The organism is Nocardioides sp. NPDC051685 (assembly GCF_044453405.1).
GTDB lineage: Bacteria > Actinomycetota > Actinomycetes > Propionibacteriales > Nocardioidaceae > Nocardioides.
This window is the reverse complement of record NZ_JBITCR010000002.1, coordinates 674,036-731,706: the sequence shown is the minus strand read 5'-3', so window position 1 is coordinate 731,706 and position 57,671 is coordinate 674,036. Positions and strand designations below refer to the sequence as shown.

Genomic DNA, 57,671 nt, shown 5'->3' with positions numbered 1-57,671 from the left:
TCGCGACGGCGTCGGCGGCCGAAGCCGGCGAGAGGGTCCAGGAAAGGAGCTCAGCTGGCGTGCGTGCGTCAAGGGCTGCGGCATGGAGCAGACTTTGGAGCACGGTTCTGGTCTTGCCTTCCCAGAAGCTGCCGCTGTCGACCCCGCCGGCTGAGAGTCCAATGGCGGAGGCGAGCCCGGTGGCGCGGATCATCGCGGTGAGTGGGTCTTGGCAGCCGCGTACGGGAGACCATCGCAGGCCGTGGGGGAGCCCGTCGGCGAGGTGTTGAGGGTCGAAGACAGCGACGGGGCCGCGTTCGCGGCGGGCGGCGAGGGTGGTGGTGATGTTGTCTGGGCGGGTCGCGGTGGTGACCACGGGGCCAGGGGCATCGAGGATCGCGTTGATGACCAAGTGCACGCCCTTGCCGGAGCGGGGCGGGCCGAGGATGAGCGTGGAGTCCTCGACCGAGCTCCACACGCCTCCGCCGCGAGCGTGACCCAGGAGGTAGCCGACATCTTCTGCGCTCGGCCCAGCGAAGTCGGGGCGCAGGTTGCCGGCGCGTTTGAGAAGTGAGCGTTCGGATGCGGTGCGGATGACGTCGCGCCTGGTCGCGACGCCGGAAGCGTGACGTACGTCGCGTTCCGATGCTTCACGCAGGTTGCTGAACACGCGCCACACCGCCCACATGACCGCCGCTGATGTGGCGGTCAGGGCGATGACGACGAACCAGTAGACGATCGCGGGGAGGCCGGGGGTGTCGAAGGCGCTCGCAGGGGTGAGCGGATGGGCGATGACTGTGATCGCACCGACGAGGCCTCGTCGTGGCGGGGTCGCCCCGGGCAGCCATGCGGCGATCGTTCCCGCGAGGCGGAGAAGTCCGAGGACGAGCGTGCCGCCGAGCACAAGCACCAGGCCGAGGTTGACCAGCTCGTCGTCGACCTGACGCGCATGCGGGCCGGTCACCGGTCGACTCCTTCGGCCTCGGTGAGCGGGACGACTGCATGCGATGTCCGGCCAAGGAGGTAAACCGCGCCACCGTAGCGCTGCGTGATCACTGGAGGTACCCGTAGGGCCACGCTGCCGTTGGGTCCCGAGGTCCGCCTATCGACGACCACGGCGACCAGGACGTCCTCATCGGGCTGGAAAGGTCCTTTGGTGCGCTGGGACGCCGACTCGCCCCTTGGCCTCGGCAATGGGTTGGCGGTGTCCTCGCGTGGTGTCTCGATGTCGACGTACGTCTCGCCGTCTGCCTCAACGATCACCACTCGGATCGGGCCGTAGCGGTCAGCGAGATCCTGTACCAGCGAGCGGACGCCGCCCCGCCGAAGCCTCGTAGACAGTTCGAAGGGTTCCTCGTCGATGGTCACGGCGGCGACGCCCTCGGTGTCAATGCGGATCTCGACGGTGGGCAGGAAGATCGGCACACCGGATGCGTCCAGGTTGGATGCGCGCTTCACAGTCCCACCTGTTCCACCGGCTTGGTCCATAGGACCGCACGTGCAGAGCTGGCACCGAGGCCGGTTTCTCGTTCGGCTCGCTCTCGGGTGAGGCCAGGCGGGTCGCCGTTCCCGATCTGTTCCGTGTCGAGTCCCTCGAGGATGGTCAGTGCGGTGCGACGTACGCGTTCGGCCGTCGCCTGCACGACCTCGACCGGACTGGAATCGGGCGCGTGGGTGGCCCAGGTAGCGACGTACGGGATCGTGTAGTTGCTTGTGTCCAGTCCGTGGGCGGCGGCAACCATGGCCGCGACAGACTCTGCCTCGACCTCCTGGATTCCGCGATGAGCCTCGGCCTCGATGAGGGATGCAGTCGAGTTGTCCCCATGCAGCATCACGTGGGCGAGTTCGTGACACAGGGTCTTGACCTGCGCAGCCTCGTCCGTGTCCATGCGTACCGAGACCTCCCGCTGCAGGTAGTCGGTCTGCCCGTTGCGTCCGAAGATGGCATGCGCGTCCGAGACCAGCCGAAGTTCGAACCCGTGTTCGGTGATCTGATCGGCCAGTCCGTCCCACAGCCCTTCGGGGGCCGCGCCTTTCAGGATCATCGGTTGCGGAGGCTCAGGGATCGGGTCGCCCTCAGTCTGGGAGATGTCGAAGACGTACGCCAGGCGCAGGCCGATCACCTTCGACTTCACCGTCTCCCCGGCCCGTGGCTTCTCACCGCCCTTCAGGCGTCGCCACGACTGGGGGTCCGCCGGGGTGTCTGACGCGAACCTGCCTTTGACCGGGGCGAAGATCTGGTAGCCATGCTGGCCCTTCGCGATCGACCGGCCGAGCCTTTGCCACTGTTTGAACCCAGCAACGTACGTCGGAAACGGCTCTGGCACTAGACCGAGGTCATGCGCCTCGAGGTGCTGGGCAGCGATCAGAGCCGAGTTGCGGAACGACCGTGACCGGAACCGTGCCGAGAACTCCATCGCCTTGCGCCAGTCCTCACCGGTCACGAGTCCTTCAACAGCTTGCGTCAGACGGTCGTGGAGAGCCTCGATCTTGGCGTCGCGGTCCGTGCGGATGTTCGTGTCGATCAACATGCTCGTGAGGTGCGCATGCGGGTCCGGAGGTCAGCGCACATATCGCCGGCAGGTGCCGAGGTCCTGCGAATCGCTGCTGACTTCATGGAGAATCGGCACGTGACGTCTCTCATCGCGTGGCTCGACTCGACACCCGAGGATCAACGGGCTGCCCGCGAGATTGTCAATCTGTTCGCGCAGCGCGAGAGCCGGGATGAGCTTGGCATTGGCCAGATACGCGACGCGCTGAGCGATGTAATCGTTCCCGGCACGTCGACCCTGCACACGCGTGCTCGGTACTTCCTCTTCATCCCCTGGTGCTACACGCAGGGAAGCGCCCGTGGCTGTTCTGGGGAGCAGTTGAAGGCTCGAGGCAAGCAACAGGAGCGTGAGCTCATCTCCGTGCTCAAGAAGCAGACTTCGGGCGAGTTCGGACTGATCGGCGTGAACGTTGGTGCAAGCGTCAAAAACCTTCCCTCGGCCCTTTACTGGTCGGGAATGCAGCAGTACGGGATCGTCGGGCGCGCAACGGACAGCTCGTCGATCGGCTCCTTGGCCAAGCAGGTTGTCGAGGGCGCAACCGAGTTGGCCGAGCGGCGCTCGTCCCAGTGGCGGCTGGATATTCCACCGCCACCGGGCGATAACTTCCCGACCGACTTGACCGGTGGATTCGACCTTACGCGGGATGAGGCCGACTGGCTGCGTGAGCGGATCACATCGACGAGCGGTGGCAGCGTGCTCGCACACATGGTGGCTACGGACCACGTATGGGACGCCGACTACCCATGGCTTCAGGTATCGGCCAGGGACTTTCCGATCATGGAGCACGCTGAGCTGTTCAGCGGGCTGCTCAACGGTGCCGCGCTGCTCTACAACCTGCTGATCGCCGAAGAGTACGACGCTGACCCCAACCTCACCCGACTCGACAACATGGCGGAGGAGTACAGGACCAAGATCGATACGTGGCACGCCGACTTCCTCACCAGCACCGAGCACCGGCTGGCCGCCTGGGACACGTCGGACTTCTGGCACGTAGTCACCGATGCGAATCCGAACATCAGCCAGCAGACCAGAACGTTCGTCAACGTATGGCTCGAGCGCGTACGCGGGCTCTCGACGGGTTCCCGCCTGTATGACAGCGCCCCGCTGCGCGACTGGGTGCGATTCCGCGAGAAACGGAAGGGCAAGCAGTCGCGCCTGCTGAATCCGAAGATGCGCGCCACATGGTCGGGCGCCGCCGGCACCGGACGGTTGGACTTCCGGTGGGGAACCGTCAAGACGATCGTGGGCGACATTCAGCGCGGGCGGGGCGACGATGCTGCCTCCTGACTCGCGTGCCGTCCTCGTCCAAGAGCTGAAGCCGCCGACGGGCTACCGCCTGGAATCAGCGGTGGCTACCACGTTCACGCTCGACCTCACGGCGTGCCTCATTCCTGCCCTCGCGCTCAGTTCGTACTCGATGTCCGGCGCCGTGCCGGACCCGGTCAGCGCGCTCGATGCGATCCGCAAGACGGTCGGGCGACTCGACGTGTTCTGCCAAGCGGGAAGCATCGGTGTACCGGCACAGGCCCCCGAACTTGCCGCGTTCCTCGAGCCGATGGTTCATCAAGTCGCAGCACCATCGAAAGGGTTGTTCCATCCGAAGGTCTGGCTAGCTCACTACGTGCACGATGATCTCGGGCCGATCCTCAAGCTCCTCGTGCTGTCCCGCAACCTCACGCACGACAATACGTGGGACATCATCGTGAGCCTCCAGTCGGAGAAGGTCGGGACCTCGCCGCGTCCGCAGAATGATCCGCTCCGGGACTTCCTCGCCTCGCTGCCAGGGCGCGCCGTCCACGCACCGCCCGCAGATCGTCGTCGCCGAATCGAGAATCTCGCCGATCTGTCGCACCGGGCTGTTTGGTCACTGCCGAACGGCGCCGACTCCGTGGCTTTCCACTTCATCGACGGAGGTCGCACCCCGCCGACACTGGCATCGCGACGCCAACTGGTCATCTCACCATTCATCAACGACGGCGGACTAAAGCTCCTCGCCGGAAGCAGCTCGACCCGAACCGTGGTCGTCTCGCGCGCTGACGAGCTGGAGAAGTTGAGTCCGAGTTCTGTCGCTGCGATCGAGGCCTACATCATGGATCCCGTTGCGGGTGTGATTGAGACGTCCGACGAGGCCGATGGAGCGACATCACTGGGCGTGCTGGGGGCACTTCATGCGAAGGCATACGTCTTGGAAACGGACGGGCAGCGCAAGCCGAGAGTGATCCTCGGATCGGCCAATGCGACCGACGTTGCCTTCGCCAGCAATGTCGAGTTCCTTATCGAGTTCGTGGGCGCGTGGAAGACGTTCGGGATCGACGCCTGGCTAGGCGACGAGGCGGAGCCGACCCCGTTCCGAGCCATGATCGAGAGGTACGAGCCGACGGGTGGCTCGGAACGTGACCACGAAGAGGAGGCGCGTTGGAACCTCGAGAACCAGTTGCGACGCATCGGCACGATCCCGCACAAGGCGGTTGCCGAGGCCCTCAATGACGGCACATTTGAGCTTCGGCTGCAGGCTGCGGAGTACCGACTTGCCCGGCAGTACCGAGCGACGATCCGGCCGCTGACACGTCCGGGCACCGACCTGAAGATTGATGCGGCCGGAGAAGTCGCCCTCGCCTTCCCCGGCCTCGCCAAAGCCGAAGTCACCGGTTTCTTTGTGGTGACCCTCGAGGACGTCGACGAGAGCATTGAGGCGAGCTGCGTCATCCTGTCCGCACTGGAAAACGATCCGGCAGATCGGTTGGACGCAGTCATCGCAGCGCAGCTCGACACCCCGGAGAAGTTCATCCGATTCCTCTACTTGCTGATGAGCCTGGGTGACCCGTCCGCCATCGAAGTCGCTACCAGCGGTGCCGGAACGGCAGGGTTCTTCGGTGATCTCGCCAAGGGAAGCGGGGTCCTGGAGTTGATCTTGAAGGGACTGGCGGCGAACCCGTCGGTCATCACAGAGATCGACCGCGTCATCACGGCACTGGCCGAGCTCGGCGATCGACAGAGCGTTCTCCCGGAAGGCTTCGCCGACCTGTGGCCGGTCGTTCTCGAGGCACAGCGACTTGTGATCGGGGCGGAAGAATGAAGTGGGACCCGAAGCCGATCCTCAAGGACTTGATGGGGTTCCAGCAGAAGACCGTCGACCACGTGATCGATCAGTTCTACGGCGCGCCAAGCGCGGATCGCTTTCTCGTCGCCGACGAAACGGGCCTTGGGAAGACGATGGTCGCCCGAGGCGTGATCGCAAGAGCGATCGAGGCCCTCCACCGCGACGAGAGCGTCGACCGCATCGACGTTGTCTACGTCTGCGCCAACGCGGATCTCGCAAGCCAGAACCTGCGCAAGCTGAACGTGACGGGCGACAAGGAACTCGAATTCACCAGCCGCCTTACGATGCTGGCCTCGCACAGCCACCAGCTCAACCGCGAATCGTCTGGCGGCAAGCTCGTCAACCTCATCTCGTTCACGCCCGGGACATCCTTCGACATGGGCCACAGCCTGGGCATGGCCCACGAGCGAGCCATGATCCTGTTGGTCCTAGAGGACGCACGTGTGCGAGGCCTCACCGACGTCGAACACTCGACGCTCCTCAAGCTGTTCCAAGGAGGCGTCAGCACGCCCGAACGCTTCGGGTCGATTGTCGACGACTTCTCCCGTTGGGGCATCAAGGGCGAGCTAGACCCGGCCATCACGGCAGCGTTCAGGACCATCATCGAGTCAGAACGGCCGACCAGTTCACTGGCCGAGCTCGACTCGATCCTTGCCGAGGCGGCAGCTGTCACCGAACTCTCGGGTGACCTGCGAGCCCGAGGGTCAAGCTTGGTGCGTCGCTTCCGGGCGCAACTGGCTGAGGCGAGCGTGGACGTCCTCGAACCAGATCTGGTGATTCTGGACGAGTTCCAACGCTTCCGGCATCTCCTCGACCCAAACACCCCAGCCGGCGAACTGGCACATCACCTGTTCAACCACAGGTCGGCGAAGGTGCTGCTGCTTTCCGCCACCCCCTACAAGCCTTACACGATGGCCGGCGAAGACGACGAGGACCACGCACGCGACCTGTTCGCGACGCTGAGCTTTCTCGCCGAGGGCAGGAACGACGCAGACGTCGGCCAGATTCGCAGCGACTTGCGCCGATACCGCGAAGCCGTCATTGCCAACCAGCCATCACCCGACATCGTTAGCCGACTGCGTGACGGGCTGTTGAAACTCATGACCCGCGCTGAGCGCCCTCTGTTGCCCGATGGCTCGATGCTGGTCGAACGCGTCGCCAGCGCCGACGACATCCGCCCAGAGGACCTGGCGGGATACGCCGGCTTGAGTCGGGTGGCACGCCTGGTCGCGCAGACGCGGGATCACGGCCTTTTCAGCACCGAGTACTGGAAGTCTGCGCCCTACTTCGGAAACTTCTGCGACGGTTACCAACTCGGGCGGCGACTGCACGCTGCCGAGACATCCGACGAGCTCACTGCCGCCTCGACGGCGACCCAACGCATCAGCTCCTCAGCCATCCGCAAGTTCCGCAACCTCGACCCTGGGAACGCGCGCCTCCGAAACCTTCATGCCAGCACGATTGGCAAGGGCTGGGCCGAACTCCTTTGGGTATCCCCATCGCTTCCGTACCTCGAACCCGCTGGACCGTTTGCTGAGCCGGGCGCGGAGGACATGACGAAGCAACTCGTGTTCTCGTCGTGGACAGCGACTCCGACCGCCGTCGCGAGCATCCTCAGTTACGAAGCCGAGCGAGAACTCGCCAACGGGACGAACTACGAGCAGTACACACCGGAGAGCCGCAAGAGGCTCGCGCGACACCTCAGCTTCGCGATGGACGGCGACAAACCCGCCAGCTGGTCGACCCTGCTGATGCATTGGCCCATGCCCCACCTGGCGCCGCTGGCGGACCCGCTCGTGCTCGTCAGGGACAACGGCGGCGTACGTCTCGACGACGCGACCCTTCGCACAAAGGTCCGTCAGGCGATCGTCCACGCGTGGACGGCACGCCTACGCGACCGCAGCGGCGAACCGGGGGCTGACTCAGATGCCACGTGGGAGGCTGTGCTGTCATCTGAGGCGGCCTGGCCGTATCAAAAGGGAAGCCGGCTCACAGACGGAGTGCTTGCTGCTGCGCTGTTGGGCCAAGCGTCTGAACTCGAAGACGAAGATGCCGACGGCTCAGACCCGACTGCCGCCGCTAAGCACATCGCCGCCGCCCGGGCGCGTAGATACCAGGGTGAAACGCTGGTCGATCGCGAGACCCTGGATGAGATCGTCGCGATGGCGCTGTTCTCTCCGGCCAACATTGCCTTCCGATCCCTAAGACGGCTGGCAGAAACCGACGAGGTCAGCGGATGGGGACTCTGGCGGGCTGCCGCGACCCTCGGCAACGGCCTGCGGTCGCTGTTCAACCGCCCTGACGCCATCAAGCTCATCGAGCGGCTGGCACTCGCCGGCGATAAGCCGTACTGGCATCAAGTCTTGCGTTACTGCGAGGCCGGCAACCTCGAGGCCGTCCTCGACGAGTACCTCCACATCCTTCGCGAGAACCGGCGACCCAAACTGGTTGATGACACCCTGCTACTCGAGATCGCTCAGGAGGCCGCAGCGGCACTCGCGCTCCGTACCGCAACCTACCGTGCGAGGAACCTGACGGATCGAGACGACCCGATCACGTTCGTTCCGCGCTTCGCGCTCAGGTACGGCGGGCGCGATCAGGATGCCGAGGACGTGCGACAGCCCGAAGTCCGTCGTTCGTTCAACAGCCCCTTTTGGCCGATGGTTCTCGCTTCAACGTCAGTCGGCCAGGAAGGGATTGACTTCCACTGGTGGTGCCACTCCGTCTTCCACTGGAACACGCCCCCGAACCCCGTTGACTTCGAACAGCGGGAAGGACGGGTCGATCGTTACCGTGGCCACGCCATCCGCAGGAACATCGCCGACCGCCACGGCGCCCTGGCCTTGCAGCCAGGAGCTGGGCACCCCTGGGACCGGCTCTACGACGCGGCAACGGACGAGCGGACGAACTATGGAGACTTTGCTCCGGGCTGGGTCTACCCCGGGCCGTCGAAGATCGAGAGGCACGTCGCCCCCTTGCCGCTGAGTTCCGATCGTGCCCGCTACGAGCGAGTCCGACGCGACGTAAGCCTGTACCGGCTCACCTTCGGACAGCCGCGCCAGGAAGACATGCTGGAGCTACTGAAGGACGACGCGACCGGTCGAGCCGAAACGTTTCGAATCTCGCTGGCGCCGCCAGAGTCCGCCGACATCTCAGGTTCCCAACCGACAGCCGAGGGGTAGCGCGGCAGAACCTTCAGACTTCCTGAACTCACGGGAATCGCCCCTCGCGCGGGCTGAGGTGTCGTAGAGGGCAAGCTCGTCAGGGTGCAGCTGGTGCTGCACGACGAAGGAGCGGTCCTTGATCCGCCACAGGCCTTGCCCGGTGCCGAGAGTCGGAAGTAGCGAGCGCTCCGTGCCGGTGAGGCCCAATGCTTCCGCGGTCGATCCGAGCTGGTCGGACTCCTGCCGATAGACGACGCGAGTTTCAGCGTTGGCGAGTAGTGAGGAGGCGAGCCCGCGGGCGGCGGAGCCACGGTCGCCGACGTTGTCGAGGTCGGTGAGCTTGTGGAAGATGAGCATGTTCGCGATGCCGTAGTGGCGAGCGAGGCGCCAGTGGGCATCCATCCGACGCAATAGCGCCGGGTGCTGCATTAGGCGCCATGCCTCGTCGTACACCACCCAGCGTTGGCCACCGTCCGGGTCGAGGAGGGCTGACTCCATCCACGCTGAGGCGCAGGTCATCAGGACCGAGATCAGCGTGGAGTTCTCGGTGACGCGGGAGAGGTCGAGGGAGACCATAGGGAGAGTCGGGTCGAAGCGCACGGTCGAGGGGCCGTCGAAGAGGCCGGCGAGGTCACCGGCGACGAGTCGGCGTAGACCGTGGCCGGCGAGGCGGCCGTCCTCGGTCAGGCGGCCGTCGCGATCGTCGGCGGGGTCAGGGGAGAGCAGCCGGTCGACGACGAGGGGAAGGATGGGGATGTCGTAGGAGCGGACAACGCCTGCGAGGGCGATATCGATGGCGGTGTGCTCCAGCGGGGTCAGGGGCCGGGTGAGCATGGTCTCGGTCAGGGCGCCGACGAGGTCCCGGCGGCGGGCGGTGACCTGGCTGGCCCACTGGCCGTCGTCGAGTCCCGTGGGTCGGTGGCCTTCGTCGAGGGGATTGAGGCGGTTGGGCATGCCGTGGCCGAGGGCGATGGCCTGGCCTCCGAGGGCGTGGGCGACGGGCGTGTGTTCGCCTTTGGGGTCGCCGGGGACGTAGACGCGGCGGCCGAAGGGGATGGATCGGGCGTACAGGCTCTTGGCCAGCGCGGATTTGCCGGAGCCGACGATGCCAGCCAGGACGAGATTGGGGGCGGTGATCAGGCCGCGGGCGTAGAGGACCCAGGGGTCGTAGACGAATGAGGAGCCGGAGTAGAGGTCGGTGCCGACGAAGACGCCGCCGGCGCCGAGTCCGCCTTCGGCGAGGAAGGGGTACGCGCCGGCGAGGGTCGCGGAGGTGTCCTGGTGCTTCGGGAGCCGGAGACGGCCAGGCGTCCGGAGCGCGGCTGGTCCAGGTTCGCCCGCGCGGGGCAGGACCTGAGTGTGCCGGGTCTGGTTCACCGGCTGAGGCTGTCGTTCGTCGCGGTGGTCCCGTTGATTCCGCTCACCGTCGAGGTGAGCAGTAGGTCAGCTGGTCCGTACGAGATCCGTGCCTCGTCCTCGTGGGCGCGGTCGATCCCGGTTGCGATCTGGGTGAGCATCTCTGCGCAGCGGTGGAGTTCCCAGGAGACGGCGTACGAGGTCGCTCGGCCGCTGCGCCGGCTCTCGGCGACAGTGGCGCGGTCAGGTCCGAGGCCGTCGTGGACTCGGGCGATCTGGTGCAAGGACTGGGCCATTGACGTGACGGCGGGGGACAGGTCGCCGAGGAGGGCGTAGATCTCGGCTGGGTCGTCGATCGTCCGGGTGCTGTGCGCGAGACTGCGCAGGTGCTCGCGGGCGAGGGCGGCGTGCGTGGTTGAGTCGTTGGTGGGCATCGGTTCACTCCGTTGACGTTCGGATCTACCACCAGAGAGGTGCGCCGAAGACTCCGCCGTTGGCCTCGGCGGACAGGCAGGAAGCGGCCTGTCTTGATTGACAGCGTGATGCCCGATTTCCGTGCACTGACCGAGTTCTTCGGCGCCAGCAATACCGGCATCGTCGACGCTGCTCAGTCACCGGATGTTCGATCGCAATAGCGTCCGCCTGGCTGCCGACATCTGGCCAACAACGTCCTGGACAGGTACGCCGCGGGTCTCGAACTGGCGGGCGCCATCGGCTCCTTCGCGGGTGAACAGCACCTCACGTTCCACGTACATGAGTACATCCGCAACCGCCGCCTCTTCGGCCCGCTCGCCGAGCAACGTGGAGAGACGACGGCCCCACGGCGCGGAGACTGACTTACCGGGCTGAAGGTGAGGTCGAACCCGGCTACCTCGTTTGGGTGCCGGGCCCGACCCAGTGGGTGCCTGGTGGTGGGATGCTCGCCAGCGCCGTACAGATGCTGCATCTGTTCGGCGGTCACAACATCGCCAGCGTCGATCTGTTCAACGCCTCGAGCCCGGGCCCGACTCAGCGGCCCGGTGCCTCGCCCTCCCTGAGAAGGAAGTTCGGAGCAGTCTCGATACTGAGCTGTGGCCGCGCCGAATCCCAGCGCGGCCACAGCTGATATGTAGCGGTCTCCTGTCAAGAGGCAGGGTGAGGCGCCCGTCCCCGAAGGTGGGGGCGGGCGCCTCTGGCTTCGTCGAGGTTTCGTCGGTGGTGAGCGTGTCGTTGGCGACGCGCGGTCAGACTGATATGCGCGGGTTGGTTACCGCAGGACGGGGTGTTCGGCAGGAGCGGGCCGCGTGTCTAGTGTCGAGCGTCGCTCGACCGGGGGCCGGGCTGCTCATAGCTGTTTCGCGGGTCGCTCCACGCGCGGCTTCCACCACGTAGGTCGACGAAGCCGGATCAGGTGGCTACTCCTCGAGCACGGCCAAGGACCAGCACCAGCCGGCCAGCTCGCGGGCGATGGCGACGTTGGCGACCACGTGCTGCTTGCGGCGTTCACGGAAGGTGTTCTAGCGTGCGTTCAACCGCCGGTTCCCGGCATCGCCACGAGCACGGGCAGCTGGCGTGGCGAGTTCCCAGCGATCACGCATGGTCTTGCCGACCACGTAGCGGGCGCGGTGGTGCCACGCGGCTTCGACCAGCAGTCGGCGGACGTGGGTGTTGCCGGTCTTGGTGATCGAGCCCTGCACCCGTGAGGCGCCTGAGGAGTACTCCGAAGGGACAAGCCCGACGAAGGAACCGATGGTGTTGCCGGTGAACCGATGCCAGTCGCCGATCTCGACCGCGAGCGCCAGCCCGGTCAGGTTGCTGACCCCACGCAGGCACCCCAGCCTGTGCACGAGTGGGGTGAACTCGCTGTCGGCTGCCATGACCGCGATCGCCTCATCGAGCCGGTCACGGCGGGCCTTGACGGTGAGCACGGCATCGAAGTCGGACTCGAACGTCATCTGCAACGCCGGTGTATCGAACCGCTGCCGGCGTAGCCACGCCTCATGGGCCCCGGTCCAGGCCTGGCCGCCGGAGTAGATGATCCCTTGGCGCAACAAGAGCTTCGACAGCCGGTGCCGGGCGCGCATCAGGTCACCGCGGGCGTCCTCACGCGCCCGGACCAGGTCACGTGCGGCCTCCTGATCCACGGTCGGGACCGACACCGCGGTGAACTCGTCCAGCCGCAGCAACCGGGCCAGATGGACTGCGTCCTTGGCGTCGGTCTTGACCCGATCGCCGCTCGGCCGCTGAAGCTTCGATGGGGCGACGACCTCGCACCGGATCCCAGCCGCAGTCAGTGCCCGGGACAGTCCGAACCCGGTCGGGCCGGCTTCGTAGGCCACCGCCACCGGACCCGGCAGATCGCCCAGCCAACTTCGGATGTGTCGCCCAGCCAACTTCGGATGTGCTCGTGTGATGGGGTCAGTCTGGTCTGGATGAGCTCGCCCGTGACGCCATCGATCGCCGCTGCGACGACCGATCGGGCGTGCACGTCGAGCCCAACGCTCGTACGCTCGATAAACACCGGGGCCTCCCACGAATGTCGGATAGGCCGAGCAGGCAGCCCCTGCTCGGTAACCCACGAATCTCGTGAGTGAGGCCCCGGCCCGCAACCCCGTCACGGCGACCGGGTCGCTACATACCGTCTAGCGGCCATCAGATTGGCCCCAGCTAACGTTCAGAATCGATGAGGCGCTTCTGCTCGTCGCACTTGTTTGCCGGCGTCTGATCGCAGAGCACCACGGCGTAGGGCACCCGCAGCGTTCCCTGGGCTCCATCTGACTCCCAGTCCAGAAGGAACGCGCGACTGTAGGCACGCCCAGGCCCGGTACGAGTGAGCTGAATAGCGACCTCGTAGCCACCACCGCCGTCGCCCTCGTCGCAGGTGCGATCAACTGTCGTCTGGCCCGCCTGGAACTGAGCCGTTTCGACGTCGCCGTAGACAGTGCCAAGGGCCTCGCCGCCAGACACCGCCGCATTCGGTCTCAGCGAGTAATCCTCGATCCTGAAGTTGCTGCTCGGGTCCTCCGCCCGCACATCGGTCACTTCCAACGTGCCCGGACGGTCGGTGCAGACAACCCCGTCGATCCCGATCGTCACCGGTTGATCGACCTCAAGCAACGGAATACCGGTATAGACCCATTGCTCACCGGAGGGGAGCGTCAACTCGACCGCGTCCCCTCGCAGGGAACACCCAACCATCAAGGGCGTGAGCGAGATCACTGCGAGGAGTCGCTTGATGTGTTGCCTTATGGTCACGGGTGGTCGTGGCCTTCGACGCTACTTGAGGACAAAAGGCCGTCTGGGTTACTTCCACAAAACCGAGTCTCGGAGGTGAAGTTGAAGAAGAGATCCTGGCTGGACCCGTAGCCGGACTGAGCAGAAACGTTGATCGGCCCGACATCGACACCTGTGCCGAAGGTCCGGTTCTTCGCGGATCCGGTGTGCCACTCTTGACCGGCGACCTTCCGTGTGCAATACCCGGAGTGGTACTTGTGTGCAATCACGGGTGATGCGCTGTCGAGCAAGTCGGAGTATCCAACGGGGCGGCGATACTTCCACGCAGAGCAACTGCTTGTGTAGTCGCGATAGTTGACTCGATTCCTCACACCGCGGTTGGTCAGATTCGACCAGCTAGACCCTGCGCTGAACGACTTCGTACTCGTTCCGTAACTGGACCAGCCGCTACTCTTGCTCACAGCCACCCCCAAGGTGTGGTCCGACCCACTGATTTCGGTGACCTTCACCTTAGCCCCCGACCAGCCGTAGACGTTGACGAATCGCTCAGGACGATCGCGGATGTAGGCGCCGGCGGTCGTGACACAGGTCTCCATCGTTGACATACCACCAGCAGCGACCCGGTCCATCTGCGTACTCCGCGCCGAAACCGTGGTCCCAGCCGCTTCTGCGCGCCGAGTGGCGCCGAACCTCTTGCCGTGGTGATCGACCCATTTCGCCGGGTCGTTCGAAGCGTCGAACGCTGCTCCGGTGCCGAGATCGAAGCGCATGTTCGGAGCGGGCGGTTTGGTTGCGCCTGCGGGATCCGCCGGATCAGCGGCCGGCCCTGCCGCTGCGACCGTGAACGTTGGCGAGTCTGACGACGACGTCTTCACGCCAGAGGGCGCTTCAACGGTGTAGCTGAAGCCCAACTCGCGACTGGCGTCAGCCACCCGGATTTCCAGGTCGATCCGCCCGCTAGGGTCGACGACTTCCGTTGGGATGGTTGCAGGATTCGCCGACACGGCAAAGGTGCCACCTTTGGTGGTCTGACCGTAGCCAAGGAGGTGGAGCGGAGCAGACTCTCCCTTTGCGAGCGAATCAAGCACCGAGTCTTTCGGCCACGCATACACGATGACGTCGGCTCCAAGGACGGGGGTGCCGCGATCAACTACAGCACCGGCTGCGATTGCATTCGTCGGCGCCACGATCGTCATCGGCGCGGTGGCCGCCGACACGGGCTGGCTGAGGCCGCCGACCGCCAGTGTGCCAACAGCAGCTGACACCACAGCCGACCCAACCAGACGGATCGGAGATAGGCGCGATCTGGCGCTACTCAATTCTTTCATCAGGTTCCTCCTCGTGATTGAGAACAAGTCAAGTGACTGGAACCGTGACGCAGATGGCGGGACTCGGCAACGAAAATCGAAGAAAACTGCAGCAACCTGCAGACCCAATCGTGATTCCGACATGATAAGAACGCCCAATAGACACCTTTAGTTAACCATTTGGACATGTCCATGCCGGCAGGCGATCACTGGACACGATATTTCGAACGACAACGTGGGTCACTTTGCTTCACGATTGCGGAACTCGCTGCGGGTGGATGGACCTTCTGCGCGGCGAGCTCAGACCTCGGGAGGGCCAATATGAAGACGGATACACGTCCGCTGGGAAGACTGACGCCATCCGTTATCCGCGAGTCACGCGCTGGTGACCCGAATCCAGATAGGTCGCCGCATTCGGTTCCCACGCCACGGCGTAAGGAACGTGGCAGCGCGGACATGTCCCCGGAAGGCATCCCCAAATGCATGACCCCGAGACAACGACAGGTGGTCGAACTCCTCCGTTCTGAAGCAACCGATGAACAGGTGGCTCGATCCGTCGGCGTGTCGGTTCGCACGGTGCGTAAGGACGTCTCGGCACTGATGGCGCACTTCAACGTCCGCACCCGGTTCGCTCTTGGCGACGCACTCGTTCGACACGACGACCATTGCCGCTGCAGCCTCCCTGCCGGAACGGCTTCAGGCCAGGAGCGCCGAGGTGTGGATCGATGATCGTGAGTGGCATAGGTCGGCTGCGGGGAAGATGTCGGAGTCTGCATGGCAGTCTCGTTCTACGGCGGTGTGCGGCAAAGTGGGAGCGACACACCTGCGAACGCCTGGCTCTGCTGCCCCCAGAGTCTGCGGGTTTCGCAGGATGCCTGAATCGCGGCCTGCTCGACGGCAGCGACGTCTCGCTCCAGATCGTTGGCAGTACTCGCTGAGAGCGTCACGAAGCCGGTGACTCGCAAGACTCCGTGACCGGAGGTGAGGTCGGCTTCTTGTTGGAGGACGTCGGCGTATTCGGCGTTCTGCTGGGCGTCGTCGAGCTGGCCTATTCGGCGGCGTTGGGCGGCGTCGGAGACGTACTCGGTCTTCTTGCGACGCAGGTCGCGGGCGGCAACGTCGGCACGGATCGGCGTGTAGCGGAGCGAGATGGAGCGGCGTACGCCTGAGGTGAGCAGGAGCGGGGCAAGGAAGCCGGGGTAGACCTGGTACCTGGGCCATTCGGAGATCCACAACACCGCGTGGTGGGCGGAGTCGGACTGGAACGAGCCCCAGGATTCCGAGACGGCGATGGGGCCAGCGGTGGTGAGGTCGCGGCCGAGAGTGGGGTGGCACTCGAGCGCGGCGGTGATGCCGGGGTCGTAGGCGGTGCGGAGGACCAGGGCGAGGTCGCCGGGCGTGAGCCAGCCGCCGGGGACCAGGTCAGCGGCACGCAACGCTGCGGTGAGGGTGGTCATCTCTTGGCGGAGCACGGTGGCGGAGCCTCGCATGCCGCCCCCGGCTGCGTGGATGGCTCGCCGGGCGGTCTTGAGGTCGAGCGAGATGGAGATGGTGGTGGCGTGGCGTTCGCCGGCGGGTCCGGCCGAGGCGATGAGCTCGTCGTAGGTCCTCGAGGCCCAGGACTCGTCGTGGGTGCCGTGGGTCTTCCACCATTCGGCGAGTCCTTTGCCGGAGTCGGGCAGGGTGCGTTCGAGTACTTGAAGGCCGGCGATGCGGCCGGAGCGGCAGGTGGAGGCGAGTACGCGGCCCCACCCGGTCACGCGTCGTTGCTGCTCTGCCGGGTCGAGGAGCATGAACGCGGGATGGGTTACGGAGATGATCGCGGTCAGGGTCGCGGCGTGGGGGTCGTGGACCATCACCGCACCGGTCTCTTCATCGACCCACTGACGTAGACAGGCTGCACCGCCGGGCAGTGCGAGCGTTCCGGCGGGGCGGGGCCGTGAGATTCGGCACCGGAACTCTCGTTGCCGAGTCGCTGTGCGCCACAGCCATACCGAGCTGATCGGGAGCCAGGCGACGATCCGGCGCCCGCCGACGCTGCTCCACGCCAGGACGGAACAGGTCATCAGGACCGGGGAGGCGACCACGACACCGATCCCGCCGGCCGTGTAGAGCGCGAGGAGCAGCGTGATGACGCCGATGCCGAGCACCACGACCTGGCCGAGCGAGAGGCCGAGGAAGAGGCCTCGCTTGGCCAGCCGGGAGAACTTCACCGGCGCGAGCTCGTACGGCGCAGGGCTGATCGTCATGACGCTGGCCCACCGGTCGGGGTCGGGTCCACGACGCGGGCTATCGGTGTCGGGACGGGAGCGGGAGGCTTACGCGACGGCGTCTGGTTGTCGGCCGAGTCGGTCTGGGCGGTGACGGTGTTGCCGACGTACGTCCCTGTCTTCGGGGCCGGCGAAGCGGAGCTCGAGGAGGAGCCGGCGGAGTCCTTCGGGGCTCGCGAACTCGGCGCTCACAGCGACAGCCCTCCGATGCGCTGGTGAGTGATCGATGGCGGCTCGGGCGCTGCGATCGCGGTCCTGGTCGCCCTCGCCCGGGGTGCCTTCGGCTGCCTGGGGCGGTTGGCGCGGCGTACGAGCTCCGCCTTGAGGTCCAAGCCGCGGCCGATCACCTTGCTACCGAGCATGGTGGGCAGATCGCTGGGGCGTACCCACGCGACGCCGCTCTTCGAGATCGGCCCGCTGGGCATCGACGATGGGCGCCGTGACGGGTCACCATGGACGGCCAGGGGTGACGGTCCCTGCGTCGATGCGGTCGAACTCGGCTCGACGGGGCTGCGATTGGGATCGCGTTCGTAGGTGGCATCGGCGTTCACATCGCCACCTCCTCAGTCCGCGTCGTAGGGCCCGGGCCGCTCCCCGGGTTGTTGGTCGGACCGAGACGGCTGACGGTGTTGTAGGCCGACTTGATCGTGCGGTCCGCCTCGGTGTCCGGGAGCCCGGCGCTCGCCGCGGCCTCGCCCAGGAGCTGTGCCGTCTGGTTGAAGTTGTGCCCGGCTTCAGCCATCCGGCACGCCGCCCAGAAGAGACCGCCGTTGCGAGCACCCTCAGGACGGCTCGCGACCCAGTCGGCGAGGCGTCTGGGGGAGGTGCCGGCGGCTGGCATCGCGGCTGGTGGACCACCGAGCTGTGGTGGAGGTTTGGAGGGAGCCAGGATGTGGTTGAGGCCGGCCGAGTCGACGATGCCGGGACGTGAGCCGAACCCGATCAGCTCGTAGGGACGCGACGTGTCGTCGTCGTTGGTGACAACCGAGGGCGGGGCGACGACGTAGCCGCCGTCTCCGCGGAAGTCGATGTGCCGCGACGGCATCGACCAGCATCTCTGCTCACCGCCCGGGTTGGCGGCGAAGTAGGCGTGCATGCCGCCAGATGGCGTACGCACCATCCATGCCCAGCCGCTGACGAGCCCCATCTCGGTGAGCCGTGCGAAGTTCTTGAAGCCGTCGCCGGCGCGGTGCACATCGACATCGACCACGACGAGCCGCGATCGCGCGCCAGTCGGGATGCCGATGTTCGCGGTCGGCGTGCGCTGCCACCACAGGTGGACCTGCTGCGGGTTGGTCGTCGCCGACTGAAAGCCGTGAGCGGTCAGGGGGTTCTTGCTTCCCGGGACGCAGGGGAAGACAGGGATGCGGGCAAGCGCGAGCTTCAGGGCGGCAGACGGGAGGTCAGGCGCTCGTGCCGCATCACGGAAGGCTGTCGCGGTCCAGGGCGAGGGGCCGGAGTTCGAGGTACTCATGGCTCGACTGTGGACCGAGGTCCTTACCCGAATGCTTACCGGTTCGTGTTGCTCACCCCATGCTCTCGAGGGGAGAGCAACCAGTGTCTTTGCAGGTCAGAGGGTTGCTCACCAGGAAGTCTGGAATTATCGCGCCGCGAGTTCAAGACGTCACTGGACGAGCCTGTAGAGCGAGATCGTTGCCTCGGGTGAGTCGATGTCTTGAGGTACGAGCGCGAGGTAGCTGCCTGACAGGATGACTCGTGCGTCGTTGCTGGGGAGCGGCAGCGGATCACCGACCGGCTGGCCCTGTTTGTCGAGGAACGTCCATGACTCCATCAACCCGAAGGCGAAGGGCTGGTCGTTGGCCACGACAGGCGTGGGCATGTCGATGTAGTCGGCGTTGTCGACCGGCATGCTGACTGGAGCCGAGGCACCGTCGTTCATCCAGCTCACCTTGTTCGGCTTGCGGCCGTTGCTGCTCCAGACGACCCCGTCACCGGCGCCAGCGACGCGGTCGGTGGACCAACTGTCGCCGGCTTCGGGGAAGGCTGGGCTCTCATCGTCGGCCAGAGCGACCTTCTTGGCCCCGGTCTTGAGCGCATACACACCCTTGGTGGGGTCCTTCTTGGTCGTGTCGGCGTCGTTGCGGGCGAAGAGCACCCAGTCGTTGGAGACGCCGAAGAGCTTGGTGCGCGTCTTGGTACGCCACAGCGTCTTGCCTGTTGCGGCATCGAGTGCCTCGAACGGGGATCCGTTCTTCGCGGTGGCATCGGGGGGAAGGGTGCGGGCGAGTATGACGCCGTTGGTGACGGTAAGAGCGAACAGGCCCTTGCGCTCCCAGGCGAGCTTGCCGGTGGAGGCGTTGTACGCCTGGGTGCGACGGTGCCACGTGTGCTTCGGTGGACCCGCCATTTCGCCGCCGGTGTGCTCGTCGATCGTCTGGATCACGAGATCGTCGTGGGAACCGACGAACTGGCGCCCGACCTTGAGGGCGTCACGGTCTGTGACGGGCTTGTACGTGCTTGCCCAGCTGGCCTTCATCGTGTCGGGGTCGATGCTGGCGATGCCCGGCCCGCCTGCCGCGTTCAGGTCGGCGAGGTCGGTCGCCTGGTCGTCGATAAAGCCGACAACCACCTCTGAGCGTGCGACGTAAACCCCGGGGTTCTGCACCTCGGGGAGGGCGTTGAAGTCCTCCAGCCCAGTGACCTTGAACATGTCGGCGGGCATTTCCCAGCGCACCTTGCGGCTTGGGATGTCGACCACTGCGAGCCAGTCGTCATTGACGTACTCGGTCCACTCGCCTTCGTCGAGTCCGTCGGGCATCCGTTTCTGCACCGTTTGCGGAATCGGATGCGCGCGGATGATCGCGGTGTCACCGACGATCTCGACGTGAGTCGACACGTCGCTCTTGAAACCGATGTCTTCCAACGTCCACAGCGGCTCGTAGTAGGGGTCCTCGCCCGGTTTGAGCTTCGGCGCCTCGGATGCCCCCTTGACGCTCGGGCTCTTGGCCGGGTCCGAGGATGTAGAAGGAACGATGCTGCATGCAGAAAGCAGCATCGCTGAGGCGATGATCCCGAGACGAGACTTCATGACGGCAATAGTGTCATGCGCCCTGCTCAGGTCTCTGTGGACGCGCGTCGTCTTTCAGGTCAGGTCATTGGGGCGAAGCGAGGGCCGGTCTGGTCTAGGTGTGCGACCCGGTCAGGGACGAGATGATCCAGTTGGCTCAGGGCGCCCGTGGCCAGCGTACGGAGCTCCTCCGTGTTCAGCTCGACCAGGATGCGAAAAGGCGGCGCGGGCGGCCGGGGTCTGGGCGTCGATGAGGGACATCGGCCAACGCGTCCTCGCTCAGCCGCTTCTTCCTCCCGTACGGAAAGGTCGGCCGCGCGGCTTCCTCCATGCGCCGAGTTGGGTGAGGGTTGTGAAATGGGGGAGCCCCGCTGGCGTCTCGGGTCACCAGCGGGGCGACATGGATCATGCACCATACCCCCAGGGGTCGTCACTGAGTTCCGAGAATTTCATCCCCTGACACTGGACAAGGCTTCGGTGCCCCAGGGTCTCGCCGCTATCGCAGGGGCGGCACCACCACGTCGAGCACCCCGTCGATCCTGATGATCGCCGTGCAGATCGCGCTCACGAGGACAGCGGCAGCCGTTGCCTCACTCACGGTGACACGTCTACGCCGTCGTCGAGGTCGAGGGTCGTTGGCCTTGCGGGTGGCGTTGCGATGGCCCGAGATACGGGTGGGTCGGTTGGTCATCTTCTCCTCCTTGGCTCTCGATTCGAGAAGGTGCTGGTGAGAGCCGTTGCGTGACAGCGAGCCGCAGACCTTTCTGGGCAGCTCGCTCTTTCAACGGGGACAAGCAACCGGTGTCGACCTGGATCGGACAGCACGCCTACATTGAGATCCGAGCCGTGGCGTACGAGGAGTCAGGGCCGGATGAGCCAGACCCGGTCGTTGTCGGTGGTGACCACGCTGTGGCCGGCGCCGGTCCCGTAGACGGCTGTGCCGGCTTCCTCCGGCGCGAAACGCGCGGTGGTCTTCCCGGTCGTCGGGTTGGTGAACTCGAGCGTCTCGCGCGGGACGTCGCCACCGATGGCCAGCGTCGACCAGGATGCGCCGTGGTTGTCGGTGACCCGGATGACTCGATTACTGGTGACCCGGATGTGCTCGCAGGCCCGCCAGCGACGTGGACCGTCGGTGGACTCGATGTAGCGACACGCCCCCTGAGAATGCCGATCCCGAAAGTTGGCCGACGCGTGCAGCCTCGCTGCCGCCAGGCGACGACCGGGCCACCCCGAGGGTCAAGGTCGGGATAGGCTCCCGTACGTCGCTGGCGCGCCAGATGCCGCCAACCAGGTAGTTGCAAGTTCTCTCGGGGGTCAGATGCGTTCGGTCCGTAATCGTCGGCAGGGCCTTGCGGCCCTGACCTGCTCAACTGTGTTGTTCACAGCCATCGCTACGGGATGCGGCACCGGCGCGAGTTCCGCCGGCAAGACATCGGGGGACTCGGGCGGCGGGTCGAGGTCCGCGGCGCCGTCATCGAGCGCCGAGTCGAAGACGCCCGTAGTGGGTGACATCGATGGGGATGGCGATGGGGACGTCGTGTTCAAGGCGGCTGACTTCATGGACATGGTCTATGACGGGTCGGTCTTCGAGATGGTGTCGAGCTCGCTCTCCCAAGCGAATCCGGAAGCGGTGTGCGATTTCGACGGCGACAACATTGCCGACGCGGTCGAGCAGAAGATGGCGCCCAAGGGTCAGAGTGTCGACACGTTCAAGGCGGTCGACGCGGACGGGAACCAACTCGGAGCGGTCAAGCGGGAACGCAAGGTGAAGGGCATGTACGTCAACGCCGTTCATTGCGGCGACTTCGATGGCGACGGACGTGCCGACATCGGCCTCGAGGAAGACAAGTACTTTGCCCGCGAGATGAACAACCCAGACATCCACGACGTCGAAACCATGCCGGTGCAGTTCACGGTCTACCGCCAGGTTGCGCCCGGAAAATTCGGCAAGCCGGAAACCTGGCTCAAGACCGAGACGCCTCGTGGTCAGTCGGTCAACAAAGTCTTCGACACCCACTTCGTGGTGGGTGACCTCAACGGCGACGACAAGGACGATGTGATGCTTCTGGTCGACTACTCGACCATGGAGTTCATGTCGGGCGGGTTGGGTGCCCTGTGCGGCCACCTCGCGGCCTACTCCAACGGCAAAGCCTTCCGTCCCGGCCCTGTCCAGAAGTTCGTCAGCAAGAACCGCGGAGGCAGTTCTGTCGAGGACGCCACGGTCGCGTGCATGGCCATCCCCGCAGACATCGACGGCGATGGGGCCGAGGAACTGGTTGGCCTCGACCGCGCCGGCAAAGCAGACGTGTGGTCGGCCAAGAACGGCAAGTGGACCCGTACGAACGCCAGCACCCGGCCACCCCGCGGTGGCAAAGACGGAGGCCTGCCCACCGCAGCCAGCGACGTCAACGGCGACGGACTCACCGACCTGATCATGATCACGGACTCAGGCTCGGACGCGGGAGCAGTCATGTTGTACGCGGCACAGGCCAGCGGCTCGCTGGCTGCGCCGAAGGAGGTCCTCAAGCTGTCGATGAGCGCGTCCCACTATGAGATGGTGCCCACCCGCATACAACCGACGCCGTGACCTGACGCCTCTGCGAGCCGGCAGAGAGCGCGTGGGATGCCGACGGCTAAGCCCTTACGTCGAGGTTGGTGGGCATGCCGAAGCATCCCAGTCCTGTCGGTGCTGATGGATAGGGTGCCTGCCGTGCAGCCAACGCCGATGGTCCTCGTGTTCGTGACCGATGCCGTACGCGGCCGGGTGCTGCTCGGGCTCAAGCATCGTGGACTCGGCGCCGCGAACGTCGTCGGCCTTGGTGGCCACATCGAGCCTGGCGAGACCCCGGCCGAGGCGGCCGTGCGAGAAGTCTTCGAAGAGGCGGGCGTGGTCCTCGACGAGGCGCTGTTGGGCGGGGCAGGAGTGATCCAGTTCCGGTTCCCCGCCAGCCCGGGCTGGGACCAGGACGTCGCCGTATTCACCACCACCGAGGCGATCGACGAGCCGACGCCGTCCGAGGAGATCACCCCGCGCTGGTACCCGATCGACAGCCTTCCGTTCGCCTCGATGTGGGACGACGCCCGGTACTGGACTGCCGAGGTCCTCGCTGGCGGTGTAGTCGACGCGACCGTGACCTTCGGCGATGACAACCGCTCGGTGGCGCACTTCGACGAGAGCCGCCTGACCTAGCCAACCGGGCCTGCCGTATGCCGCACGCAGCGCGGCCGGGGGCGACCAGGGCTAATGACCTTTCCCAGGTCGCCAACGTCCGCCGAAAACCAGCAGCGCCACCACCGAGACCGCCGTGCCATCGTGGCCACGGTGACGCCGCCCGAGCGTGCCTGCGCTGCGTTACTCCGACGTTGGCTCTTCAGGCCCCGTCGTTCTCCTTCTTGCCGTTCTGATCAGGGATGGGGCGACCGCTGTCGGTGCTGGGATCCCAGACCCGGTAGTTGGGGTCGGTCCAGTCGTCGGTGTAGTCGGCGGTCCAGTCCTGGTCCTGGCTGCCAGTGTTGTCGTCTCTCTTCTTGCCCGCGCCACGGCCGCCCGCTCCGGTGCCCTTCGCGCCAGTACGACTGCCTGCACCGCCGGGGCCACGGCCGCCCGCGCGGCTGCCGGCACCGCCCATGCCACGACCGCCCGCACCGGTAAGCTTCTTGCCCGCCGTGCCCCCGGCGCCTCGAGCACCAGCCGCGGTCTTCGCGGTCGATCCGCTGGCCTTCGCTGCCTGCGCCCTGCCGGCGGTCGAACCAGGGGTAGCGAACTTGCTCGCCACGGCCTTCGCGATGCCGCCGGCCAGCGCCGCACCACCCAGCCCGACACCTAGCGCGACCGCACCGTTGGTGCCGCCAGCCAGTGGGGCGAGCCCGTCGGCGGTCTCGATCGAGGCGTACGAGGTGGCAGGTGCAGGGGACCCGTCGGCGTTGACCCACTCGGTGCCCGTCCACTCCGGCTCGTTCTTCGCCTCCTCGGCGGCGATGAAGTCCTTCTCCTTCTGGATCAGGTCATAGCCATCACCCTCGGCATAGCTCACGCCCGGGTTGTATTTCGCCATCCGAGCACGCGAGGCCGCGATCGCACTCGCCGATCCCGGAACCGTGCTCGGCGTCGAAACCGGGTTCGACGGCGCGTTCGACTGGCCACTACCGTCGTCGTACAGGGCCCGCACCTTCGGTTCGGCCTCGTCGACCGAGGTGTCGTAGTCGCGGATCCGCGCCGCGGCGACCTTCTCCGCGTGAGCGATCGCACGCTCCTCGGCAGCGTGCTTGGCCTGAGCCTTCTCCAGCGCGGCTTTCCCCTCCTCGGCCTGACGCTCGTTCACCTCGCCGGGCTTCACCTCGGTGTCGAAGTCGGCCGGGTTCACCGGGTCATGCGACGGTGGCAGCGAGGCCGACAGGACGGCGTGATCTTCCATCGCCTTCACGACTTGGGACTGCACCTTCGCCAACGCCATGTCAGCCTCAGATACCGTTGTGTACTTCTTCTCGACCTCGACGCCGGACTGGTTCATGTCGCTGCGTGCGGCCTGCCCAGACATGGATGTCGCGGAGAACCCATCCTCGACGTTCTTGGCATCGTCTTGCAGCAATGCACCTGAGTCGAAGAAGCCACGACCGGCCTCCCGCCAGCTGGAGAGCATGGCTGCGATCGCGTCAGGCGCCCCCGCCGCGACGTAAAGATCCAATCGCCGCATCCAAGGCCCCTTCACAACAGGGGAGGCGGAAGCTGCCATCTGGTTCATCGGGTTCCTCCCGAGAGGTTCGGTGAGCCGCCCGTGCGGCCGGGATGGGTAAAGCATCCCTCACAGGTCGCCTATCGCGCCAGATCTTCGATCCGATCCTCTACAGTCATCGTCCATGACGACCTCTCGGACGCTGGGCATCGCGACTCTCGCGCTGACCGCAGCGATGGCGCTTGCTGGATGCGGATCCGACTCCCCGAATCCAGACGGCGACCCCACCAACGGGACACCGACCGCTGATGCGAGCGGTTCGGCCGGAGGGTCTGAGGTCCCGGCCGACTGGCAAGAAGCGAAGACTGATGAGGCAGCCGTCCACCTGCCTCGGGACTGGGCCATCCTCAATGCCAAGGACACCTCGGTCGGGTTCGAGCCACCTAAGGGCAAGTTCGGGTTCGCGCCAGGAGGCGGCACCATGACGACCGGTGTGCACAGCGGCACGGGTGACCTGAAATCTGATATCAATCGCGCCGCAGAGCACCATCTGAAGGCCCTCCAAAGCGACCCCACCTCCACCAACGTCAAGCGTCTGTCGAACATGACCACCGCGGACGGCGTCGAACTTTCGATCGTCCAGTGGGAGACGGATCAAACGTGGAATGTCGAGTACACCACCGTGACGGAGGACGGTCAGTGGGTCCTAGGCGTCACATGGCAGTTCAACAAGAGCGACATCGACCGCAAGGGTTCTCAAGAGTTGATCGCCCCAGTGATGGAGACGTTCGAGCTCCTCTGAGCCGGATGGACTCGATCAGAAGGGGATGTTCTTCTTGCCGAAGATCACCAGCGGGTTGCTCATGATGGCGAGGGCGTCGGCGATCTTGTTCATCGCGATCTGAGCGTCGACGTCGGCGCCCTCGATCTCGACCATGGCGTCGTGGATGCCGTCGCTGGTCTTCCCGAGGCCCTGGGCGGTCTCCTTCAGGGACCGGCCGATGTTCTTGTGGCCGCGATTGACAACGTCCTCGAGCCACTGGCCCTTGGGTGAGAGGCCGAACATCGATCCCGACGGCGGGGTCATCTCAATGGCTTCGACCATTTCGCGCTGCTTGTCCAAGCGGTTGCGTACGCCATCGAGCTTCTCCGTGTCCGCGCTGACCTCGTAGCCTTCACCCATGCCCGAGCCTTCCGAATCCGGCGCACCCCGCTGGCGCCACTGTGAGGCTTAGTAAATCATCGATCCCAACCACATGGCCACCGATCACGGCGGCGGTCTCGACAAGCTCGACCGGTGGAGGAGGTGCGCAGCGGTCGCTGCACCCGCGGCCGAGCGCGGGCGTTCGGGTGTCGTCGCGCGGCTTCGAGGACCGCGTACAGCTCATCGAGGGCGATCTCGACGTCGGTGAGCGCAACAGCCATGGTGGCCCCGTAGATGCCCATCAGGACCTCGATGCGGTCGAGTTCCTCGTAGGTGACCACGGAGGCTGCCATCTCTTGGATAACGACCTCGTTCCCGATAGTGGTGAACCTCCACCCGTGGGCGAAGATCCGATCGGCCGTGTCGATGGCTCGAGTTCGCGCCACCTCCACCTGCACGGCTGCACGTCGAAGCGCGTCCACGACCATGGGAACGTCGTACAGATGACCGAAGTGAGGAACGGCGAAACCTCCCTCAAGACCGTCAGCCGCCACAAGCAACGCCTCTGGGCGCCAGCGTCCCAGCGATCGGAAACTGATCATCAAGTTTCACTCCCGTCGCTGCCCGCGGACGTTGTCTTGTCATCGTAGTCGGCTGATGTGTCAGTGACCCCGTCCGACCTTCACGCTCGCCTCCTCAGGGGAAGCTGCTCCGTACGCATCGGTGAGCTCGGCCAATGCCGCAGAGGTCCAGGCCACGGCGGCGGACATGGTGGGTCGTGCGCACCATTGGTCGGTGATTTCGTACGCGTCGGTGAACTTCGCCAGGACGTACGCTGCCGGTTTCCCGACGCTGGCCACCATGGAGCCCAGTCCGGGAATCTCCAGAACGAGCTCGCTGACGGGACGTACGTGGTGTGTCTGGGAGGCGATGGTGGAGGTGACTGTGCTGAGCACGGGCTCGGCACCGATCGCCTCGGCGACGCTTTGACGGGTGGCCTGCTCGATCTGCAGCATCCGGGCGCCGGTGACCCCGAACCGCTGCCCGATGGCGTCGAGGGGGATTGGTGTGTTGGTGAGGAAGTGGTCGGCCATCACGGCCCAGGACCGATCATCGAGCGTATCGAAGACCGCGTCCAGGCGCTCGGCGATGCTTAACCCGGCCTCGCGGTCCTCGCGCCATACCGGTGTCATCGCCACCTGGCTGACCAGCGGAGCACCTGGATGCGCGGCCAGGTAGTCGGCCTTGGACATCCCGTGCTCGCTCTTGACGTGGTTGGTCAGCCGCTCCAACCTCCGCCCGCACTCCAGACACGGGATCGTCATCGCTCCCGGACTTCGCTTGGGCCGTTTCACGTCGTAGCGCAGCTTGATCTCGTGAGCGGTGCAGAGGCCCGAGCGGCGCGCGGGCTCCTCACAGCTGTCGTGCCCGCAGGTCCCGCGGCGCAGGTCGAAGGGGGTCTTCCACTCGGGGTCGATCTCGTCGAGGAGATCGTGGACGCGGGAGTGGCTGCCGTCGGCCGCCTTCTTGCGGTGATAGGTCAAGAACGAGGACAGCTCGGTGATCTCCTCGCGATCCAGCTCGGACCAAGGGTCATCGGCCTCCGCCCGCCGGCGGGCGAACTCCAGCACCCGTACCTCACGCTCGGAGAGCGGCTGAGGCTTGCGGATGCCCTCCTGGATGGCGCGCTTACGGACCGCCTTCTTCTCGAACCCGAGGTAGTCCGCGACCCCCGTCCAGGACACGTTGTGCTCCTCGGCCCACACCAGCCCGTCCTCGAGGCTGGTCCAGCCCACCGCCGCGTACGCCTTGTTCCATCGCTCTTCTTCGCTGGCGGTGCGCCCGGGCTGGCGTGTCGGTGGGACCGTGTCCCATCCCGGGGCGATCTCGTCGAGTAGGTCCATCACCGCGCGATGCTGACCCTGCTTGCGCTGACCGCGTACCTGAGCGAGCCACTGCCCCAACTCATGGGACCGAGCCTTGTGGCGGGAATCCTCGGACTGCAGCTCGCGAAGCTCGGCCAGCATCCGCTCGGCCTTCTCCGAGAGCACCGTGGGTCGCCCGGCGTGCACCCCTGCGGACTTGAGCCGCTTTGAGATCGTCTGAATCGGTGCATCGAGTCGAGCAGCGATCGCGGTGACCCCGACTCCGTTGGTGTGCGCCCACGCCGCCGCGTCCACCCACGATTCCCACCCCGCAGCGGCCAACCGCCGCAGCCAGCGGACCTCAACAGACTCTTTACGTGCGTCGCCCATCGTCGGGCAGTACAGCAACAGAACGTCCCTGCCGCAACCAACGACACGACCGATTGGGCCAGCTCGCGGTGGGACTCCAGATAGCGCCAAGCGCGGGGTCATTGGGGTACGCGTAGATTTTACCTTGCATCTGGTTTGGAACGGCGGAGTGCGGGTATGAGATGGACAGGTCAAAGTAAATTCGCTTTGATCTCATCAACTGTGCGGTGGCCCTAGGTCAGGTGACCACCGGATCGAGTCTCGGGGGCGATGTGGGGAGCGGACAAGAGATCCGGATGGTGGCGGCCGACGTCAGGAAGTCGGCTCAGAGCATCGAGAGCGCCGCCGATCAGGCAGCGAAGATCAAACTCGGAGACCACATTGCCGCCGTATCTTCGGCGATGCCAGGAAGCAACAGCGCAGGTCCGGCAGGCAGACTGCAGGCTGACTGGGACAGCGACATGCAGAAGTGGACGAAGGCTGCCCATGATCACCATCGAGGCGTGGTCGCCGCCTCGAGGAGCATCCACGAGCAAGACCTACTCACCGCGGGCGACGCAGGCCGGACCTCGGAGGCACCGCCGAAGGCAGCACCGAGCGGTGGAGCCGACGACTTTTACATGCAACGGCTGGGGAGGCTCTGATGTTGACCTACGAAGAGCTCATGAGTTGGGAACCCGCCGTCCTTGCCGAGTCTGCCGACAAGTTGAATTCCGACCGGAAGAGCTTCATCGATCTGCAAGATGAAGTCGATCACGGGAAGCCGCCGGGAACTTGGACGGGTGACTCTGCCGATAGCGCGGTGATCTCACACAAGCGGCTTCAGGGAGACTTGAACGACATCGCTGCCGGCGTTTCTCCCGTGATCGACGCGCTGGATAACGCCGCCGAGGAGATCAAGCAGGCTCAGAGCTCAGCGCGGGATGCCATGGGCGTCATCAAGGGGCACGGATGGGTCGCCGATGTCAGTGCCGGCGGCGCTGTCGTTGTTTCGGACCCGACTCCGATCAAGGAAGCAAAGAATGAGGACACGGCGGAGGAGGAAGCCGAGTCGATCCGGAAGCAGATGAAAGAGCTGGGCTCTCAGATTGCTGATGCCCTAGCCAAGGCCGATGCGGCCGACGCCGCGCTGGCCACCGTGCTGCGCAACGTCAAGGGCGGCCAGTACGACGGCGGAACCGGTTCGATCCGTGACGCTACCCTCCCGCCGAAATTGCGTGGACTGTCGGGCAAGGCCCTGATCGACGAACTGATGAACGACCCGGGTGCGTACGGCGGTTACGTCGACGCGCTTCCGGTAGCGGATCAGAAGGCTCTCGCCGACCGGATCGCCGATGAACTCGGGCCTCTGGCCGAAGGGCGCGAAGGGCACGAGTTCAGCGGCGAAATGCCGATGAGTGAGTCGGAACTCAAGAAGCTGACCGAAGCCGTCCATGAGTTCGGCGGTGATCCGACTGTTGCAACCCGGATCGCGAACGACGTCGGATCAGCCGGCGTGATGAACATCCAGCAAGCGATCTTGGGGCGGTTCGACACTGCCGACGGCCCGGATGGATACGATCCCGAGACCATCGGTGCTTCACAGCGCGCCTGGGGCCATCTCATCGCCACCGCGACATCGGGCATTGAGTCAGACAACGCAGGACCGACCGATGAACATGTCTCGGCGAACTGGGCCAAGAACCTCATCGAACGTGGGGAAACCGAGTTCCCCACCAACAGCATGGGCGAGCAGATGCTCGGCTACAAGCTCCTCGGCCCGCTGCTACGCGACGACGATCACGGCTCGTGGTTCTTGAACCAGGCTGGCGACAGCATGGAAGAGTTCGAGCAGAAGTACTACGCGGAGAATGGCAAGCTCCCGTGGGATGTTACGCAAGATCCCCGTCGGATCGACTTCACACATGGCGAATCTGAGGTCGATCTGGATGCAGACCGAGCACCCGCAAAGCCGGGTGACACGGATGCGAAGTTCACAGAACCATCGGGTCATGACCCGTTCGGGGGACTCTTCGAGGGGATGTCCCACAATCCCGAAGCAGCCAGGGAGTTCTTCACGAGTACAACGTCCGAAGGTGCGGAGCGCGTGGAGTACTACATGGCTGACCGCGAGTGGCCAGCGCACTCGACGGGCGACAAGAGCGACATGTGGCCCACGAGCGAACGCTACTTCGGAGACGCGATTGTAGCTGCCACGACCGAGGATGTGACGCCGGAGTCAGGGAAGATCGCCACGGCGGCGTTCGAGGCCGCGGAGAAGCGGATCGTTCCTGAGCATGACGACCCGAACAACCCGGACAAGAAGGTGGAGTACCAGGGCCTGCCACCAGAGTTGCGGCGCTCGATGGCGCATGTGGCCTCCGCGTACATGCCCGATGTGTGGAGTGCGACCTCTGACGGGGGGATCGACGCGAGCCAGGGACCGCTTGGAAGCCGCACAGTCACCATGAACCTGGGGGACCTGGGCGTGTCTGGAGTCCGCGAGGTTCTCGGGGACATCGGTCGAGACGAAGTCGCCTACAATATGACACGAGCCAACGCGGACGCGTACCTTGCGGCAAGCCTCGACAAGGAACTGCCAGGCGACACGAACGACCTCGAGACCAGCGTGATCGATCCTTACGCGAACGTGCGCGCGGCACTGGAAGATGGGTTCGACAAGGAACAGGTCGCGCAAGGCTACGAGTCCGACACGATCAGAAGCGGCGAGGGCGACGGCAAATGGAAGGCCGGCGGCTGGGTGGCCGAGAAGGTGCTGTCCGAGGGTACCGGCAAGATCCCGTTCGTTGGTGGCGCGATCGGCGATGCCGGAAAACTGGGCATTGACGAGGCCGAGAAGCACTTCGTCGGCATGAACGACATCGACTCGGTCAGCGAGATTCAGGACCAGATCGCCTCCCGCAGTAACGACTCGCGTGTCGGACTCCAAGGCATGATCGACGCCGCCGTGTATCGCAATCTGCCCGCCGATTCTCTCCCGCCCGAACTCCTGAGCGGCGGGAAGCCGATCGCGATGGACCAGTGGACCCCAGAGCAGGAGGAGGCTTGGAGCGCACATCGCTCGACGACGGGGACCCCAGCCTTCCAGGCGGCGACCCTTCTGGAACGATCGGTCGACCAGATGGAGAATGCGCGTGAGCACGGAGACACGGAGAGAGGCGAAGGTTGAGTAAGGCAGTGGTCAGGATCCTGGCGACGTTGCTTCTGGCAGTCACAGGAACCGGCGTGTTGGCGTCTTGCGGCGAACCGGATACGGACCCTTCGGGGCGGATTGTTCCATCAGACGATCTGGTCAAGGCGCTGGAAAAGCCTGCGATGCAAGATCTCATCTTCGATGCCACCTTGCCCGACGGTGAGGACCTCCCCAACCTGCCAACCGGCGAGGTCGTCGATCGCCTCGGCTACGTCCTAACTGAGGTCGCATGGCCGGCCGGACCAGGTGACTTGTGGGCCGTGCAGATCACTAACGGCATCTGGACCACCATCTTGGAGGACCCGGACGGTTACGAGCTGTTCATGAAGGCACTCGCGCAGTCGGAGCGCCCCGTACCAGCCTCGATCGCCGAAGACCTGGTCGACCGGATGAAGCGCGACATGGACCTCGACCCGCTGTTGGAGTCTTTGCGGGAGTCTCCCGGTCACGAGCGCGACGATGTGATCGACCGCGACACAGCGCTGCATGCGTTAGGGACCCTCGGCGCCGAGGCTGACCAGAACGCGATCAGCCTTGATCCGGAGGACAAGGATGGGATCCGTGCGATCTTGACCGAGGCAAAGGATGCCAAGAGCGGCGGCGCAGCGTTGAAGCAGGCGGCAGCCGAGTGGATCGAACCGGTGGCACTTCTGGACGCAGCGATCAACGCGCGCCCGGCGGCGACGAGCGAACCGAAGCGCCAGGAACTGCTCGATGCGGTCCGACGGATCCTCATCGAGTTCGACCACGTCATCTACCAATCGCTGCCCGAAGCGATGATCCCTGCCGAGCTCCCCGCTCCTCCTGATGGCCAACGCGCAGACACCAGCCACTTCAACGAGGTCGATCGCCTCACATGGCGCAAGATGCTTGCTGAACACGACGCGGACTGGGAGTCGATCGCCGAAGAAGCGGTCGACGAGGCCATCGCCGCCCAAGACATCGACAGTTGAGATCGGGGGCGGGGTCAATCGTGGTGGTTCTTCTCGTGATCTTCTTCTTGGCCGTCGCGGCGTGGTGCTTCTTCATCGCATTTCGGCCTCAGATCCACTTCTTCCTAAATGAAGGGTGGAAGTTTCGAGAGGCGGAGCCGTCCGACCTCTACACGGTCATGACCCGGCTGGGAGCAGCGATCTCGGGCATCGTCTGTCTCATGCTCGCTCTGTGGGTCGTGCTCACTGAGATGGCTGGCTGACCACCGCGAAAGTGACGAGGCACGCGGTCAATCGGAGGATGCGCCTCGGCCGCGAAGGGCGAGCCACCCAACTCTTGGCCGCTGAGTCAGATAGAACCTTGACGTGAACGAACGGTCAAAGCGCAAGCTGAACGGCATCACCCTGGCGGTGGTGTCGATCCTCGGGTTCCTTCTGCTCCTGTGGCCAACCACGTTGACGTACGACGCCAGCGGCAGTCCCAGCGCGGACCCGGATCCGGTCAAGATCAAGTGCGTGTGGCGCCAGTACGAGGCGACTGACGCGACTCCGCCCATCCGCAGCCACGAGCACCAGGCTTACGACGGTCCCAGTGACGAGATAAGTGCGAGCGGCGAACGGATACGTGCCGACTGTGCTTTGGCGAAACTGCAGAAGCGTCAGTGGTTGTTCATCCCAACGATCGTGCTGACTCTCGGGCTGATGCTGCTACTCGTGCCGCAAGGCAGCATGCGGCAGGACTCCGAGCGCGACTAACTAACTCAGCCACGCCTGTCAGCCTGGGCGGCCTTGAGAGTCCCACGCAGATCCCGCTTGGCTGCATGGCGATCGGCGCGACGCTCCGCGCGGTGACCAGCGGAGTCGTGGGCAGCGCCAGCAGCAGAACGGAGGCGTCCAGGGCCGGTCGAACTCCACTTGGTTGCTCGGCCGTCAGCCGGCGGCTCGCTTGGAACGCGCGGGCGGCTCGACAGGGCCCTCTCCGTCGTCGCGGTTGTAGATGTGGTCGTCGAGCTCCTTCTCGGCCAGCCCTTGGTGGCCGGTTGCGGTGAGGACTCGGGCGAAGTCGAGGTGGGGGATGTCGTCGTGCGGCGCGGCCCTGAGGGCGATGTCGGCTGCTTCTCGAGCTACGTCGTTGTCACCGTCGGCGAGGGCTCGGCTCACCACTATGTGTGCGGTGTCGACGATCATCGAGATCGCGATGTGGTCGTGACGCTGACCATCGATGAGCCAGGACCAGCCTTTGTCGCGCAGTTGCGAGAACGGTTCGCCGGAGACGAGGCGAAGGGCCGCGATCAGATCCGAGATGCCATCGGCGCCGCGGGCTTCACCGCGGGCGCGAAGGCGCCGGAACAGATCAAAGTCGACGAGGATGTCCTCGGCCTCGTACGCGGGATGGCCGAGGCGTTTGGCCGCGGCAGTTTCGCGCGCGTCCGGGAGGTGGTCGTGTCCGGTGATCGGGTTGGTGCCAAGCCAGCTGCGCAAGCGGGCCAGGTCGATGGTGAGGCGGCTGCGGCTGACGCCGGTGACGTCGAGGAACTCGTGGGTGCTGACGCCGTTCGGGTGGAGGAACAGGTAGGTCAGCATCTCGGCGAGGTACGCCCGCCGGACCGCGGGTACGTCGCCGTTCGCGCGGAGGTGGACTGGGCCGAGCAGGGTCAGCTTCGGGAGGTCGCACGTGGGCGAGTTCCACTTCGCGACTGCTTGGTCGATGGCCGGGTCCACAGCGGCGACGCGCTCCCGCGCGGCGATGCTTGCGACCGGGGCCATCTGTCGGATCTCGTCACCGGTGTCGCCCGTTCGTGCGTACGTCTCGGTGGGCTCTGGAAGGAGCGACATGGGGCCAGCCGGTTCCTGATCGGAGTCGGGGCGCTCGTGGACGTACTCGGGGCGGAGCGCGCCGGCGGCGTCGATGAGGGGCTCCATGTCGTCGGCGGAGTTGTTGTTGACCGGCATGGGTTCGTTCCGGGTCTCGCGGGTCGCCTCAACGATCGCGGTGCAGAGGGCTGCTTCGTCCTCGATGAGGCCAGCGGCATGAAGGTGTACGTCGCGGAGCATGGGGTGGGTGATGGTGAGGTCGCCGGTCTCGGCGATCGTGATGGTGTGTGCGCCGAGATCGGGGTGGGCATCGATGATGACGACGGCCGCGCCGGGTCGGTCGGTGGCTGTCGTGATGGCATTGACGAGGTGCCGGGCCGATTCGCAGTCCTCGGGCAGGAGGACGGCTCGGTAGCGGTCGGGGTCGAAGCCGGGGAGACGTCCAGCTGGATCGAGTTCGGCCGCAACCTTGTTGACGAACTCCGTGTCGCTGCCGTGATGGCGTAGACGTACGGGGTCGATGCTCGTGAGCTCGACGCCGATGCGCTGCAGGTGGACCTCGACGAGGGCTGACCAGGGGGTGACCGCCAACTCGGCGGCGAGGTGGCGGGTCAGCGCCTCGGTGCGGTCGCGGTCTCCAGCCAAGTTCACGACCGCGGCTTCTTCGAGGTTGAGCAGCCACAGGTGGCCATCCTCGGACTTCCCTAATGAGGCGAGCAGTGGGTAGGGCGCGGGTTCGCCAGTATCGGTCGTCTCCGCGTCGGCCGGCGCGGTCCAGGTGGTGTGGCTGCCGGTCCAGGGGCGGGGGAGTGAGGTGGGCTCAGCGAGGTGAAGGGTGATCTGGTTATGGCCGACTTCGACGGCGATCAGGCGTGGTTGCTCGCCCTGGGGGAGCATCCGGAGGAGTCGGTCGAGGTGCTCGATGAGCATGGCCGGGTCGCGGCCTTCGCGTTGGATGCTCTTCTCGACAGGCGCGAGCTTGGCCGGCGGCTGGGTGATGACGTGGCCGGGGATGCGGTAGCGGCGCTGGATCCGGCGGTTGCGACGTACGAGTAGGAAGAGACCGCCGGCAAGGACGGCTCCGGCGCCGGTCAGACCAGCCAGCAACCAAGGCGGGTCGGCGTCCGCGTCCGACTCGTGTTCATCAGCGGACGAGGGCTGCTCAGGATCGCTCGTATCGTTGGGGCGCCGGGTTGCGGTGGGCGGAGGTTCAGGCGCAGGCGGCGAAGCATGTCTTGGCGTGGGACCAGGTGCCGCGCCAGGCTGATCTGTGGCTGGGATCGTGAGGGACCAGCCAGGACGAATCAGATCAGGATCGGTCAAACGCTCGCCGTCGGGCTGGCGCGTGCCTCGGGAGGCGTCGAAGATTTCCGGATAGCGCTCGGGGTCGTGCAGCTCGTCCTGGGCGATCTCGGCCAGCGTGTCGCCGGGTTGGACGACGTAGGTCTCCTCGTTGACGCGAGGGGTCAGGACGGGCAACCGGAGTACGAGGCCGATGGGGAGGAAGTCGGCGTTGCCATTGAGCGCTTCCGGGTTGAGGTCGACGATCTCGGTGAACCGGGTCCCGGCGCCGAGGTGCGACTCGGCGATGCGCCAGAGACTATCGCCGCGCTTGACGGTGTAACTCGTGGTCGGCGGAGTCTTCGCCGCTGACTGATCGACGACCGGGGACGGCGGCTCGAGTGTGGCAGAGACAGGAGCTGCAGGCGGTGTCTCGGGCATCGGTGGCGCCGTTGCACGAAGCGGCGCCACGGCTGGCGCTGCGGCGGGCACTGCGACGAACAACAGTACTGCAGCTCCGACCAGCCGGTTTGCTGATGCCTGGGGCAGTCCAGGGAATCGTGGCGCTCTGACGCTGCGCAGGCGAGCGACGACCTCGAGCACGATGGTGACTGCGAACCAGGCCCAGGTGATCCAGGCGAACGCGGTGATCACCTGGAGTGCGAGTGATCCGTCGTCCTGGCGCACCAGGTCGCGCCACTCGAATCCGTCGGAGCGTGGGATCGCGCCGAGGAGCAGCATTGCCGCCGGTGCGCCGACCAGAAGAACCAGGATGGCGAGGCACGCCACCAGCCCGCGGATCCGTGTGCCGATCATCGCTCAACTCCGTTGAGGCTGCGGACGAGCACGGCTTCGGCTTCGCCGTCCACGCGTACGGTGTCGATGCCGATGATGCTGAGGAAGCGAGTGCGGTAGGTGTCGACGGCCGCAACCTGGATCCGGTTGCCGCGGACGCGGACGGTTCCCCTGGCTCCCGCTCGGTTCAGATATGAGCGCGCCGCCCGGCCTGCAGTGCCGGCGTCGATGTGGGCGTACCTACCTTCCACCGCGGGTGCCGCGACCACCTCCTCGGCTCCGGCTCGGGCGGCTTGGGCAGCGAGATCGTGCGTACGTTGCTGTGCGTGCGCCTGGCCCCCGAGATCGACGGCAAGGCCGACGATGATGCTCATTGCGAACGAGGCAGTGACCATCCAGATGGTTGCGGACCCGTGCTCGTCGCGGTCGGTCGGACGCGATCTCATGACGGGCCCCGTTCGCGCCAGGTGTCTATCGGGCTGATCATGGTGGCCGTGATCAGGCGGCTTCCTGGCACGCCGGGAACGGACAGATCGGCCAGGTCGACGCGGCATGTCAAGGTGACCCTGACGTCGGCGGGCCGGCCTGTCGGCACCCGGAAGCCGCTGGTATCGATCCTGACGTCGGTGCTTCGGCAACGGAGGTTTTGATTGCTCAGGCTGTTGTGCGCTTCCCTGCGGGCGGCGGAGTCTGCCGAGCCAGCATCACGAGCAATCGATGCTGACCGGGCGGCATCCGCCGCTGCTGTCTGCAGCGCTTGATGCGCGAGCGCGAGTCGACCGCCAGCGATGATCAGCCCGACGAAGAGGATGAACGCAGGTAGACCGATGGCCACTTCGATCGAGGCAGACCCTCGCTCGTCTCGTGCTTGCCTGATCATCGGGTTTCACCCGGAGCAGTGAGCCGTTCGACTTCGGCGCGGGCATGCTGTCGAATCTCCGGCCTCCAGCCAGGGATGACCGAGAGCGCGTGGCCACGAACCTGGACGACGGCGGTCGTCGCTGTGCGGTCGGCGGAGGCGTGCGAGACCTTGAACGAGTCGCCGGCCCCGTTGAGATAGGCGTACGCCGCCTGCACCCCATCGCTGGACCGACCGTCCTGAGCCGCGGCTGCCCGTGCGCCCTCCTGCGCGGCCGCGATCGCGATCGTGCGCGCGTGGTAGTAGAGCGCGCCTTGCATCCCGAGGAAGAGCACCGCAAAGAGCGCGGGGAGCAGCACGACCATCTCGATCGATGCCGCACCTCGCTCGTCTCGTCTTCGCTTCCTCGGGACCATGACCGACCTACCTGAGGCCCGACGACTGAGACCTGACGTACGCGGTGATCGCGCCGACGACAATGGCGACGATCCCGATAACGGCGACTGCCCAGAGAACGTTCTCGATCGTCACCGATCCACGCTCGTCCTTCCTGGGCGGTGGACCAAGGCGGCTCTCCAGCGTCGTGAACCAGAGGGCGGTGACTAGGAAGTAGATGCGAAGCATTCGATTCTCCTTTCAGCTGGGCATCATCCGGAGGAGTGAGGGGGCGAGCAGGATCGCCATGAAGATCACCCCGAGCAGGGAACCGGGGATGGACATGCGCTCGTTGATGGCGTTTGCCTCGGTCAGCTCGTCGTTGAGCATGGCGGTGCGCATGGAGGCGGTGCGCGCACGGAGGGTGGCATACGTTGCGGTTCCTTCCTCTCCGGACAGGCGCATGATGTCGGCGAAGTCGTCGAGGTCGGGCAGGCCGAGCTCCATGGCCAAGGTGTGTAAGGCGTCCCATGGCGGCAGCCCGGACCATCGGGATCGGTTGAGCTCCTCGGCGAGGCGGGTGAAGACCCACGAGTCGCCGACGCTCGCAGCGGTCTCCATGGCTCGGCGTACGCCGGCGCCGTTGGTCCGCTCGAGCGCGACCATGTCGATGTAGGCGCCGAGTGCTCGGTTGAACTCCAGACGAGCCCTCTTGGCGTCGTCGATCGCGTTGTAGTTGGGGAGGAAGAACATCACGACCGCCAAACCGATGCAGGCCACGACCGGGATCGGGAAAGGCAGCGGGATCCGCATGACTGACAGGAGTGTCGTGAGCCCGATCGGGATCACAAACCCGAGGGCAGCGTAGATGAGCTTGTCGCCGTAGAACCGCGCAAGCGGGATGCGCAGTAAGGCGAGCTCGCGTGTCGGCGTTCGGGCCCAGAGACCGACGGGAAGCGTACGCATCGCCCAGATGCCGAGGCGTTCCTTGCCGGTCGCGGTGCCGGTCTCCAGATCCGGGTGGCTGATCCGTGTGGGGGAGAGGCGTCGTGCTGCGTCGGCGAGGTCAGGTTGGGCCGGAGTGAACCAGATGACCAGAAGGGCGACTCCGAGGCCGATAAGGCCGCCGGAGAGCATCATCCCGAGCAGGGTTGTTGTCGTCATGCCGGTCCTCCCGAGAGGGGCGTTAGGGTGGCATCTGTTGGTGTCCGAGTTGCGTCCGACGCTCCGAGGATCCGGGGAAGCTTCCGACCGTCTGCCATCCGGCGCATCCACAGGAGTGTGGCGACGTACGCGGTGAGCAGTGTGGCCAGGATGATCTGGCCGAGCGGGCTGCCGTAGGGCTCGATGTAGTCGCCGGTCAGTCCGAGGATCACGAGCACGGTCGCGCTGATGATCGTCACCCAACGTGCGGTGGCGCGCGGCTTGGCGCGGTCGGCCTCGACCTGCCGCCGAGCACGTACGTCGTCGGCGACCGATTCGGCGAGACCTTCGAGCACGTTCGCCAGGCCGGCGCCTCGTCTGCGGGCGGCGAGGATGAGGTTGCCGGCGACCAGGTCGCCGGTGGCGTCGTCGAGATCGTTGGCGAACGCACGGATGGCTTCCTCGGTCGCCCATCTCGCCCGAAGCCGAGCGACCAGGAGCCCGACCTCGTCGGCGATGGAATCCGGTGTGGACCGCAGAGTGGTGATCAGCGCCTGCTCGAGTCCGATGCCGACCGTGAGAACCCCAGAGAGGGATCGGGTCCACTCCTCCAGCGCTTCCAGGCGCTCGATGCGATCCTTCGCATCAGGGGCGCCGAGAAGATAGGGGAGACCGAAGGTCGCCGCGGGCGCGATGACCAGTGCCAGGGGCCACCCGGTGACCAGCCAGCCGACGGCGCCGAGCGCGACTCCGACCCCGAGGAGGAGCTGCGTACGCCTGGAGATCGGCGGGAGCCGGAGGCGATCCCTGTTGGGGCGGTCGGTGACCGGAACGCCTCGTATTTCCCGGATCAGGCCGACGAGGCCACCGGCGACGAGTCCGCCGCTGAGCGCCGCGATGAAGAGCTGGGTGGTCATCGCGATGCCCCTGATGGTTGGGCGGTGAGGTAGCCGCCGAGATCGAAGCCGTGCCGGGCGAGCGCCCGGTATTCATCGGGGAGCACCATGGGTACTGCGGTGCCGGCTGCGTCCGGCGTGAAGACGTGAGTGGTGGCGTAGCCGGTCTCGCGCTCCCCAGGAGCCAACGCGATGATCTCCGCGACCTTGCGGGTTCGCCTTGAGGTGCCGTTGGCGGTCTCGGTCTCGAGGGAGAGCTGCACGATCAGGTCGACGGTCGCGGCGAGCTTCGACGTCGCCAGCTCTTGGGTGACGTGCGGGCCGGCTTCCATGGCGCAGGTGACGAGCTTGCGTACCGCGGCGACGGCGTCGGAGGCGTGGGTGGTGGAGATCGAGCCGGTGCCGGACTCCATCGCCTTGATCATGGCCCAGATCTCCTTGCCCCGGACCTCGCCGACGATCTGCCTGCTCAGGTTGAACCGGAACGAGTCGACCAACGCCTCGTCCAGCGTGAACTCGCCCGCTTGGCGACCGTCCGGCCCGCGCTCTCCGGAGCCCGGTCTGGCTTCCCATGGGTGCACGATCCGGTGTCGTTCGGGGAGCAGGTGGAGGTGGAGCTCGTATTCGGTCTCGAACGTCCCGATCGCCTCGGCCGGGTCGATCTCGGCGCACAATGCCCGGACCAGTGTGGTCTTGCCGGCTCCTTGGGCGCCGGAGACGACGATCGACTTGCGGGCTCTGACGGCTGCTCGGAGGAAGGATGCGGCCACTGGGGTGAGCATGTCGCGGCGTACGAGGTCCTCGAGAGTCACCTCCATCAGGCGATGGCGGCGGATGACGACGGAGGGACGGGGCATCACCCAGGCCGCGGCCGCGAGCCGGGAGCCGTCATCGAGTCGGAGATGGAGCTTCGGCTGGGCCTCGGAGAAGCCGCGGGCGTTGACCTCGCTGCGCGAGGCCAGGAAGACCAGGAAGTCGATGAGTTCCTGGTCGGAGTCGGCCACCGGAGGACCTGGGATCTGGGATCCGTCGACCAGGTCGAGCGTGACATTGTCGTGGCCGCAAATGATGATGTTCTCGACCCGGTCGTCGTCGACGAGAGGTTGGAGACGGCCGAGCCGGAAGAGCGAGTCGAACACGGCCTGGGCGACCGCGCGTTGGTGCTCCACGGTCCACGACGGATCGCCGGTATTCACCGCTTCGGCCATCGCGGCTTCGAGCAGCTCCAGGACGATCGCGCGGCCGAGCTCCTCCTGGGCGTGGCGGTCAAGGGTCTGCGACTCCGCCGCGACCGCCTGCGACAGCTGCTCGGACGCCTGCGAGCGCAACGACGCGACGAGCGACCAGTCGATGCCGCTCGTCGTCGCAATGGGCACCAGGGCGGCCGGAACGGCGTGCCCGTTGTTGCGGTTCGGCTCGTCCTCGACGGCTCGCAGCCTTGGGGCGAAGAGCGGCAGGCTCGTCACGTCCGGGCGGTAGGGCTCCCACTGGCCGGTCATCTCGCTGCCTCCTGGACGACGGCCTCGCGGGAGCGGCCGACCTCCGCCAGCAGCGATTCGGTCGCGGCGTGCAGCGAGCGGGCGTACGTCCCCGACTCGAAGCGCCGGGGACGCGCCGCGCCTCGGTGGAAGACGGCGGCCGCGGCCGTGTCGTCCTCGATCTCAGCCACGACGGGCAGGCCGAGGAGTCGCGAGATCTCACGCGCCGTGTAGGGCATGCCCTCACCGACCAGGAGCAGACCCGGCCAGCGCCATCCGATCCCAGGCTGGGTGACGGTCTCTGCCCATGAGCGGGCGGCCATGAGCGCGGGCAGATGGGTTCGCGTGACCAGGACCGTGAGGTCAGCGGCGCACAGGAGTGGCTCGGGCAAGCCGGCCAACCCCAGGCGTCCAGCATCGATGATCACGTCCTGCCCGGTTGCGTCGAGATTGGCGAGTGCGTCGGCGAGGTGTGACCAGTGGTCGCGAAGTGCCGCAGCCTGGATGTGGGTGCGGGTTCCTGCGACGTACGAGACGGTGGTCGAGCCCGGGAGCGCGGTGGCGACGCGTGGCAGGGCCTCGGCCGGGCCGAGCGGGGAGAGCATCAGGTCGACCAGGTCGGGGCCGGGTTGTGTGTGTCCTCGGAGGTAGCCGGCCAGGATCCACGATCCTCCGGTCGGGTCCGCCTCAACGAGCAGGACAGGACGCGGCCACTTCATCGCGAGACCGAGCGCGGTGGTGGAGACCCCGGGTGATCCCGAGGCCGAGGCGAGCGCGATGACGGCCATCAGGGCTCCAGCGGGTCCATGACGATCGCGATGTTGCCGGTGCTGGCGCGGTCGGCGAGGACGGTCGCGTCGGCGTAGGGGACCAGCACGTTGACCACGGTGTTGCCGGTGGTCTCGTCGACGCTCGAGGAGACCACCTCGGCGCTCGTCGAGAGCGGGGTTCCGGAGGATGGCTCACCTCCTTCACCGGTCGTGGCGACGACACGTACCTTGTCACCGTTGCGGAAGGTGACAGCCGGCACCTGGGCAGGGGTGAGGGAGATCCCGACGATCGACTGGCCGGCGGGCGGCATGTTGTCCTTCGTCGTCATCTCCGGTGTCAGCAATCCGCCCTCCGCGATGTCGAGGGCGGCGCGTGTGCCGACCAGTTCGTCGAGTTCGTCGCCGGGCACGACCCGGATCGTGTTGTCGCCGGAGATCTGCGTCGTGGTGAGGTCGTCGGCCGTGATGATGGAGCCGCGTTCGATGGTGGTGCGGGCGGCGACCACAGTCTCGGTGGTGGTGACCGCGGCCCATCCCCAAGCCGCGATGGCCGCGCCGGCAGCGATGGCAGCGACGGTGGCGACGATGTGCACGGGTCTGCGCCGGACCTTCGGAGGCGGGACCAAGCGCGGCGCCGGGGTGGTCCCGGTGAACCGGTTCTCTTCGATTGCTGCCTTGCTCATGCGTACGCCCTGCTTCTGCCCGCTACCTCACGAGCACCTGCGCTTCTCCGACCGCGATGTCGACCGAGCGGTTCAGGCCGTTCATCTGGATCGTTCCGGTCTGTCCGGCTCCCTGCCAGGTGATCACCCACGCCGAAGTGGCGGTGACCGTGTATCTCCGATTCGGCTCCCTCGCCGACGACAGCTTGTAGACGTGGCCGCAGTCGGGCGACGCCTCCTTGCCGTACTTCGGGTCGTAGGGTGTCCCGGCGGTCCGGCACTCCACGGTGGTGCCGTCGCCCATGTCCCAGGTGATCGCGTGGACCCGCGCCGTCGCAGTGACCGTGATCCCGCCGGCGGACGCGGAGGCGGTTGCCGGGCCGTAGGTCTGCTCGTTGGGTTGCCTCGCCCAGAGCCAGACCGGCATGCCGACGAGCCCGATGCTGTCGGGTCCAGGCTCGGGGGTGATCCCGATGTCGACCGCCTTGAGGTGGAGCTTGTCGACGGCCATCTGCGCGACCTCGCGAGGCGATGGTCCGGCGGCTGCTCCGGGAGGTGGCGTCGGTGACCAGATCTGGATCAGCAGCGTCGTCTGGGGCTGATAGCAGTTGTAGACCGCGCCATCCCCGAGTTCGTGACCCTTCCAGGCGGGATCACCGGCCGGGGGAGGAGGGTCGGCGAGATCGATGTAGCAGCCGTAGTTGTTGTTCCATGATCCGTACGGGCTCAGGCACGGCACCGGACCGGCCTTGCCAATCGCCCCATCCCAGTAGCACGGTGACCCGCTCCCGGTGTCCTTCGGTCCATCCCCGGCGGGCTCGGGCTGTCCGTTGCCGCCTCCGTCACCCGGCACCTCGACGGAGACCGTGCACTCGCCGCTGATCGGGTCGATCTGCTGGCATCCGGGATCCGCGTACGCCGGGCCTTGGCCGAGCACCCCCAGGCCCGCGACGACGCAGACCAAGGTCAGTGCTCGGATCAGGCTTCGCATGGCGGCTGCCGCAGGTCCTTCCCGGAGGCGACCCGCCACCCGGACACTGGGTCACTCTGGTAGTCGTAGTTGGCCACTGTGTAACGCGTCCAACCAACGTCGGCACGGTCGGGACTGACCACCGAGTTGCCGTTCTTGTCGACGAGGTCGGCACCACTCACGTCCCAGCAGACGTCGACCATCACCGTCGGGACCTTGCCGGCGTCGGGATCGGAGTTGTCGAGGTTCACCGACTCGACCTTGATGTCAGCCAGCTCGGTATCGCCGACCTGTGTGAGCTTCTTGGCCCGCTCGTTCTCGACCAGGCGGGTCTGAGCGGTGAGCTGGGTGCTCACCGCGACGTCGCGCAGGTTCTTGAGCGTTCGGTCATTCCTCTGGCGAACGGCGTCGAGTACGTCGAAGTAGTCCTCGACCGTCTTCACCGCTGCTGCCGAAGCGATCTCGGTGTCCGAGGTCGGCTCGTCGGTCGGCGTGCTCGTCGAGGTCGGATCGTTGCTGGGGGAGCTGTTGCGCTCCGAACTGGCACACGACGCCCCTGCGGCAAGCGCTCCTACGCAAGTCGCGATCGCAAGGATTCGGCCCGGATCGATCACAGAAATTCACCTTCCTCGGCGAGCAAACGGCGCTCTGCGAGGACGTGCGCCGAGAGGTGGACCCGAGCTCCGCGGCTCAGGCGCTCGTCCCATTAGGCACCCACCGGGGTACCTTACGCAACGGGCAATTTGGGTTCGGCATCGTCCGCTGCGGTCCGCTTGCGTTGCTCATCCATCGTGAGGATGCCCGCGCCCGAGCTGGTGATCGGACCGTCCGGCGGGCGGGTTTCGGGGTGGTTGCTCCGTCGGGATGAGCAACTTGTTTGTGCAGGTCACCCACCGTTTAGCCGGCGGCCAGGTTTGCTGGCGCGATTGATCGGCGTCAGGGCCGAGGCATGGACGGCGAGCGCTCGGTAGCGAGGTGAGACTGCAGACGCAGCCCGCAAAGTAAATTCTCGAGCGGTTCAGCCCCAGAAGATGGGATCGCCTCCGTCGGCGATGTAGTCGAGCAGTTCGGCGACGTCACTCGACGGCGGCCTCCGGTCGTCGTACGCGTGGAACTTCATGTTCCTGTCACGCCAGTAGATCGCCCAGAGCGTCGAAGACGAGGTGTAACGAAGCCTCGCGATCGGGAACCGAGTGTGCTCGCCCACCCCGTCCCAGGGCGGCCTCACCTCGACGATGGTCACATGCCGCGGAGCGATATCCGCCTCGACCTTGACCTGATTCCACAGATCCTCCGGAACCCTCGCCCTGCACCACAACTCGATCCGATCGAGATCTGCCTCCGGAATCGCCATGGCCACATCTTCGCCGACAGGTCCCGCCCGCACGGAGTAACCCTCCACCAACGCAGGACCACACGAATGGCAGATCGAGGAGGACTCCGTGATTCGGGATGCCCACCGCCACCTCTTCTGTAGACGCCTCAAGGATCCCTTTGCGCATCGGCTAGCGGTAACGTTGCCTTTCTGCGATGCGGGGGTCACCGGCGTGGAGGAGAATGTCGTGGATGGTGAAGTTTGATGCGATGGCTTCCCGCAGTTGCTCTAGGTTGTCCCGGATGTGCTGCAACTCCTCCCTCGGCTTCCGCACTGCGAGATACGTGCGGACCTGACGAAGGGCCTCCCGGTCTGACACCGCTGCGGTCTGAGGCTCTCCGTACACAGAGATCGCAGACGCTTCCGCCTCGTCGCGGAACTCGAAGACCCGGGTAGTGCGGATTTCGGGCAGTTCGGTCAAAGGGTCATCGATCATGATTCCTTCAATCCGCAGAGGCAGTCTGCCGTAGCGAAGCATCTCGAAGACCACAGCCAGTGCCGACACCTTCTCGTCCAGGAGGAACGTGAGTGCGGCGACGGACTTGCCGTCGAGCACTTGCAACTCCCAATTCAAGTCATCTAGCCGCTCCCCTATCAACTGGATGCTAGTGAGTTGCTTGCGTACCACCTCGAGGAGTTCGCGTCGCACCCACGTGTCCCGGCGCTGCCCTGTGACTCGAATTGCGTCAGCCAGCTGCCTCTCGTAGAGCTCCAGCAGGACAACGATCTGATCTGCAGTCACCAACGCATCGTTCAACTGGACATAGAAGAGGAAGAGCTCCGCACCGAGTTGGGCCGATCGGTCGCGCTCGCTCCTGCTGACCATGCCCGGAACAGCCTTCGTCGCCAAGTCGAGGATCAGCTTAAGGAACTCGATCACGAGCCACAACGGTAGTGCTCCGGCTGTCCCGTCACGCGACGTTTCGCCACAGAAAGGGCGCGAATGCTGAACTTGACTCTGTCAGGCACCGGTGCCCCCGGGACCGCTCGGGCCGCGGGACGACGCAGCAGATCAAGGACCACGAGCACGAGCAGAGAGAAGTCCAGCCCTGGCCCCGTGGTCTGGGCCATTGTCCCGCCGGATCCGGTGGGGAAAGGTAGCCGATCCCGGTCCGGGCAGAGTCCGCCGGCAACCGGGCACGGGCCGACTCGGCGATCTCCTTGACCCACTCCGCATCCGTCCCGACGTGTACCAGCGGCGCGATGCGGCGCCCCGTGACCTGGGCCGTGGGGGAGTGCAGGCATCCGCCCAGGTCCCGGGCACGCGGCTGCCACAAACAGATCCGTACGCGGCCGACCGTCGACCATGGCGATCGCGGCCACGTCCGCGATCGCGGTCTTCCGGTCCGAGCCCTCATCGACATGTCGCCGCGCTGTCCCGGACAGGCGTGCCACCATGATCCGCTCGTCGGCCACCAAGTCTTGGCCACCTCCTCATTCCACGACCCCGAGCACCCCACGGGTGTGCATGCATACCTCAGCCTCATGGGGAGGTGATGACCATGACCGTGTCAATGCGCGTGATGCACGCCGGGGACGGCTACAAGTACCTCCTGCGTAGCGTGGCAGCAGGTGATGGCAACCGTTCGCTGTCCACGCCACTGACCCGCTACTACGCCGAAGCAGGAACGCCGCCTGGACGTTGGCTCGGATCGGGTCTCTCGGGGCTCGGAGGTGGCCGCATCGTCGAGGGTGCACAGGTCACCGAAGCACAGCTCGCGCTTCTCATCGGTCTCGGTCGCGACCCGGTCACAGGGGAGCCGCTGGGTCGTGCTTATCCCGAGTACAAGACGGCGGAAGAGCGAGTCGAGGAGTGCATACGTCAGCTCGATACCAGCCTCTCGGCTGATGACCGCGCGACCGAGAAGGCGCGCATCGAGGACGAGGAAGCCGCCCAGTCCGGGCGGCGCGCGGTTGCGGGCTACGACTTCACTTTCAGCGTCCCGAAGTCGGTCTCGGTCCTGTGGGGTCTGGCGGACGCGAACACTCAAGAGCTGCTTCTCGCCGCGCACCACGCTGCAGTCGACGACGTCCTCGCCTACATCGAACGCGAGGTCGCTGCCACCAGGGTTGGCGTCGCAAACGCCGATGGCGCCGTCTCCCAGGTCAGCGGACGGGGCATCCTCGCGACCGCGTACGACCACTGGGACTCCCGCGCCGGCGACCCACAGCTCCATACGCACGTAGTGATGTCGAACAAGGTGCAGGCCGAGCTCGACGGCCGATGGCGCAGCCTCGACAGCCGCCCGATGCACGCCGCGGTCACGGCAGTCTCGGCGTACTACAACGCCGTGCTCGCCGACCGGATCACCGGCACCTTCGGCTTGGAATGGGAGCAGCGGGGGAGAGGCGCCGACCGCAACCCACAGTGGGAGATCGCCGCCGTCCCCGACACGCTGATCAAGGAGTTCTCAAGCCGTACGCGGGCGATCGAGGTGGAGAAGGAGCGGCTGATCCGCGAGTACGTCGATCGGCACGGCCGCAGGCCGGGCAACACCACGATCGTCACCCTCCGCGCCCAAGCGACCCTGGCCACCCGCCCCGAGAAGCGGCTGCGATCCCTCGCCGACCTCACTCGCGACTGGCGAGCCAGAGCCGGCCGCATCCTTCGCACAGACGCGACCGCCTGGGTGAGAACGACGCCCGCGTACGCCCCAACAACCGTCTCCGCAGGCCAGATCCTCGAAGCGACCATCGAGGAGATCGGCGCCCGCGTCGTCGCCGAGGTCGGAAGCAAGCGCGCAACTTGGCGCCACTGGAACCTCTGGGCCGAGGCCTCCCGCCAGACCATGGCCTGGCGATTCCCGACCGCGGAAGATCGCGAGCAGGTGGTTGCCAGAATCGTGGCGTACGCCGAGCACAGCTCCATCGCACTCACGCCGCCCGAGCTCGCGACCAGCCCGCCCGAGTTCCAGCGCGAGGACGGCACCTCCACCTTCCGCCCCCGCCACGCGACCCGCTACTCCTCGACCGCTGTCCTGGCTGCCGAAGACCGCCTCCTCAAGCGCGCCGAAAGCCGCACCGCCCCCTGGGCGACCGCGCGTACCGTCGAAAACATCGTACGCCGCCTGCACAACGGCCACATGCTCACCAGCAACCAAGCCGACGCCATCACGGCGATAGCAACATCTCGCCGCCAGATCGACCTGCTCATCGGCCCGGCCGGTGCCGGAAAGACGACCGCGATGCACGCCCTCCTCAAGGCATGGACCCGAGAACACGGCCGCCACAGCGTTGTCGGACTCGCCCCCTCAGCCGCCGCAGCCGAGGTCCTCGCCGGCGACCTCGGCATCCGCTGCGAGAACAGCGCGAAGTGGCTCCACGACCACGCCGTCGGCACCCGCACCTTCCATCGCGGCCAGCTCATCATCATCGACGAAGCCACACTCGCCGACACCATGACCCTCGACAAGATCACGGGTCTCGCAGCCATGGCCGGCGCCAAGGCGCTCCTCGTCGGCGACTGGGCCCAGCTCCAATCCGTCGACGCAGGCGGCGCCCTCACCCTCCTCGCCGCCGCCCGCCCCGACGCCCCCGAACTGACCGACGTCCACCGCTTCACCCACGACTGGGAGCGAGCCGCCAGCCTCGACCTCCGCGCCGGCCGCCTCGAGGCGATCACCGCGTACGCCCACCACGACCGCCTCCACGACGGCACCACCGAGGAGATGCTCGACGCCGCGTACGCCGCATGGACGGCCGACCAGCACGACGGCCTGACCAGCATCCTGGTCACCGAGTCGACCGAGACCGTCCATGCCTTCAACGCCCGCGCGAGAGCCGAGCGTATCCTCACCGGCCAGACGCGTACGTCCCGCGAGGTCACTCTCGCCAGCGGCGAGCCGGCTTCGGTAGGCGACCTGGTGATCACCCGCCACAACGACCGCCGCCTCCGCTCCCTGCGCGGCGTCTGGGTCCGCAACGGCGACCGCTGGCGCATCGACGACGCCGGCAAGGACGGCAGCGTCGTGGTCTCCCGCCAGAACGGCCACGGCGCGACGATCATCCTGCCCCCGGCGTACGTCGCCGAGCACGTCGACCTCGGCTACGCCATCACCGCCCACCGCGCCCAAGGCGTCACCGTCGACACCGCCCACGTCCTGGTCTCGGCGAGAACCACGAAGGAGAACCTGTACGTCTCGATGACCCGCGGCCGCGAGTCGAACCAGGCGTACGTCGCCCTCGACCAGCCCGACGAGACCCACGCCGCCCCGCTGACCGACGAGGACGTCAACGCCCGAACGGTCCTCTACGGCGTACTCCAGCACTCCAGCGCCGAACTCTCCGCCCACCAGACCATCACCGCCGAGCAGGAAACCTGGGGATCGATCGCCCAACTCGCCGCTGAGTACGACACCATCGCCGCAGCAGCCCAGCGCCCCCGTTGGGAAGCCCTCATCCGCCGCTCCGGTCTGACCTCGACCCAGGCCGACGCGGTCATCGAGGGCGACTCCTTCGGCCCGCTGACCGCAGCCCTCCGTCGAGCCGAAGCCTTCGGCCGCAACGTCGAGAAGCTCCTCCCGAGCGTCGTAGCCAGGCGCGACCTCTCCGATGCCGACGACTTCGGCGCCGTCCTCCAGCACCGCCTCCGCCTCACGGCGTCCGGTCGTCGTATGAACGGGTCGGGCGACAGGCCGCGTCAGGCCTTCGTCGCCGGGCTGGTACCCGAAGCCAAGGGCGAGATGGCGCCAGCCATGCGACAGGCCCTGGACGAGCGTCGGACCCTGATGGAGGTACGCGCCGCCGCACTCGCCGATTCAGCAGTAGCAACCCGCCCACCGTGGCTCCGCCGCCTGGGCACCCCACCGGCGACCCCCGCAGCACGACGGGACTGGCTGATCTCCGTAGCGACCATCGCCGCCTACCGTGATCGCTACCAGATCACCAGCGACCTCCCCCTCGGTCCCGGCGCCCGATCCGAAGCCGAACGCGCCGACCGCCACCGCGCCCTCATCGCCCAGCGGACCGCGGCCGAGATCGCGATGAGGCCGGACGCCACCGGTCGCGAGGCCGCCAGCGCGCCGCTGTCAATCCTGAGGTAGCTGCCTCGGAGCAGAGATATCCACAGTCAGTTCCGCTCAAGGGGCGCTCGGCCGCACGGTAGGACCCAAGACGCCCAAACCCGAAGGCGGCCCCATGCTCACTCTGATCCTCGTAATCATCTGGCGCACCGTCGCCACCATCCACGGCTACGTCCTCGCGTACGCCCCGACCAACATCGCCATCGCCCACCTCCGCACCCCGCGCGGCCTCAAATGGGCAATCCCCTCCGCCCTCGTCGCGGTCCCCGCCTTCCTGTACGTCGCTTGGCTGATGACCGTCCTCGTCGACCACGGCGCCACCAAGTGGCTTCTCCTGGTCACGCTCACCGCCTACGTGGATGCCTGCAAGTTCGCCGCACTCGCGGTCTTTGCGCCACTGCTCTGGGCGACCAGAGCGATGGTGGGCACTCGCACAGCGGCGATCACAGGTGTAGGTCCGGATCGTCCAATGCCGGTCGATAAGGTCATCCCGTGACCGACGACGCTCTCTTTGCCCTGAACGACTCGGCACCCGAACCCGTTGCCCCGCCTGCGCCTCAAGCGATAGCTGACTGGCAGGTCAAGCAGCTTCGCGCGGCGTTGGACGCGCTTGGCACGTCGGAGATGACTGATCGCCAGAGGATCGTCGAGGAGATTGTCGGGCGCCCAGTCGCCGCGCTGAAGGAGTTGAGGTACGACGACGTTCGACCGCTCCTGGAGGGCCTGCACGCTCGGAAGTCAGCGACCTCCACGACCGCAGGTTCTGCCTGGGACGATCGGGACGAAGACACCTGGATCGACCGGCTCTGAGCGTTACTCGTCCGCCTCCGATTCTCCCCAGTTGAGGAGGTCCCGGGTGTTCGACACGACGAGCTTCCCTGCAGGGTTCCGCGCAAGGTCAGGCTCACGAAGGCCCTGCCATCCTTTGTCGAATCCAAACTTCGTGACGTGCCTCAGTGGATCCTTGATCCGATGGATCGCGTACGCGTCGTCGTCCTCGGCGTGCTCGACGACGTAGAGCCAGAAGTCGTCCTTCTCTCGGTTCTCGTCCAATTGGCGTGCCGAGAGCCAGACCCCGAAGGTCGTCCAAGACGCCCGGATCGACTTGACCTCGATCCGGCGTACGACTTCCCCAGCAGTGTTGTGGGACAGAATGTCGAACCCTGGGTTGGAATGGTCCTGCTCTTCCGGTATTCGTCCGCAGGAGCGCTCGTAGCCGAGCACGCGGCGGACTCCAGCGGCATCGACGGAGGAGTTGTCTGGAGCCTCGTCGCCGTACTCCTCACCGTGCTCGCGGTTCCGTTCGTCATGTCGTACATAGGAGTACATGTAGTCGCGGCGGCCACCGCCGGGCTTGCGCCGGTGTTCGCTTCCGGCACCACGGGTCTTCCGAGTGCTGCGCTCGGGTCGATCCCCGTCGGTCGTCTCTGAGATCGACCCAATGGCCTGGGTTTCGCCTACGCCGGTGTCTGACGCATCGGCCTCTGGCGCCTCGACCAGCGACCCAGGCGGGGTGCCGGCCCAGTCGCCGAGGTCATCGTCTGCTTCCACAGAGACGACCGTCTCGACGTGGCCCCACGTGGTGTCGTCAAGGTCAGGCACGCCGTACTCGTCGAGCAAGGCCATCGACTCGGAGAGCTCATCAGCCGAGAGCACCTCGTGCAGCGCTGGTGCGATGCCGCTCACGTCCAGATCAGGTCCAAGACAGCGCGCGACCTCGCGGGCGAGAGATCGAGTCGGCGTCTCAGACCTGACCATGATCTGCGCGCTTTCTTCGAGGAAGACCGCCTCCGCAGCCTCAGACGCAGTCTGATATCGCTGGTTGGCGTAGTTGACGTGGTATGCGATCGACAAATCTGGGACGACGTGAACCTCGACTTCAGCGAGACGCTGGATGTCGTAGTCGAACTCATCACTATCTTGAGCTTCAAGAAGCCGCCGCAGTGCGGGAGCCCGCTCGTGGAGTCGGGCCGTGAGCGCGTGAGCCGACGAACTTTCGAGCGTGTCGTCGACGACCGTCTTGATCACCTCCTCGGCCGGCCGAACGCCGGCGGTGGTGAGCGCACGCTGGGTGGTCCGATCCCTCCGGACAAGGTCGTGCCTGATGAGCTCGATCTTCTCCGCGATCCTTCGGCCGTCGAGGAACAGCAGCCTGTTCGGCTGCGCGAGCAGCCCACGGTCGTTGAGCGCCGACTTCACAGGGGCGAGATGATTAAGGACAGTCAGGGTCTCATCGTGGCGCTCTGCATCGCTCAGCGCATCTTCGAGCAGCTCCCAACACCGATGTACGACGCCTTGGTCCGCTTCATCGAGTGGGTCGTTCCCGAGTTCACGGCTGATCGTCCGCAAGATCGTCTCGATCTGCTGTGGAGTGGGAAGGTGGGTGACCCCGACACGGTCATAGAACTCCTCGTTCGAGCGCTGCCCAGGCGGGAGTTGCCGAGCCCAGCGCCCCAGGCCAGGGTCACTCCAGAAGACCTTGCCCGGCTCGAGGTACTCGCCGGGACTGACCTGGATGCATCGCCGGTCGCGGAGCCTCGTGACCAGTTCGACTTCCTTCGCTTCTCCAAGAGCGCGGTAGACCTGATCGTTGACGGCAAGGCCATACTGCGCACAATGGAGCAGATGGGCGATGACCATCTGGGTCGTCGGAGCGAGATTGACCCCAAGCCACTGGAGCAGCCCTCTGCGGCGCTGCTGTTCGCTGACGTGCAGCGCCAGGTGCTTACCTTGAGAGGTGAAGAGATACGCCTGGTACGTCGCATAGATCTCAGCCGGCGCAGCACGCCCGCCACCGGCGACCGGTAGCCAGGTCGACGTACGCAGACTCGTAAGCGAGGCAGGGTACGCACCATCTGTCGGTCCGTGAATCGAGTCGAGGATCGCGAGCACCACATCGGTTCGCGGATCGTCGTCTCCAGTGGCGATTCGCTGAGCAGCAGTGCAGAGCACGTCGTCGCGAGGCGTCTCTGCGACACCGAGCCACGCCAGGGTCGAGAGGATGTCGCTACCAAGGCTGGCCAGATCCGCGACGGGGCACTCGGGGTCGATGAGATCGAGCGCTTTCGACGCAAGGTGCACTTCCTGAGCTGGTCGAACGGCCCCATCCGTGCAGAGAACGAGGGGCACCCTGCTGAGCTCGCCCTGAACTCCACCAGCGTGATCGAGATAGGGCATCTCGACCCGAACGAACTCCAACACCGCCGGCAACTGCTCCAGAGCGACCAGGCCGTCGGCCGCAGATGGAATGAGGTGGCGCCGCACGTATTCGACTGCATCAAGCCTGCGCGCGCCGAGCAGGGTGAGCAGGTTCTCGTGCCCCGCGGCCGCCTTGAGGTCGACCACCTCTGCGACACCGATGACATCCTGGAAGTCCGAGGGCAAGGACAGCTCGTCGAGCGAACGCAGCGATCCACCGGCGCTCGGGAAGATCGACAACTGCCGCACCCGCCCCTGGATCGCTGGATCCTCCAGCGCCTCGCGATGCTTCTCCAGCCAATCCAGCACGTCCGAATGCACGGCCTCCAACGCCTCGACATCGGCCTCGAAGATCGACAGAGCTTCGGAGACGTCGAGTTCCCTGCACAGCGCGAGCATCCCGGCGCTGAGCTCGTGAAGACGATCCTTATCCGCGACCTTGACATCAGGATCCAGCAGCTCGAACAGAGCGAGATCGCTTCCCGAGAGACGGAAGGTGTTCGCAGCAGGCGCGTAGGACCCGTCTCGACACGGAATCACTGCGACAGCCTTAGCTCCGACCTTCCCCAGATCAGAGCGGCCGCCTCGCCCAGAGAGTTGCTCCAGAAGGACGAGCAACTTGTCGACCTGGCCAGCGGTGGTAAACGAGCCGCGCGGCAGTTGCCATGGCTTGGTGAAGCCCTTTGCTTGCAGTGCCTCGACGATGTCGGTCGCCGTGAGTTCGGAGATTCCATAGGCAGATCGGGTGATCTGGAGGATCGAAGACCGGATCGAGTCATCCGCGAGCGGGAGCCCGAGAGCGGTGAGAACATCCATGGCATCGCCAACTCCGGAGGCCCTACCGACCAGGCAGCCTTCTGGCGTCCGTACGCTGCCATCCGCGAGCAGCGCGATGCGTGAGGTGCTCCCAGCCTCCACCGCGAGGATGAAGTAGGCCGAGAAGGACTCTGGATACTCACCCGATGGGATGGCACGACTCACCTTCTCCGCAGCCTCGAGAAAGCTCCACGCAGCCGGATACCCAGCCGAGCTCGCGATGTCCTCAAGCCTGCTCGCCATGATCCGGGCGCTCGCCTCGATGAGCATGTCGTTCCAGCGAGCACGAAAGTTCGGGAGGTCGAACTCAACGCTCTTCCGGTCCTGTCGCGGGAAGAAGCTGGCGTTGATGTGGGCGCGCCACCCGGCACGCGTCTCCGTCGGCAGCCCTGCGTAGATCCGGCCTATGACGGTCTCATCGTCGACTGGCAGTGCGATCTGGATCAGGTCGGAACGGTCCGCGGCGATCTGTTCGTTCGCCTCTTTGAGCGAGCCAGCCTGTTCAGCGCGGCCTTCGATGACGAGCCACTCAATCGTGTCCAAAACCGGTTTGAACCCGTCGCCGACCTGAGCCACTTCGATCAGAAGCTGGTCGCCGTCGTGAACCCGAGTGACTGTGGTGGTCTGCCCTCCGCCAGAGACTCCGATCTCCGTCACATGGGTGAGGAAGACGGCCGCACCCTGTGCGTTGTCGTGAAGGGCGGAGGTCAACCTCTCGATCGCTACGTCATCGAGTACATCGACACTGAGGCCTGAGCGCAGGGTCGAGTCGGTCCTTGCCCACGGAAGGTAAAAACTCGTCCCAGCGGTCTGGTGGTCGCGTCCGCAACCACTGGAGCAGATCTGGATCCGCTCCTGCTCGTTGGCAGATTCATCGAGGATGAGGTGATGGCCGCCGGACACCAACTCTGGATGGTCGGTCACCTGGTAGACGGCCGTGAACCCGACGCCGAAGGCGCCGGTCGTCGCAGAGGACCCTTCCTTGTGGCGCCCGCCAACCTGGCGGAACGAGTGGAGGTCGCAGGACTTCCGCCCTTCGTCTTTCCAGGCGCACCTGAGCGAACCCTGATCCCCGCAATCGGTGAACTCGCCAGAGTTCCAGACGGCCAGTTCCTCGGTGCTCGCGGTGAATCGAATGGAGTCGGCAGCGGCATCGTCGGCGTTCTGCACGAGCTCGTTGAGCAGGGTCGCCCCGCCCCCGAGGTCCTTGAGCACATTGGCGAGAACACCCAGGTGATCGGACGTACGGGACAACGTCGAGATGCCGTCGAGACTGCTCATGGCCTTCCCTCCTGGAGCGGGCGTGAACGACGCTAGCAACCATCGGGACCTGTCATGGACCGATTGGCTTCAACCGCCCAATACTGTCGGTCCTTGTGACTAGAGTGCGACGTGTGCGAGAAGAGGTAGGCGCTGCGACGTGAGCGAACCGATCGACAATCCGATCCTGAACTCTCCCTACGAGCAGCCAGATCGTCATTACGCCATCGGACCTCAGGGCCCGACAGGCGACATCCGGGATGGACGCCGTCCGAGCGAGTCCTTCATCCCGATAGCAACCGCCAAGAAGGGCCGCAAGGGCGCGGACGGGTCCGAACAACAGGGCTTCGACTTCGACGCCACGAGGGAGCGTCGGGAGAAGAACAGCCTGATCAACGACATCCGCCGTGACGTCGAGCGTTGGCGTCGCGATGGACAGTACGGCGGAGTCACCCCGATCTCGCGAAAGCTCCTCCAGCACTGGGCCGACCCATCCCGAGAGAATCGAGTCATCTTCGCCCAGCGCGAGGCGGCGGAGACGGCGATCTTCCTGACCGAGGTCGCTGGCAGGCACGCTCCCTACCCTGACTGGCGCAAGCGGCTCGAGCCCGAGAACGAGGCGCACAACAACGGTCTGCCTCGAGCTGCCCTCAAGATGGCCACCGGCTCGGGGAAGACCATCGTCATGGCGATGCTCATCGCCTGGCAAACGCTAAACAAGCAGTACGCACCCAGGGACGCGCGCTTCACCAACCGGTTCCTGATCGTCGCGCCGGGAATCACCATCCGTGACCGCCTGCGGGTGCTGCTGCCAGAAGACACTGAGAACTACTACGACCTGCGTGACCTGGTTCCTGCTGATCTCAAGGGTGGGCTCGACAGCGCTCGCATCGCGATCACGAACTATCACTCGTTCCTGCTCAAGGATGCGAAGGAGATCAAGGGCGTCGCCAAGAACACCCGCCTCCTGCTCAAGGGCGATCGGACCGAGGACCCCTTCAAGGAGACGCCGAAGGCCATGGTCAGTCGCGTTCTCCGCGACCTGGGGGCAGACAAACAACAGATCATGGTGCTCAACGACGAAGCGCACCACTGCTACCTTGCCCGCCCGATCCAGACCGGCGAGAAGCGCGCCAAGGAGGAGAACGAGGAGAACGAACAGGCCGGCGTCTGGTTCTCCGGACTCCAAGCGATCGCCAAGCACGTCGGGATCAAGCAGATCTGGGACCTTTCGGCCACGCCGTTCTACCTCTCGGGCAGCGGCTACAACGAGGGCTACATCTTCCCGTGGACTGTCAGCGACTTCTCGCTGATGGATGCGATCGAAGCCGGCATCGTTAAGGTGCCAAGGACGCCAGTCGATGACGATGCCGACGAGGACCTAGTCACATATCTTCGCCTGTGGGACTACGTTGGCCAGCTGCTCCCGAAGCGCGCGGCCAAGGACACCGTCAAGGGTTGGCTCCCGCCCAAGGAGCTCGAAGGTGCACTTCGGAGTCTCTACCGCAGCTACGAGAAGGCTTACGAGCACTGGGAGCGTGCCCTCAAGCCGTACGGCGAGACGCCGCCCGTCTTCATCGTCGTCTGTCCGAACACCGTCGTGAGCAAGCTCGTCTACGACTGGATTGCAGGCGAGGCGATCGTCGAGGACGGCGAAGTCATCGCGCACAAGCCGGGCAACCTCAACCTGTTCAGCAACATCGTCGACGGACAGCCGGTCGCGCGACCGTTCAGCATCCTGGTGGACTCCGCTCAGCTCGAGTCCGGTGAGGCGCTCAAGGACGACTTCAAGAAGGCCGCTGGACTTGAGATTGCCAAATTCAAGGCGGAGTATCGCCAACGCAACCCAGGCGCCGACACCGACAAGCTCACCGACCAAGACCTGCTGCGCGAGGTCATGAACACCGTCGGCAAGAAGGGGAAGCTCGGTGCTGACGTTCGCTGCGTCGTCAGCGTGTCGATGCTGACCGAAGGTTGGGATGCCAACACCGTTACGCACATCCTCGGTGTGCGGGCATTCGGCAGTCAGCTCCTCTGCGAACAGGTCGTCGGCCGCGGTCTGCGTCGGCGCAACTACGCGACGAACGAGGACGGCTTCTTCGAGCCCGAGTACGCGAACGTGTACGGCATCCCTTTCCAATTCATCTCCAGCGACAACCCCATCGTCGACCCGGCGCCGCCGAAACCGTCGATCGAGGTTCGAGCGCTCGAGGGCCGAGAAGACCTCCGGATCACGTTCCCCAAGCTCGACGGCTATCGAATCGAGCTTCCCGATGAAGACATCTGGCTTGACCTCGACAAGGCGCCGGTGTTCGAGATCGGCCCCAACACCGTCCCGACCTGGGTCGAGATGGGCGGCGTCGTCGGCCAACGCGAACTTGAAGACGGGGATCCGACGTCCTATAGGCCGCAGCAGGTGGCCTTCGGGCTCGCCAAGCGCATCCTCGATGAGCAGTTCACCACCGCCGGCGACAAGCGCCCTTGGCTCTTCCCGAAGCTTGTGCAGATCTGCCAGGACTGGATCGAGAAGCGCGTCGAGATCAAGGGCGACTACAGCCTGGGTTACCTGATGACGATCACTGAAGCGCGCGTGCTCGCGGCCGAGCAGGTGTGGAACGCGATCACTCGGCACGTCGGAAACCGACGCGAGCGGCTCCGCCCGATGATCAACCGGTTCGACCCTGCGGGGTCGACCGGCGACGTCGACTTCGTCACCCGCAAGCGGGTCGTCACCGCCGAGAAGTCTGAGGTCTCCCATGTCACGCTCGACGGCAAGGACGGCAACACCTGGGAACAGCTCCTCGCCAGCGAG

The 57,671-nt window shown here is 65.8% G+C and carries 47 protein-coding genes (2 of these 47 running past the window's edge); 15 read left to right on the top strand and 32 right to left on the bottom strand.

The features are described from left to right. The 3 genes in view from ACIA03_RS08585 to ACIA03_RS08575 are tightly spaced (each overlapping or abutting the next) and all read right to left on the bottom strand, a layout consistent with a single transcriptional unit that may run on beyond the window. On the bottom strand, positions 1-943 hold the 5' portion of the coding sequence (locus ACIA03_RS08585) for a TraM recognition domain-containing protein (RefSeq protein WP_396981196.1). The gene continues 836 nt to the left of window position 1, outside the view; only the first 943 of its 1,779 coding nucleotides appear in the window; the start codon lies at positions 941-943; its stop codon lies beyond the left edge, outside the window. Then, positions 940-1,437 (bottom strand): hypothetical protein, encoded by a 498-nt coding sequence (locus tag ACIA03_RS08580; RefSeq protein WP_396981194.1) that lies wholly within the window; start codon positions 1,435-1,437, stop codon positions 940-942. Before ACIA03_RS08580 ends, ACIA03_RS08585 begins: the two co-directional genes overlap by 4 nt. Continuing rightward, a complete protein-coding gene (locus ACIA03_RS08575; protein ID WP_396981192.1) occupies positions 1,434-2,510 on the bottom strand; it encodes an ArdC-like ssDNA-binding domain-containing protein in 1,077 nt (358 codons plus the stop codon). Before ACIA03_RS08575 ends, ACIA03_RS08580 begins: the two co-directional genes overlap by 4 nt. 99 nt (positions 2,511-2,609) lie before the next feature. Between ACIA03_RS08575 and ACIA03_RS08570 the strand changes: the two genes are divergently transcribed. From ACIA03_RS08570 to ACIA03_RS08560, 3 genes are all read left to right on the top strand, one after another. Next, entirely contained in the window at positions 2,610-3,818 is a 1,209-nt protein-coding gene (locus tag ACIA03_RS08570; protein WP_396981190.1) for a DUF6361 family protein, read from the top strand. 61 nt (positions 3,819-3,879) lie between these two features. Beyond that, the gene (locus tag ACIA03_RS08565) at positions 3,880-5,607 is read left to right on the top strand and encodes a phospholipase D family protein (protein ID WP_396981188.1); all 1,728 of its coding nucleotides are present in this window, start codon (positions 3,880-3,882) and stop codon (positions 5,605-5,607) included. Next, positions 5,604-8,813 (top strand): hypothetical protein, encoded by a 3,210-nt coding sequence (locus ACIA03_RS08560; RefSeq protein WP_396981186.1) that lies wholly within the window; start codon positions 5,604-5,606, stop codon positions 8,811-8,813. Before ACIA03_RS08565 ends, ACIA03_RS08560 begins: the two co-directional genes overlap by 4 nt. Here ACIA03_RS08560 and ACIA03_RS08555 read toward each other — a convergent pair. The 10 genes from ACIA03_RS08555 to ACIA03_RS08510 all read right to left on the bottom strand — a co-directional run bounded on the left by ACIA03_RS08555 (position 8,784) and on the right by ACIA03_RS08510 (position 19,990). Next, positions 8,784-10,172, bottom strand: coding sequence for a VirB4 family type IV secretion system protein (locus ACIA03_RS08555; protein ID WP_396981184.1), 1,389 nt, complete (start codon positions 10,170-10,172; stop codon positions 8,784-8,786). The two genes, ACIA03_RS08560 and ACIA03_RS08555, sit on opposite strands and share 30 nt — an antisense overlap. After that, positions 10,169-10,585, bottom strand: coding sequence for a hypothetical protein (locus ACIA03_RS08550; RefSeq protein WP_396981182.1), 417 nt, complete (start codon positions 10,583-10,585; stop codon positions 10,169-10,171). Before ACIA03_RS08550 ends, ACIA03_RS08555 begins: the two co-directional genes overlap by 4 nt. 173 nt (positions 10,586-10,758) lie before the next feature. After that, positions 10,759-11,097: a hypothetical protein gene (locus ACIA03_RS08545; protein WP_396981804.1), complete on the bottom strand. Its 339-nt coding sequence runs from the start codon at positions 11,095-11,097 to the stop codon at positions 10,759-10,761. 550 nt (positions 11,098-11,647) lie between these two features. Next, positions 11,648-12,469 carry an IS110 family transposase gene (locus tag ACIA03_RS08540; RefSeq protein WP_396981179.1) on the bottom strand — a complete coding sequence of 274 codons (822 nt, stop codon included), beginning with the start codon at positions 12,467-12,469 and terminating at the stop codon, positions 11,648-11,650. A gap of 328 nt (positions 12,470-12,797) precedes the next feature. Continuing rightward, positions 12,798-13,349: a hypothetical protein gene (locus ACIA03_RS08535; RefSeq protein WP_396981177.1), complete on the bottom strand. Its 552-nt coding sequence runs from the start codon at positions 13,347-13,349 to the stop codon at positions 12,798-12,800. A 32-nt stretch (positions 13,350-13,381) separates the two neighbouring features. Beyond that, positions 13,382-14,692, bottom strand: a complete 1,311-nt coding sequence (locus ACIA03_RS08530; RefSeq protein ID WP_396981175.1) for a hypothetical protein — start codon at positions 14,690-14,692, stop codon at positions 13,382-13,384. A 767-nt stretch (positions 14,693-15,459) separates the two neighbouring features. Further along, complete coding sequence (locus ACIA03_RS08525; protein WP_396981173.1) at positions 15,460-16,920, bottom strand: SCO6880 family protein; 1,461 nt, start codon at positions 16,918-16,920, stop codon at positions 15,460-15,462. A gap of 209 nt (positions 16,921-17,129) precedes the next feature. Beyond that, positions 17,130-17,366, bottom strand: a complete 237-nt coding sequence (locus ACIA03_RS08520) for a hypothetical protein (RefSeq protein WP_396981171.1) — start codon at positions 17,364-17,366, stop codon at positions 17,130-17,132. A gap of 122 nt (positions 17,367-17,488) precedes the next feature. Next, positions 17,489-18,415 (bottom strand): bifunctional DNA primase/polymerase, encoded by a 927-nt coding sequence (locus ACIA03_RS08515; RefSeq protein WP_396981169.1) that lies wholly within the window; start codon positions 18,413-18,415, stop codon positions 17,489-17,491. Between the two features lie 150 nt (positions 18,416-18,565). Beyond that, positions 18,566-19,990, bottom strand: coding sequence for a hypothetical protein (locus ACIA03_RS08510; RefSeq protein WP_396981167.1), 1,425 nt, complete (start codon positions 19,988-19,990; stop codon positions 18,566-18,568). Positions 19,991-21,470: 1,480 nt separating this feature from the next. Between ACIA03_RS08510 and ACIA03_RS08505 the strand changes: the two genes are divergently transcribed. Both ACIA03_RS08505 and ACIA03_RS08500 read left to right on the top strand, forming a co-directional pair. Continuing rightward, positions 21,471-22,556, top strand: a complete 1,086-nt coding sequence (locus ACIA03_RS08505; protein WP_396981165.1) for an FG-GAP repeat domain-containing protein — start codon at positions 21,471-21,473, stop codon at positions 22,554-22,556. A 123-nt stretch (positions 22,557-22,679) separates the two neighbouring features. After that, positions 22,680-23,159: an 8-oxo-dGTP diphosphatase gene (locus ACIA03_RS08500; RefSeq protein ID WP_396981163.1), complete on the top strand. Its 480-nt coding sequence runs from the start codon at positions 22,680-22,682 to the stop codon at positions 23,157-23,159. A gap of 181 nt (positions 23,160-23,340) precedes the next feature. Here the strand turns inward: ACIA03_RS08500 and ACIA03_RS08495 are convergent, their stop codons facing one another. Then, entirely contained in the window at positions 23,341-24,663 is a 1,323-nt protein-coding gene (locus tag ACIA03_RS08495) for a hypothetical protein (RefSeq protein WP_396981162.1), read from the bottom strand. 163 nt (positions 24,664-24,826) lie between these two features. Between ACIA03_RS08495 and ACIA03_RS08490 the strand changes: the two genes are divergently transcribed. Continuing rightward, positions 24,827-25,444: a hypothetical protein gene (locus ACIA03_RS08490; protein ID WP_396981160.1), complete on the top strand. Its 618-nt coding sequence runs from the start codon at positions 24,827-24,829 to the stop codon at positions 25,442-25,444. A 15-nt stretch (positions 25,445-25,459) separates the two neighbouring features. On the opposite strand, the gene ACIA03_RS08485 is transcribed toward ACIA03_RS08490, so the two are convergent. From ACIA03_RS08485 to ACIA03_RS08475, 3 genes are read right to left on the bottom strand one after another with little or no spacing between them, the layout of a single operon-like run. Then, on the bottom strand, positions 25,460-25,825 hold the full coding sequence (locus tag ACIA03_RS08485; protein WP_396981158.1) for a hypothetical protein: 366 nt from the start codon (positions 25,823-25,825) through the stop codon (positions 25,460-25,462). Between the two features lie 56 nt (positions 25,826-25,881). After that, on the bottom strand, positions 25,882-26,388 hold the full coding sequence (locus ACIA03_RS08480; RefSeq protein WP_396981156.1) for a hypothetical protein: 507 nt from the start codon (positions 26,386-26,388) through the stop codon (positions 25,882-25,884). Positions 26,389-26,448: 60 nt separating this feature from the next. After that, positions 26,449-28,041: a hypothetical protein gene (locus ACIA03_RS08475; protein ID WP_396981154.1), complete on the bottom strand. Its 1,593-nt coding sequence runs from the start codon at positions 28,039-28,041 to the stop codon at positions 26,449-26,451. A 221-nt stretch (positions 28,042-28,262) separates the two neighbouring features. On the opposite strand from ACIA03_RS08475, the gene ACIA03_RS08470 reads away from it, so the two are divergent. From ACIA03_RS08470 to ACIA03_RS08450, 5 genes are all read left to right on the top strand, one after another. Next, complete coding sequence (locus ACIA03_RS08470; RefSeq protein ID WP_396981152.1) at positions 28,263-28,664, top strand: hypothetical protein; 402 nt, start codon at positions 28,263-28,265, stop codon at positions 28,662-28,664. Next, positions 28,664-31,189 (top strand): hypothetical protein, encoded by a 2,526-nt coding sequence (locus ACIA03_RS08465; protein WP_396981150.1) that lies wholly within the window; start codon positions 28,664-28,666, stop codon positions 31,187-31,189. The genes ACIA03_RS08470 and ACIA03_RS08465 overlap by 1 nt, the downstream gene beginning before the upstream one ends. 8 nt (positions 31,190-31,197) lie before the next feature. Next, the gene (locus tag ACIA03_RS08460) at positions 31,198-32,166 is read left to right on the top strand and encodes a hypothetical protein (protein WP_396981148.1); all 969 of its coding nucleotides are present in this window, start codon (positions 31,198-31,200) and stop codon (positions 32,164-32,166) included. Between the two features lie 35 nt (positions 32,167-32,201). Further along, positions 32,202-32,408 carry a DUF6199 family natural product biosynthesis protein gene (locus tag ACIA03_RS08455; protein ID WP_396981145.1) on the top strand — a complete coding sequence of 69 codons (207 nt, stop codon included), beginning with the start codon at positions 32,202-32,204 and terminating at the stop codon, positions 32,406-32,408. A 103-nt stretch (positions 32,409-32,511) separates the two neighbouring features. After that, a complete protein-coding gene (locus tag ACIA03_RS08450) occupies positions 32,512-32,901 on the top strand; it encodes a hypothetical protein (protein ID WP_396981143.1) in 390 nt (129 codons plus the stop codon). A gap of 174 nt (positions 32,902-33,075) precedes the next feature. On the opposite strand, the gene ACIA03_RS08445 is transcribed toward ACIA03_RS08450, so the two are convergent. The 14 genes from ACIA03_RS08445 to ACIA03_RS08380 all read right to left on the bottom strand — a co-directional run bounded on the left by ACIA03_RS08445 (position 33,076) and on the right by ACIA03_RS08380 (position 45,444). Next, on the bottom strand, positions 33,076-36,057 hold the full coding sequence (locus ACIA03_RS08445) for a LysM peptidoglycan-binding domain-containing protein (RefSeq protein ID WP_396981141.1): 2,982 nt from the start codon (positions 36,055-36,057) through the stop codon (positions 33,076-33,078). Next, a complete protein-coding gene (locus tag ACIA03_RS08440) occupies positions 36,054-36,482 on the bottom strand; it encodes a pilus assembly protein TadG-related protein (RefSeq protein WP_396981139.1) in 429 nt (142 codons plus the stop codon). The genes ACIA03_RS08445 and ACIA03_RS08440 overlap by 4 nt, the downstream gene beginning before the upstream one ends. Beyond that, positions 36,479-36,916, bottom strand: coding sequence for a TadE/TadG family type IV pilus assembly protein (locus tag ACIA03_RS08435; RefSeq protein WP_396981137.1), 438 nt, complete (start codon positions 36,914-36,916; stop codon positions 36,479-36,481). The genes ACIA03_RS08440 and ACIA03_RS08435 overlap by 4 nt, the downstream gene beginning before the upstream one ends. After that, positions 36,913-37,311 (bottom strand): TadE/TadG family type IV pilus assembly protein, encoded by a 399-nt coding sequence (locus ACIA03_RS08430; RefSeq protein WP_396981135.1) that lies wholly within the window; start codon positions 37,309-37,311, stop codon positions 36,913-36,915. Before ACIA03_RS08430 ends, ACIA03_RS08435 begins: the two co-directional genes overlap by 4 nt. 7 nt (positions 37,312-37,318) lie before the next feature. Beyond that, on the bottom strand, positions 37,319-37,519 hold the full coding sequence (locus ACIA03_RS08425) for a hypothetical protein (protein ID WP_396981133.1): 201 nt from the start codon (positions 37,517-37,519) through the stop codon (positions 37,319-37,321). A gap of 12 nt (positions 37,520-37,531) precedes the next feature. After that, entirely contained in the window at positions 37,532-38,434 is a 903-nt protein-coding gene (locus ACIA03_RS08420) for a type II secretion system F family protein (protein ID WP_396981131.1), read from the bottom strand. Continuing rightward, a complete protein-coding gene (locus ACIA03_RS08415; RefSeq protein WP_396981129.1) occupies positions 38,431-39,330 on the bottom strand; it encodes a type II secretion system F family protein in 900 nt (299 codons plus the stop codon). The genes ACIA03_RS08420 and ACIA03_RS08415 overlap by 4 nt, the downstream gene beginning before the upstream one ends. Then, complete coding sequence (locus tag ACIA03_RS08410; RefSeq protein ID WP_396981128.1) at positions 39,327-40,808, bottom strand: CpaF family protein; 1,482 nt, start codon at positions 40,806-40,808, stop codon at positions 39,327-39,329. The genes ACIA03_RS08415 and ACIA03_RS08410 overlap by 4 nt, the downstream gene beginning before the upstream one ends. Continuing rightward, a complete protein-coding gene (locus tag ACIA03_RS08405; RefSeq protein ID WP_396981126.1) occupies positions 40,805-41,575 on the bottom strand; it encodes a hypothetical protein in 771 nt (256 codons plus the stop codon). Before ACIA03_RS08405 ends, ACIA03_RS08410 begins: the two co-directional genes overlap by 4 nt. Beyond that, a complete protein-coding gene (locus tag ACIA03_RS08400; RefSeq protein WP_396981124.1) occupies positions 41,575-42,240 on the bottom strand; it encodes an SAF domain-containing protein in 666 nt (221 codons plus the stop codon). The genes ACIA03_RS08405 and ACIA03_RS08400 overlap by 1 nt, the downstream gene beginning before the upstream one ends. 22 nt (positions 42,241-42,262) lie before the next feature. Next, a complete protein-coding gene (locus ACIA03_RS08395; RefSeq protein ID WP_396981122.1) occupies positions 42,263-43,210 on the bottom strand; it encodes a hypothetical protein in 948 nt (315 codons plus the stop codon). Continuing rightward, positions 43,198-43,632: a hypothetical protein gene (locus ACIA03_RS08390; RefSeq protein ID WP_396981120.1), complete on the bottom strand. Its 435-nt coding sequence runs from the start codon at positions 43,630-43,632 to the stop codon at positions 43,198-43,200. Before ACIA03_RS08390 ends, ACIA03_RS08395 begins: the two co-directional genes overlap by 13 nt. Before the next feature lie 575 nt (positions 43,633-44,207). Then, entirely contained in the window at positions 44,208-44,591 is a 384-nt protein-coding gene (locus tag ACIA03_RS08385; protein ID WP_396981118.1) for a DUF3024 domain-containing protein, read from the bottom strand. A gap of 103 nt (positions 44,592-44,694) precedes the next feature. After that, positions 44,695-45,444 (bottom strand): hypothetical protein, encoded by a 750-nt coding sequence (locus ACIA03_RS08380; RefSeq protein WP_396981116.1) that lies wholly within the window; start codon positions 45,442-45,444, stop codon positions 44,695-44,697. 622 nt (positions 45,445-46,066) lie between these two features. Between ACIA03_RS08380 and mobF the strand changes: the two genes are divergently transcribed. The 3 genes from mobF (at position 46,067) to ACIA03_RS08365 (ending at position 50,395) form a co-directional block, all read left to right on the top strand. After that, complete coding sequence (gene mobF, locus ACIA03_RS08375; RefSeq protein ID WP_396981114.1) at positions 46,067-49,606, top strand: MobF family relaxase; 3,540 nt, start codon at positions 46,067-46,069, stop codon at positions 49,604-49,606. 94 nt (positions 49,607-49,700) lie between these two features. Further along, the gene (locus ACIA03_RS08370) at positions 49,701-50,081 is read left to right on the top strand and encodes a hypothetical protein (protein ID WP_396981112.1); all 381 of its coding nucleotides are present in this window, start codon (positions 49,701-49,703) and stop codon (positions 50,079-50,081) included. Then, positions 50,078-50,395 carry a hypothetical protein gene (locus ACIA03_RS08365; protein WP_396981110.1) on the top strand — a complete coding sequence of 106 codons (318 nt, stop codon included), beginning with the start codon at positions 50,078-50,080 and terminating at the stop codon, positions 50,393-50,395. Before ACIA03_RS08370 ends, ACIA03_RS08365 begins: the two co-directional genes overlap by 4 nt. Positions 50,396-50,398: 3 nt before the next feature. On the opposite strand, the gene ACIA03_RS08360 is transcribed toward ACIA03_RS08365, so the two are convergent. Beyond that, complete coding sequence (locus ACIA03_RS08360; protein ID WP_396981108.1) at positions 50,399-54,880, bottom strand: protein NO VEIN domain-containing protein; 4,482 nt, start codon at positions 54,878-54,880, stop codon at positions 50,399-50,401. Positions 54,881-55,019: 139 nt separating this feature from the next. Here ACIA03_RS08360 and ACIA03_RS08355 point away from each other — a divergent pair, with 139 nt between their 5' ends. Then, positions 55,020-57,671, top strand: partial view of a BPTD_3080 family restriction endonuclease gene (locus tag ACIA03_RS08355; protein WP_396981106.1) — the 5' portion only. Its footprint extends 417 nt past the window's final position; the window shows 2,652 of its 3,069 coding nt (coding positions 1-2,652); it begins with the start codon at positions 55,020-55,022; the stop codon falls past the right edge of the window.

Excerpts from the sequence above, each read along its gene's own strand:
- ACIA03_RS08545 (WP_396981804.1), bottom strand. The coding sequence starts at position 11,097 with ATGCAGCATCTGTACGGCGCTGGCGAGCATCCCACCACCAGGCACCCA.
- ACIA03_RS08495 (WP_396981162.1), bottom strand. The coding sequence starts at position 24,663 with ATGCGGCGATTGGATCTTTACGTCGCGGCGGGGGCGCCTGACGCGATC.
- ACIA03_RS08550 (WP_396981182.1), bottom strand. The coding sequence starts at position 10,585 with ATGCCCACCAACGACTCAACCACGCACGCCGCCCTCGCCCGCGAGCAC.
- ACIA03_RS08360 (WP_396981108.1), bottom strand. The coding sequence starts at position 54,880 with ATGAGCAGTCTCGACGGCATCTCGACGTTGTCCCGTACGTCCGATCAC.
- ACIA03_RS08490 (WP_396981160.1), top strand. The coding sequence starts at position 24,827 with ATGACGACCTCTCGGACGCTGGGCATCGCGACTCTCGCGCTGACCGCA.
- ACIA03_RS08520 (WP_396981171.1), bottom strand. The coding sequence starts at position 17,366 with ATGCCCAGCGGGCCGATCTCGAAGAGCGGCGTCGCGTGGGTACGCCCC.
- ACIA03_RS08575 (WP_396981192.1), bottom strand. The coding sequence starts at position 2,510 with ATGTTGATCGACACGAACATCCGCACGGACCGCGACGCCAAGATCGAG.
- ACIA03_RS08440 (WP_396981139.1), bottom strand. The coding sequence starts at position 36,482 with ATGAGATCGCGTCCGACCGACCGCGACGAGCACGGGTCCGCAACCATC.
- ACIA03_RS08530 (WP_396981175.1), bottom strand. The coding sequence starts at position 14,692 with ATGAAAGAATTGAGTAGCGCCAGATCGCGCCTATCTCCGATCCGTCTG.
- ACIA03_RS08515 (WP_396981169.1), bottom strand. The coding sequence starts at position 18,415 with ATGAGTACCTCGAACTCCGGCCCCTCGCCCTGGACCGCGACAGCCTTC.
- ACIA03_RS08435 (WP_396981137.1), bottom strand. The coding sequence starts at position 36,916 with ATGATCAGGCAAGCACGAGACGAGCGAGGGTCTGCCTCGATCGAAGTG.
- ACIA03_RS08485 (WP_396981158.1), bottom strand. The coding sequence starts at position 25,825 with ATGGGTGAAGGCTACGAGGTCAGCGCGGACACGGAGAAGCTCGATGGC.
- ACIA03_RS08370 (WP_396981112.1), top strand. The coding sequence starts at position 49,701 with ATGCTCACTCTGATCCTCGTAATCATCTGGCGCACCGTCGCCACCATC.
- ACIA03_RS08465 (WP_396981150.1), top strand. The coding sequence starts at position 28,664 with ATGTTGACCTACGAAGAGCTCATGAGTTGGGAACCCGCCGTCCTTGCC.
- mobF (WP_396981114.1), top strand. The coding sequence starts at position 46,067 with ATGACCGTGTCAATGCGCGTGATGCACGCCGGGGACGGCTACAAGTAC.
- ACIA03_RS08425 (WP_396981133.1), bottom strand. The coding sequence starts at position 37,519 with ATGCTTCGCATCTACTTCCTAGTCACCGCCCTCTGGTTCACGACGCTG.
- ACIA03_RS08525 (WP_396981173.1), bottom strand. The coding sequence starts at position 16,920 with ATGACGATCAGCCCTGCGCCGTACGAGCTCGCGCCGGTGAAGTTCTCC.
- ACIA03_RS08415 (WP_396981129.1), bottom strand. The coding sequence starts at position 39,330 with ATGACCACCCAGCTCTTCATCGCGGCGCTCAGCGGCGGACTCGTCGCC.
- ACIA03_RS08560 (WP_396981186.1), top strand. The coding sequence starts at position 5,604 with ATGAAGTGGGACCCGAAGCCGATCCTCAAGGACTTGATGGGGTTCCAG.
- ACIA03_RS08410 (WP_396981128.1), bottom strand. The coding sequence starts at position 40,808 with ATGACCGGCCAGTGGGAGCCCTACCGCCCGGACGTGACGAGCCTGCCG.
- ACIA03_RS08420 (WP_396981131.1), bottom strand. The coding sequence starts at position 38,434 with ATGACGACAACAACCCTGCTCGGGATGATGCTCTCCGGCGGCCTTATC.
- ACIA03_RS08475 (WP_396981154.1), bottom strand. The coding sequence starts at position 28,041 with ATGGGCGACGCACGTAAAGAGTCTGTTGAGGTCCGCTGGCTGCGGCGG.
- ACIA03_RS08445 (WP_396981141.1), bottom strand. The coding sequence starts at position 36,057 with ATGATCGGCACACGGATCCGCGGGCTGGTGGCGTGCCTCGCCATCCTG.
- ACIA03_RS08405 (WP_396981126.1), bottom strand. The coding sequence starts at position 41,575 with ATGGCCGTCATCGCGCTCGCCTCGGCCTCGGGATCACCCGGGGTCTCC.
- ACIA03_RS08480 (WP_396981156.1), bottom strand. The coding sequence starts at position 26,388 with ATGATCAGTTTCCGATCGCTGGGACGCTGGCGCCCAGAGGCGTTGCTT.
- ACIA03_RS08510 (WP_396981167.1), bottom strand. The coding sequence starts at position 19,990 with ATGAAGTCTCGTCTCGGGATCATCGCCTCAGCGATGCTGCTTTCTGCA.
- ACIA03_RS08430 (WP_396981135.1), bottom strand. The coding sequence starts at position 37,311 with ATGGTCCCGAGGAAGCGAAGACGAGACGAGCGAGGTGCGGCATCGATC.
- ACIA03_RS08395 (WP_396981122.1), bottom strand. The coding sequence starts at position 43,210 with ATGCGAAGCCTGATCCGAGCACTGACCTTGGTCTGCGTCGTCGCGGGC.
- ACIA03_RS08400 (WP_396981124.1), bottom strand. The coding sequence starts at position 42,240 with ATGAGCAAGGCAGCAATCGAAGAGAACCGGTTCACCGGGACCACCCCG.